57 protein-coding genes, 1 tRNA gene and 1 pseudogene (2 of these 59 running past the window's edge) are annotated in these 56,156 nt (G+C 58.9%); 26 read left to right on the forward strand and 33 right to left on the reverse strand.

What is annotated here, in order from left to right; all coding sequences use genetic code 11:
* Positions 1–548 carry the start of a serine hydrolase gene (locus C9990_RS12165; protein WP_065907510.1) on the reverse strand. 670 nt of this gene lie to the left of the window's left edge, so 548 of the gene's 1,218 nt are visible here — the first part of the coding sequence; it begins with the start codon at positions 546–548; the stop codon falls past the left edge of the window.
* Between the two features lie 162 nt (positions 549–710).
* Positions 711–2,936: an NADP-dependent isocitrate dehydrogenase gene (locus C9990_RS12170; RefSeq protein WP_106803429.1), complete on the reverse strand. Its 2,226-nt coding sequence runs from the start codon at positions 2,934–2,936 to the stop codon at positions 711–713.
* A gap of 493 nt (positions 2,937–3,429) precedes the next feature.
* On the opposite strand from C9990_RS12170, the gene icd reads away from it, so the two are divergent.
* Complete coding sequence (icd, locus tag C9990_RS12175; RefSeq protein WP_106805637.1) at positions 3,430–4,686, forward strand: NADP-dependent isocitrate dehydrogenase; 1,257 nt, start codon at positions 3,430–3,432, stop codon at positions 4,684–4,686.
* Positions 4,687–4,767: 81 nt separating this feature from the next.
* On the opposite strand, the gene cspD is transcribed toward icd, so the two are convergent.
* Positions 4,768–5,031 carry a cold shock domain-containing protein CspD gene (gene cspD, locus C9990_RS12180; RefSeq protein WP_106803430.1) on the reverse strand — a complete coding sequence of 88 codons (264 nt, stop codon included), beginning with the start codon at positions 5,029–5,031 and terminating at the stop codon, positions 4,768–4,770.
* Between the two features lie 219 nt (positions 5,032–5,250).
* Here cspD and clpS point away from each other — a divergent pair, with 219 nt between their 5' ends.
* Both clpS and clpA read left to right on the forward strand, forming a co-directional pair.
* A complete protein-coding gene (gene clpS / locus C9990_RS12185; RefSeq protein ID WP_010567912.1) occupies positions 5,251–5,619 on the forward strand; it encodes an ATP-dependent Clp protease adapter ClpS in 369 nt (122 codons plus the stop codon).
* A 29-nt stretch (positions 5,620–5,648) separates the two neighbouring features.
* Positions 5,649–7,919, forward strand: a complete 2,271-nt coding sequence (clpA, locus tag C9990_RS12190) for an ATP-dependent Clp protease ATP-binding subunit ClpA (protein WP_106803431.1) — start codon at positions 5,649–5,651, stop codon at positions 7,917–7,919.
* A gap of 820 nt (positions 7,920–8,739) precedes the next feature.
* On the opposite strand, the gene infA is transcribed toward clpA, so the two are convergent.
* The 3 genes from infA to aat all read right to left on the reverse strand — a co-directional run bounded on the left by infA (position 8,740) and on the right by aat (position 10,502).
* Positions 8,740–8,958 (reverse strand): translation initiation factor IF-1, encoded by a 219-nt coding sequence (gene infA, locus C9990_RS12210; protein WP_002553999.1) that lies wholly within the window; start codon positions 8,956–8,958, stop codon positions 8,740–8,742.
* 100 nt (positions 8,959–9,058) lie between these two features.
* A complete protein-coding gene (locus C9990_RS12215; protein ID WP_065907503.1) occupies positions 9,059–9,766 on the reverse strand; it encodes an arginyltransferase in 708 nt (235 codons plus the stop codon).
* 55 nt (positions 9,767–9,821) lie between these two features.
* Positions 9,822–10,502 (reverse strand): leucyl/phenylalanyl-tRNA--protein transferase, encoded by a 681-nt coding sequence (aat, locus tag C9990_RS12220; RefSeq protein ID WP_065907502.1) that lies wholly within the window; start codon positions 10,500–10,502, stop codon positions 9,822–9,824.
* 496 nt (positions 10,503–10,998) lie between these two features.
* Between aat and C9990_RS12225 the strand changes: the two genes are divergently transcribed.
* The 6 genes from C9990_RS12225 to cysG are packed head-to-tail and all read left to right on the forward strand — an operon-like array spanning position 10,999 to position 18,501.
* Positions 10,999–13,407: a DNA translocase FtsK gene (locus C9990_RS12225; RefSeq protein WP_065907501.1), complete on the forward strand. Its 2,409-nt coding sequence runs from the start codon at positions 10,999–11,001 to the stop codon at positions 13,405–13,407.
* 54 nt (positions 13,408–13,461) lie between these two features.
* Positions 13,462–14,085 (forward strand): outer membrane lipoprotein chaperone LolA, encoded by a 624-nt coding sequence (gene lolA, locus C9990_RS12230; protein ID WP_065907498.1) that lies wholly within the window; start codon positions 13,462–13,464, stop codon positions 14,083–14,085.
* 27 nt (positions 14,086–14,112) lie between these two features.
* Positions 14,113–15,435, forward strand: coding sequence for a replication-associated recombination protein A (locus C9990_RS12235; protein WP_065907495.1), 1,323 nt, complete (start codon positions 14,113–14,115; stop codon positions 15,433–15,435).
* The gene (crcB, locus tag C9990_RS12240; protein WP_065907493.1) at positions 15,435–15,809 is read left to right on the forward strand and encodes a fluoride efflux transporter CrcB; all 375 of its coding nucleotides are present in this window, start codon (positions 15,435–15,437) and stop codon (positions 15,807–15,809) included. The genes C9990_RS12235 and crcB overlap by 1 nt, the downstream gene beginning before the upstream one ends.
* 16 nt (positions 15,810–15,825) lie before the next feature.
* Complete coding sequence (serS, locus tag C9990_RS12245; protein ID WP_065907488.1) at positions 15,826–17,106, forward strand: serine--tRNA ligase; 1,281 nt, start codon at positions 15,826–15,828, stop codon at positions 17,104–17,106.
* Positions 17,107–18,501 carry a siroheme synthase CysG gene (gene cysG / locus C9990_RS12250; protein WP_106803435.1) on the forward strand — a complete coding sequence of 465 codons (1,395 nt, stop codon included), beginning with the start codon at positions 17,107–17,109 and terminating at the stop codon, positions 18,499–18,501. It begins immediately after the preceding gene.
* A gap of 812 nt (positions 18,502–19,313) precedes the next feature.
* On the opposite strand, the gene C9990_RS12255 is transcribed toward cysG, so the two are convergent.
* The 6 genes from C9990_RS12255 to tusD form a co-directional block, all read right to left on the reverse strand.
* A complete protein-coding gene (locus C9990_RS12255; protein ID WP_106803436.1) occupies positions 19,314–20,309 on the reverse strand; it encodes a glutathione S-transferase family protein in 996 nt (331 codons plus the stop codon).
* Positions 20,310–20,397: 88 nt separating this feature from the next.
* Complete coding sequence (locus C9990_RS12260) at positions 20,398–21,381, reverse strand: glycosyl transferase family protein (RefSeq protein ID WP_371920696.1); 984 nt, start codon at positions 21,379–21,381, stop codon at positions 20,398–20,400.
* Positions 21,382–21,395: 14 nt separating this feature from the next.
* On the reverse strand, positions 21,396–21,731 hold the full coding sequence (locus tag C9990_RS12265) for a TusE/DsrC/DsvC family sulfur relay protein (protein WP_106803438.1): 336 nt from the start codon (positions 21,729–21,731) through the stop codon (positions 21,396–21,398).
* Complete coding sequence (tusB, locus tag C9990_RS12270; protein WP_106803439.1) at positions 21,728–22,006, reverse strand: sulfurtransferase complex subunit TusB; 279 nt, start codon at positions 22,004–22,006, stop codon at positions 21,728–21,730. Before tusB ends, C9990_RS12265 begins: the two co-directional genes overlap by 4 nt.
* Positions 22,006–22,356 carry a sulfurtransferase complex subunit TusC gene (gene tusC / locus C9990_RS12275; RefSeq protein ID WP_065907473.1) on the reverse strand — a complete coding sequence of 117 codons (351 nt, stop codon included), beginning with the start codon at positions 22,354–22,356 and terminating at the stop codon, positions 22,006–22,008. Before tusC ends, tusB begins: the two co-directional genes overlap by 1 nt.
* Position 22,357: 1 nt before the next feature.
* On the reverse strand, positions 22,358–22,750 hold the full coding sequence (gene tusD / locus C9990_RS12280; protein WP_065907471.1) for a sulfurtransferase complex subunit TusD: 393 nt from the start codon (positions 22,748–22,750) through the stop codon (positions 22,358–22,360).
* Between the two features lie 157 nt (positions 22,751–22,907).
* Here tusD and C9990_RS12285 point away from each other — a divergent pair, with 157 nt between their 5' ends.
* Positions 22,908–24,089 carry a CaiB/BaiF CoA-transferase family protein gene (locus C9990_RS12285; protein ID WP_106803440.1) on the forward strand — a complete coding sequence of 394 codons (1,182 nt, stop codon included), beginning with the start codon at positions 22,908–22,910 and terminating at the stop codon, positions 24,087–24,089.
* 104 nt (positions 24,090–24,193) lie between these two features.
* On the opposite strand, the gene C9990_RS12290 is transcribed toward C9990_RS12285, so the two are convergent.
* Together C9990_RS12290 and C9990_RS12295 are read right to left on the reverse strand one after the other, a co-directional pair.
* Positions 24,194–24,688, reverse strand: a complete 495-nt coding sequence (locus tag C9990_RS12290; protein ID WP_065907486.1) for a SprT family zinc-dependent metalloprotease — start codon at positions 24,686–24,688, stop codon at positions 24,194–24,196.
* A gap of 128 nt (positions 24,689–24,816) precedes the next feature.
* Positions 24,817–25,419 carry a Yip1 family protein gene (locus C9990_RS12295; protein ID WP_065907465.1) on the reverse strand — a complete coding sequence of 201 codons (603 nt, stop codon included), beginning with the start codon at positions 25,417–25,419 and terminating at the stop codon, positions 24,817–24,819.
* 342 nt (positions 25,420–25,761) lie between these two features.
* Here C9990_RS12295 and ttcA point away from each other — a divergent pair, with 342 nt between their 5' ends.
* Positions 25,762–26,586 carry a tRNA 2-thiocytidine(32) synthetase TtcA gene (ttcA, locus tag C9990_RS12300; protein WP_065907464.1) on the forward strand — a complete coding sequence of 275 codons (825 nt, stop codon included), beginning with the start codon at positions 25,762–25,764 and terminating at the stop codon, positions 26,584–26,586.
* 67 nt (positions 26,587–26,653) lie between these two features.
* Positions 26,654–27,325, forward strand: coding sequence for a DNA-3-methyladenine glycosylase I (locus C9990_RS12305; RefSeq protein ID WP_010209632.1), 672 nt, complete (start codon positions 26,654–26,656; stop codon positions 27,323–27,325).
* Positions 27,326–27,474: 149 nt separating this feature from the next.
* Here C9990_RS12305 and C9990_RS12310 read toward each other — a convergent pair whose 3' ends face one another.
* From C9990_RS12310 to arsC, 3 genes are read right to left on the reverse strand one after another with little or no spacing between them, the layout of a single operon-like run.
* Positions 27,475–27,879 (reverse strand): DUF2069 domain-containing protein, encoded by a 405-nt coding sequence (locus C9990_RS12310; RefSeq protein ID WP_106803441.1) that lies wholly within the window; start codon positions 27,877–27,879, stop codon positions 27,475–27,477.
* A complete protein-coding gene (gene wrbA / locus C9990_RS12315) occupies positions 27,863–28,477 on the reverse strand; it encodes an NAD(P)H:quinone oxidoreductase (protein ID WP_065907460.1) in 615 nt (204 codons plus the stop codon). The genes C9990_RS12310 and wrbA overlap by 17 nt, the downstream gene beginning before the upstream one ends.
* Positions 28,474–28,827, reverse strand: a complete 354-nt coding sequence (gene arsC, locus C9990_RS12320) for an arsenate reductase (glutaredoxin) (RefSeq protein WP_106803442.1) — start codon at positions 28,825–28,827, stop codon at positions 28,474–28,476. Before arsC ends, wrbA begins: the two co-directional genes overlap by 4 nt.
* Positions 28,828–28,942: 115 nt before the next feature.
* On the opposite strand from arsC, the gene C9990_RS12325 reads away from it, so the two are divergent.
* Complete coding sequence (locus C9990_RS12325) at positions 28,943–29,404, forward strand: TlpA disulfide reductase family protein (protein ID WP_106803443.1); 462 nt, start codon at positions 28,943–28,945, stop codon at positions 29,402–29,404.
* Positions 29,405–29,544: 140 nt separating this feature from the next.
* On the opposite strand, the gene C9990_RS12330 is transcribed toward C9990_RS12325, so the two are convergent.
* The 4 genes from C9990_RS12330 to C9990_RS12345 all read right to left on the reverse strand — a co-directional run bounded on the left by C9990_RS12330 (position 29,545) and on the right by C9990_RS12345 (position 34,345).
* Entirely contained in the window at positions 29,545–29,949 is a 405-nt protein-coding gene (locus C9990_RS12330; protein WP_065907455.1) for an META domain-containing protein, read from the reverse strand.
* Positions 29,946–30,386 carry a hypothetical protein gene (locus tag C9990_RS12335; protein WP_032880639.1) on the reverse strand — a complete coding sequence of 147 codons (441 nt, stop codon included), beginning with the start codon at positions 30,384–30,386 and terminating at the stop codon, positions 29,946–29,948. The genes C9990_RS12330 and C9990_RS12335 overlap by 4 nt, the downstream gene beginning before the upstream one ends.
* Before the next feature lie 71 nt (positions 30,387–30,457).
* Positions 30,458–31,447: a 2-hydroxyacid dehydrogenase gene (locus C9990_RS12340; RefSeq protein ID WP_106803444.1), complete on the reverse strand. Its 990-nt coding sequence runs from the start codon at positions 31,445–31,447 to the stop codon at positions 30,458–30,460.
* Between the two features lie 144 nt (positions 31,448–31,591).
* On the reverse strand, positions 31,592–34,345 hold the full coding sequence (locus tag C9990_RS12345; RefSeq protein ID WP_106803445.1) for a response regulator: 2,754 nt from the start codon (positions 34,343–34,345) through the stop codon (positions 31,592–31,594).
* 205 nt (positions 34,346–34,550) lie between these two features.
* Between C9990_RS12345 and C9990_RS12350 the strand changes: the two genes are divergently transcribed.
* Entirely contained in the window at positions 34,551–35,279 is a 729-nt protein-coding gene (locus tag C9990_RS12350; RefSeq protein WP_065907447.1) for a response regulator transcription factor, read from the forward strand.
* A complete protein-coding gene (locus C9990_RS12355) occupies positions 35,266–36,636 on the forward strand; it encodes a sensor histidine kinase (RefSeq protein ID WP_106803446.1) in 1,371 nt (456 codons plus the stop codon). The genes C9990_RS12350 and C9990_RS12355 overlap by 14 nt, the downstream gene beginning before the upstream one ends.
* Positions 36,637–36,639: 3 nt before the next feature.
* Here the strand turns inward: C9990_RS12355 and C9990_RS12360 are convergent, their stop codons facing one another.
* Positions 36,640–37,155: a DUF2062 domain-containing protein gene (locus C9990_RS12360; RefSeq protein ID WP_065907443.1), complete on the reverse strand. Its 516-nt coding sequence runs from the start codon at positions 37,153–37,155 to the stop codon at positions 36,640–36,642.
* Positions 37,156–37,290: 135 nt separating this feature from the next.
* On the opposite strand from C9990_RS12360, the gene C9990_RS12365 reads away from it, so the two are divergent.
* From C9990_RS12365 to murB, 8 genes are all read left to right on the forward strand, one after another.
* A complete protein-coding gene (locus C9990_RS12365) occupies positions 37,291–39,516 on the forward strand; it encodes a DNA internalization-related competence protein ComEC/Rec2 (RefSeq protein WP_106803447.1) in 2,226 nt (741 codons plus the stop codon).
* Positions 39,517–39,603: 87 nt separating this feature from the next.
* Positions 39,604–40,239, forward strand: coding sequence for a MotA/TolQ/ExbB proton channel family protein (locus C9990_RS12370; RefSeq protein ID WP_065907440.1), 636 nt, complete (start codon positions 39,604–39,606; stop codon positions 40,237–40,239).
* Entirely contained in the window at positions 40,236–40,664 is a 429-nt protein-coding gene (locus tag C9990_RS12375) for a biopolymer transporter ExbD (RefSeq protein ID WP_065907438.1), read from the forward strand. The genes C9990_RS12370 and C9990_RS12375 overlap by 4 nt, the downstream gene beginning before the upstream one ends.
* On the forward strand, positions 40,664–41,674 hold the full coding sequence (gene lpxK / locus C9990_RS12380) for a tetraacyldisaccharide 4'-kinase (RefSeq protein WP_065907436.1): 1,011 nt from the start codon (positions 40,664–40,666) through the stop codon (positions 41,672–41,674). Before C9990_RS12375 ends, lpxK begins: the two co-directional genes overlap by 1 nt.
* Positions 41,675–41,697: 23 nt before the next feature.
* On the forward strand, positions 41,698–41,883 hold the full coding sequence (locus tag C9990_RS12385; RefSeq protein ID WP_003174668.1) for a Trm112 family protein: 186 nt from the start codon (positions 41,698–41,700) through the stop codon (positions 41,881–41,883).
* Positions 41,880–42,644, forward strand: coding sequence for a 3-deoxy-manno-octulosonate cytidylyltransferase (kdsB, locus tag C9990_RS12390; protein ID WP_106803448.1), 765 nt, complete (start codon positions 41,880–41,882; stop codon positions 42,642–42,644). The genes C9990_RS12385 and kdsB overlap by 4 nt, the downstream gene beginning before the upstream one ends.
* A complete protein-coding gene (locus tag C9990_RS12395; protein ID WP_106803449.1) occupies positions 42,644–43,108 on the forward strand; it encodes a low molecular weight protein-tyrosine-phosphatase in 465 nt (154 codons plus the stop codon). The genes kdsB and C9990_RS12395 overlap by 1 nt, the downstream gene beginning before the upstream one ends.
* The gene (gene murB, locus C9990_RS12400; protein WP_106803450.1) at positions 43,105–44,124 is read left to right on the forward strand and encodes a UDP-N-acetylmuramate dehydrogenase; all 1,020 of its coding nucleotides are present in this window, start codon (positions 43,105–43,107) and stop codon (positions 44,122–44,124) included. The genes C9990_RS12395 and murB overlap by 4 nt, the downstream gene beginning before the upstream one ends.
* Positions 44,125–44,187: 63 nt before the next feature.
* On the opposite strand, the gene C9990_RS12405 is transcribed toward murB, so the two are convergent.
* Positions 44,188–44,859, reverse strand: a complete 672-nt coding sequence (locus C9990_RS12405; RefSeq protein ID WP_065907428.1) for a Bax inhibitor-1/YccA family protein — start codon at positions 44,857–44,859, stop codon at positions 44,188–44,190.
* 152 nt (positions 44,860–45,011) lie between these two features.
* Between C9990_RS12405 and C9990_RS12410 the strand changes: the two genes are divergently transcribed.
* Positions 45,012–45,102 (forward strand) — tRNA-Ser (locus C9990_RS12410).
* A gap of 115 nt (positions 45,103–45,217) precedes the next feature.
* Here C9990_RS12410 and C9990_RS12415 read toward each other — a convergent pair.
* Positions 45,218–45,799: pseudogene (locus tag C9990_RS12415) on the reverse strand (tyrosine-type recombinase/integrase); the annotation flags it as partial.
* A 259-nt stretch (positions 45,800–46,058) separates the two neighbouring features.
* On the opposite strand from C9990_RS12415, the gene C9990_RS32730 reads away from it, so the two are divergent.
* A complete protein-coding gene (locus C9990_RS32730; protein ID WP_106803451.1) occupies positions 46,059–46,367 on the forward strand; it encodes a DUF6527 family protein in 309 nt (102 codons plus the stop codon).
* Between the two features lie 2 nt (positions 46,368–46,369).
* On the forward strand, positions 46,370–46,882 hold the full coding sequence (locus C9990_RS12430; RefSeq protein ID WP_106805638.1) for a lysis system i-spanin subunit Rz: 513 nt from the start codon (positions 46,370–46,372) through the stop codon (positions 46,880–46,882).
* Between the two features lie 40 nt (positions 46,883–46,922).
* Here the strand turns inward: C9990_RS12430 and C9990_RS12435 are convergent, their stop codons facing one another.
* The 9 genes from C9990_RS12435 to C9990_RS12475 all read right to left on the reverse strand — a co-directional run.
* Positions 46,923–48,176 (reverse strand): AAA family ATPase, encoded by a 1,254-nt coding sequence (locus tag C9990_RS12435; protein WP_106803452.1) that lies wholly within the window; start codon positions 48,174–48,176, stop codon positions 46,923–46,925.
* A 104-nt stretch (positions 48,177–48,280) separates the two neighbouring features.
* On the reverse strand, positions 48,281–49,234 hold the full coding sequence (locus C9990_RS12440; RefSeq protein ID WP_106803453.1) for a DUF4435 domain-containing protein: 954 nt from the start codon (positions 49,232–49,234) through the stop codon (positions 48,281–48,283).
* Positions 49,234–50,553, reverse strand: coding sequence for an AAA family ATPase (locus C9990_RS12445; protein WP_218277273.1), 1,320 nt, complete (start codon positions 50,551–50,553; stop codon positions 49,234–49,236). Before C9990_RS12445 ends, C9990_RS12440 begins: the two co-directional genes overlap by 1 nt.
* A 361-nt stretch (positions 50,554–50,914) precedes the next feature.
* Positions 50,915–51,127 (reverse strand): hypothetical protein, encoded by a 213-nt coding sequence (locus C9990_RS12450; protein WP_106803454.1) that lies wholly within the window; start codon positions 51,125–51,127, stop codon positions 50,915–50,917.
* 431 nt (positions 51,128–51,558) lie between these two features.
* Entirely contained in the window at positions 51,559–52,293 is a 735-nt protein-coding gene (locus C9990_RS12455; protein WP_157955067.1) for a hypothetical protein, read from the reverse strand.
* Positions 52,283–53,911 (reverse strand): RNA-directed DNA polymerase, encoded by a 1,629-nt coding sequence (locus C9990_RS12460; RefSeq protein ID WP_106803456.1) that lies wholly within the window; start codon positions 53,909–53,911, stop codon positions 52,283–52,285. Before C9990_RS12460 ends, C9990_RS12455 begins: the two co-directional genes overlap by 11 nt.
* Before the next feature lie 730 nt (positions 53,912–54,641).
* Positions 54,642–54,881, reverse strand: coding sequence for a Pathogenicity locus (locus C9990_RS32735; protein WP_106803457.1), 240 nt, complete (start codon positions 54,879–54,881; stop codon positions 54,642–54,644).
* A gap of 273 nt (positions 54,882–55,154) precedes the next feature.
* Positions 55,155–55,589, reverse strand: coding sequence for a hypothetical protein (locus C9990_RS12470; RefSeq protein WP_065907425.1), 435 nt, complete (start codon positions 55,587–55,589; stop codon positions 55,155–55,157).
* A gap of 137 nt (positions 55,590–55,726) precedes the next feature.
* Positions 55,727–56,156, reverse strand: partial view of a hypothetical protein gene (locus C9990_RS12475; protein WP_106803458.1) — the 3' portion only. The gene runs 128 nt beyond the window's last position; the window shows 430 of its 558 coding nt (coding positions 129–558); its start codon lies off the right edge, out of view; the stop codon is at positions 55,727–55,729.

Here is a 56,156-nt window from a genome sequence, read left to right on the forward strand (position 1 = left end):
AGCACCTGGCGCACGGTGGCCTGGTCGTAGCCGCTGCCGGCCAGTGCAGGCAAATACTCGGTCACTTTGTCATCCAGGCTCTTGATCGAACCGTCCTGCAAGGCCGCGCCGACGAGTGTCGATGTAATCGACTTGGCCACTGACATCGACATCCAGCGGGTTTCGGCGGTATTGCCTTTTTCGTAGCGTTCAGTAACGACTTGGCCGTCCTTGATCACCAGCAGGCCTGTTACCCGGTTGAGGGTGACGTAGTCATCGAGGCTATAGCGTTTGCCTTCGTAATCGAATGCAACCGGTCCCAACGCCCGGCTGCTGTGCGGCAGTGGGAAAGGGTGGCCGCCGGCCTTGATGGTGCGCACCGGAAACAAGCGGTCGATATTGCGAAAGGTGCTGACCGCAGCGTCGGGGCTGAGTTTGCCGTCGTACATGGTCTGCACGTCGCCAATCGGTTCCTGTGCATGCGGGTAGGGTGGCGAGTGGCTCGCGCAGGCGGTCAGCAGGGCGATTGCCGAGGCCCAGGCCAGCGCCTGGAAGTGAGCTCTTTGCATAAAAACTTCCTTATTTGTTGTTTTCTGGAATGGCTTGAGCAAAAACACAAAGCAAGTCCTGCGCCCACTTACGAAAAAAAGCGCAAAAAAAATCCGGAACCCTTTTGGATTCCGGATTTTCCTGTGGTGCGACGATCAATCAAGCATCGTCATATCAGCGCATCACACCAGTGCAGCAATCGCCGCATTGAGGGTGTTGCTTGGACGCATGGCCTTGCTGGTCAGCTCAGGGTTCGGCGCGTAGTAGCCGCCGATGTCCACTGGCTTGCCCTGCACGGCGTTGAGCTCGGCAACGATGGTTGCTTCGTTCGCGGCCAGGGTCTTGGCCAGTTCGCCGAACTGCGCTTGCAGTGCAGTGTCTTCGGTCTGGGCGGCCAGGGCTTGAGCCCAGTACAGCGCCAGGTAGAAGTGGCTGCCGCGGTTGTCGATGTTGCCGACTTTGCGCGATGGCGACTTGTTGTTGTCGAGGAACTGGCCAGTCGCCTGGTCCAGGGTTTTCGACAGCACCAGGGCTTTCGGGTTGTTGTACGTGACGCCCAGGTGTTCCAGGGAAGCGGCCAGGGCCAGGAACTCGCCCAGGGAGTCCCAGCGCAGGAAGTTTTCTTCCAGCAGCTGCTGCACGTGCTTGGGAGCCGAACCGCCGGCGCCGGTTTCGAACAGGCCGCCACCGTTCATCAGCGGCACGATCGAGAGCATCTTGGCGCTGGTGCCCAGTTCCATGATCGGGAACAGGTCGGTCAGGTAGTCACGCAGTACGTTACCGGTCACCGAGATGGTGTCCAGGCCCTTGCGGGTGCGCTCCAGGGTGAACTTCATCGCGTCGACCGGCGACATGATGCGGATGTCCAGGCCTTCGGTGTTGTGGTCTTTCAGGTAGGCCTGAACTTTCTCGACCACGACGCCGTCGTGCGCGCGCTTCGGGTCCAGCCAGAAAATGGCTGGGGTGTTGCTGGCGCGGGCACGGTTGACGGCCAGTTTGACCCAATCCTGGATCGGCGCGTCTTTGGTCTGGCACATGCGGAAGATGTCGCCGGCCTCGACGTTCTGTTCCATCAGCAGGTTGCCCTTGCTGTCGGTGACGCGGACGACGCCGTCAGCCTTGATCTGGAAGGTCTTGTCGTGGGAGCCGTACTCTTCGGCTTTCTTCGCCATCAGGCCAACGTTTGGCACGCTGCCCATGGTGGTTGGGTCGAAAGCGCCATTGGCCTTGCAGTCTTCGATGACCGCTTGGTAGATGGTGGCGTAGCAGCGATCCGGGATCACGGCCTTGGTGTCGTGCAGCTGGCCGTCGGTGCCCCACATCTTGCCGGAGTCACGGATCATGGCTGGCATCGAGGCGTCGACGATGACGTCGCTCGGCACGTGCAGGTTGGTGATGCCTTTGTCGGAGTTGACCATCGCCAGGGAAGGGCGAGCGGCGTAGACCGCCTGGATGTCAGCTTCGATCTGTGCTTGCTGGTCGGCCGGCAGGGCCTTGATGCGAGCGTACAGGTCGCCGATGCCGTTGTTCAGGTTGAAGCCGATCTGCTCCAGCACGGTGGCGTGCTTGGCCAGCGCGTCTTTGTAGAACTCGGCAACGATCTGGCCGAACATGATCGGGTCGGAGACCTTCATCATGGTGGCTTTCAGGTGAACCGAGAGCAGCACGCCTTGCTTCTTGGCGTCTTCGATTTCAGCGGCGATGAAGCTGCGCAGGGCGTTCTTGCTCAGTACGGCGCTGTCGATGATCTCGCCAGCCTGTACGGAAGTCTTTTCCTTGAGGGCGGTCGCGGTACCGTCCTTGGCGATCAGCTCGATTTTGACAGCATCGGCGGCTTCGATCTGAACGGCTTTTTCGCTGCCGTAGAAGTCGCCGCTGCTCATGTGAGCCACGTGGGACTTGGAGTCGGCAGCCCAGGCGCCCATCTTGTGCGGGTGCTTGCGCGCGTAGTTCTTGACCGACAGCGGGGCGCGGCGGTCGGAGTTGCCTTCGCGCAGGACCGGGTTCACGGCGCTGCCCTTGACCTTGTCGTAACGTGCACGGGTTTCTTTTTCCGCGTCGGTGGTTACGGTTTCAGGGTAGTCCGGCAGGGCGTAGCCCTGGGCCTGCAGTTCCTTGATCGCAGCCTGCAGCTGAGGCGTCGAGGCACTGATATTAGGCAGCTTGATGATGTTGGCTTCAGGCGTAACGGCCAGGTCGCCCAGTTCGGCGAGGTGGTCCGGGATGGCCTTGGTACCCAGTTGCTCAGGGAAGCTTGCGAGGATGCGCCCGGCGAGGGAGATGTCGCGGGTTTCCACGGCAATATCAGCGGAAGCGGTGAAGGCCTCTACGATAGGCAGCAGTGAATAGGTGGCGAGGGCTGGGGCTTCGTCGGTGAAGGTGTAGATGATCTTCGAGCGGGTGGGCATATTCGGATTAACTCTCTTCTTTGCTGAAAGCGTGCGCAGAAACTCGAGATGCGCCGGGTGGAGCGCGTTCGTTCAAAGTCATCCATGAGCGAAATGTCGAGGTTTCTTCGCGGTGATGTTGGGTTGCATCAGTCGAGCGTCAAGCGGGTGGACTATTGTATTAGTCCTGCTTTCTAGCGGAAGGCTGTGTTCTAGAGCGGTCCGCCGTCGTGACTCTTTGGTCAGCGGCGGCATTATACATAGGTCGCTATGCTTACGCCGAGCCTTCATACAAAAGGTGTGTCGTCCATTGGTCTAAAGGTCGCAGGGCCCAACGTGCTACCAAGGTCGCATGCAGTGCTCAAGATTGGCGATTTTGCCTTTGCTTTCAGGCTTGTAGGCGACAATTTATGCTGTTTTCGATGCAAATGAGCATGGCGTGAGGTTTCAGTCGCCATTTATCTGGAGTAGGCTCGAACGCAGCCAGATGTTCAATCCATAGATGGAGTTCAGCATGGGATACAAGAAGATTCAGGTTCCGGCAGTCGGCGACAAAATCACCGTCAATGCAGACCATTCTCTCAATGTTCCTGACCAACCGATCATCCCTTATATCGAAGGTGACGGTATTGGCGTCGACATCAGCCCGGTGATGATCAAGGTGGTCGACGCGGCTGTTGAAAAGGCCTACGGCGGCAAGCGCAAGATCTCCTGGATGGAGGTGTACGCCGGCGAGAAAGCCACTCAAGTCTACGACCAGGACACCTGGCTGCCCCAGGAAACCCTGGATGCGGTCAAGGATTACGTGGTGTCCATCAAAGGCCCGCTGACCACCCCGGTCGGTGGCGGCATCCGTTCGCTGAACGTGGCCCTGCGCCAACAACTCGACTTGTATGTGTGCCTGCGCCCGGTGCGCTGGTTCGAAGGCGTGCCGAGCCCGGTCAAGAAGCCAGGCGATGTGGACATGACCATCTTCCGTGAGAACTCCGAAGACATCTACGCCGGGATCGAGTGGAAAGCCGGCTCGCCCGAAGCGATCAAGGTGATCAAGTTCCTCAAGGAAGAAATGGGCGTGACCAAGATCCGTTTCGACCAGGATTGCGGCATCGGCGTCAAGCCGGTCTCGAAAGAGGGGACCCAGCGCCTGGCGCGTAAAGCCCTGCAATATGTGGTGGATAACGACCGCGACTCGCTGACCATCGTGCACAAAGGCAACATCATGAAGTTCACCGAGGGGGCCTTCAAGGAATGGGCCTACGAAGTGGCGGCGCAGGAATTCGGCGCGACCCTGCTCGATGGCGGTCCATGGATGCAGTTCAAGAACCCGAAAACCGGCAAGAATGTGGTGGTCAAGGATGCGATTGCCGACGCCATGCTCCAGCAGATCCTGCTGCGTCCGGCCGAATATGACGTGATTGCGACACTCAACCTGAACGGCGACTACCTGTCCGACGCGCTGGCGGCAGAGGTGGGCGGTATCGGCATTGCGCCGGGGGCCAACCTGTCCGACACCGTGGCCATGTTCGAGGCGACCCACGGCACCGCGCCCAAGTATGCGGGCAAGGACCAGGTCAATCCGGGTTCATTGATCCTGTCGGCGGAGATGATGTTGCGCCACATGGGCTGGATCGAGGCGGCTGACCTGATTATCAAGGGCACCAATGGCGCGATTTCGGCCAAGACCGTGACCTATGACTTCGAGCGCCTGATGGATGGCGCGAAGTTGGTGTCGTCGTCGGGCTTTGGTGATGCGCTGATTTCGCATATGTAAGGCGCAGGCATAAAAAAACCGGCCGTCCCAATCTTGATGGGGTGGCCGGTTTTTTATTGCGTTTGCGCGCTCGACGGCGGATCAGGCCGTTTGCTTCTTTTCGTTATGAGCGGTCGACCCCGCGGTGGGTTCAGGTGCCTTGGCGACGATTTCCACGGCATGCAACCCTTTCGGTCCTTGAATGATTTCGAAACTTACAGGTTGGCCCGCTTTCAGCGTCTTGTACCCATCCATCTTGATCGCTGAAAAATGCGCAAAGAGATCTTCGGACTTACCGTCCTCTACGACGAAACCGTAGCCTTTGGCATTGTTGAACCACTTGACCTTACCACTTGCCATGCCCATATCCCTCTGCACCAGACTCCATCACTGGAGTATCATCCAGTTTATCCGTCCTAACCCGAATAAATAAGGTTGACTGCGCGGACCTTTTTTACCCACTGTGGGTTCTATTGGTTGTAACACCGTTTTGCCGATAGTCAAGGCGACTGGCCGGTCAGTAGTTGAAATTCTGACAGGTCGCCCCCACCACTGTATTTGAACCACTGACGAACCTTTCTTTCCATGCATGCAATCAGCCAGATTCGACTAACATTCAATCAGGATCGACCGGATCACGAACACGATGACGACGGTTCTGCAGGCATTGCTGTTCAGGAGGCCAAGCCTGCTTTACAGGCGCCGCCGATGTACAAGGTGGTTTTGTTCAATGATGACTACACACCGATGGATTTCGTGGTCGAAGTACTCGAGGTGTTTTTTAACCTGAACCGCGAGTTGGCGACCAAGGTAATGCTGGCCGTTCACACAGAAGGACGGGCAGTATGTGGAGTGTTTACCCGCGACATCGCCGAGACAAAGGCCATGCAGGTCAACCAGTACGCCAGGGAAAGCCAGCATCCGCTACTCTGTGAAATCGAGAAGGACGGTTAACGCCGACCACTTGGGTATGAGGTGAAGCTATGTTAAACCGCGAGCTCGAAGTCACCCTCAATCTTGCCTTCAAGGAGGCCCGTTCGAAGCGTCATGAATTCATGACCGTCGAGCACCTGCTGCTGGCACTTTTGGATAACGAAGCTGCCGCCACCGTTCTACGTGCGTGCGGCGCCAACCTCGACAAACTCAAGCATGACCTGCAGGAGTTTATCGACTCCACCACGCCACTGATCCCCGTGCATGACGAGGACCGCGAGACCCAGCCAACCCTGGGCTTCCAGCGGGTATTGCAGCGTGCTGTTTTCCACGTACAGAGCTCCGGTAAGCGTGAAGTCACAGGCGCCAACGTGCTGGTGGCAATTTTCAGCGAGCAGGAAAGCCAGGCAGTGTTCCTGCTCAAGCAGCAGAGCGTTGCCCGTATTGATGTCGTCAACTACATCGCCCACGGTATCTCCAAGGTGCCTGGGCACGGCGATCATTCCGAGGGTGAGCAGGATATGCAGGACGACGAGGGCGGTGAGTCTTCTTCTTCGGGCAATCCACTGGATGCCTATGCCAGTAACCTCAATGAGCTGGCGCGCCAGGGGCGGATCGATCCGCTGGTGGGGCGTGAGCTTGAGGTCGAGCGTGTAGCGCAGATCCTCGCGCGTCGTCGCAAGAACAACCCGTTGCTGGTGGGTGAGGCCGGCGTGGGTAAAACCGCGATTGCCGAGGGCCTGGCCAAACGCATTGTCGACAATCAGGTGCCTGACCTGCTGGCCAACAGCGTCGTCTACTCCCTTGATCTGGGCGCCTTGCTCGCCGGGACCAAGTACCGTGGCGATTTCGAGAAGCGCTTCAAGGCGTTGCTCAGTGAGCTGAAAAAACGCCCGCAGGCGATCCTGTTCATTGATGAAATCCACACCATCATTGGTGCCGGTGCGGCATCCGGTGGGGTAATGGACGCCTCGAACCTGCTCAAGCCGCTGCTGTCGTCGGGTGATATCCGCTGCATCGGTTCGACCACGTTCCAGGAATTCCGCGGCATTTTCGAGAAAGACCGCGCCTTGGCGCGTCGCTTCCAGAAAGTCGACGTGTCCGAGCCTTCGGTTGAAGACACCATTGGCATCCTGCGCGGGCTCAAGGGGCGTTTCGAAGCGCACCATGGCATCGAGTACACCGATGAAGCCCTGCGTTCGGCCGCTGAACTGGCGTCGCGCTACATCAATGACCGGCACATGCCGGACAAGGCCATCGACGTGATCGACGAGGCGGGTGCCTATCAGCGCCTGCAGCCGGTCGAGAAGCGTGTGAAACGCATCGACGTACCTCAGGTCGAGGACATCGTGGCGAAGATCGCGCGGATTCCGCCAAAACACGTCACCAGTTCCGACAAGGAACTGCTGCGTAACCTGGAGCGTGACCTCAAGCTGACCGTGTTCGGCCAGGATGCGGCCATCGACTCGCTGTCCACCGCGATCAAGTTGTCGCGTGCGGGCCTCAAGTCGCCGGACAAGCCTGTGGGTTCGTTCCTGTTCGCTGGTCCTACCGGCGTCGGCAAGACCGAGGCGGCACGGCAGTTGGCCAAGGCCATGGGCATTGAGCTGGTGCGTTTCGACATGTCCGAATACATGGAGCGTCACACTGTGTCGCGCCTGATCGGTGCGCCTCCGGGCTATGTCGGGTTCGACCAGGGCGGCCTGTTGACCGAAGCGATCACCAAGCAGCCGCATTGCGTATTGCTGCTCGATGAAATCGAGAAGGCGCACCCGGAAGTCTTCAACCTGCTGTTGCAGGTGATGGACCACGGCACCCTGACCGACAACAACGGGCGCAAGGCGGATTTCCGCAACGTGATCGTGATCATGACCACCAACGCCGGTGCCGAAACGGCCGCGCGGGCTTCGATCGGCTTCAGCCATCAGGATCACTCTTCCGATGCCATGGAAGTGATCAAGAAGAGCTTTACGCCGGAGTTCCGCAACCGTTTGGACACCATTATCCAGTTTGGTCGCCTCAGCCATGAGGTTATCAAGAGCGTGGTGGACAAGTTCCTCACCGAGCTTCAGGCGCAGTTGGAAGACAAGCGCGTGCAGCTGGACGTGACGGACGCGGCGCGCAACTGGCTGGCCGAAGGTGGTTACGACGCGGCAATGGGCGCTCGCCCGATGGCGCGTCTGATCCAGGACAAGATCAAGCGGCCATTGGCCGAAGAGATCCTGTTCGGCGAGCTGTCCGACCATGGCGGCGTGGTGCATATCGACCTGAAGGATGGCGAGCTGACCTTCGACTTCGAAACCACTGCGGAAATGGCCTGATCGTTGACTGCACTACAGCAAAGGCGCCGAAAGGCGCCTTTTTGCTGTCTTGATGTTGGTGGAGATCAAATGCAGTGGCTGGCTTGCCTGCGAAAGCGGTGGGTCAGCCAGCGAATGCATCAACTGACGGATCGCCTTCGCGAGCAAGCCCGCTCCCACAGGGAATTGGGGTGGGGCCTGAGACCCCGGGTGTATGCAAATCAAATGTGGGAGCTGGCTTGCCTGCGAAAGCGGTGGGTCAGCCAGCGAATGCATCAACTGGCGGATCGCCTTCGCGGGCAAGCCCGCTCCCACAGGGAATTGGGGTTAGGCCTATGCCCCGGGTGCACGCAGATCAAATGTGGGAGCCGGCTTGCCTGCGAAAGCGGTGGATCAGCCAGCGGATGCATCAACTGATGGATCGCCTTCGCGAGCAAGCCCGCTCCCACAGGGGATTTGGGTTAGGTCTAGGCTCTGGGTGTACACAGATCAAATGTGGGAGCTGGCTTGCCTGCGAAAGCGGTGGGTCAGCCAGCGAATGCATCAACTGACGGATCGCCTTCGCGAGCAAGCCCGCTCCCACAGGGGATTTGGGTTAGGTCTAGGCTCTGGGTGTACACAGATCAAATGTGGGAGCTGGCTTGCCTGCGAAAGCGGTGTGTCAGCCACCGAATGCATCAACTGACGGATCGCCTTCGCGAGCAAGCCCGCTCCCACAGGGGGATTGGGGGTGAGGCCTATACCCCGGGTGTACGCAGCTCCCACATGAGCCCTGCAGCCCTGCATAAATAGCGCGCACACAAAAACGCCCGGCATAACCGGGCGTTTTGTATTGACTTGCTTAACGAGCGCGGTAAGTGATGCGCCCTTTGCTCAAGTCATAGGGCGTCAGCTCGACGCGCACTTTGTCACCGGTAAGAATACGAATGTAGTTCTTGCGCATCTTGCCGGAGATATGCGCGGTTACGACGTGCCCATTTTCCAACTCCACACGAAACATGGTGTTGGGCAGGGTGTCGACGACAGTGCCTTCCATTTCGAAGCTGTCTTCTTTCGACATGCAGTAAAGCCCTCGGTATCCAGTGAATGGCCCGGTGCAACTGCGCCAGGCAAAAGCGGCGTGCATTGTGCCCGAAAAAGGGTGTTTAAGCCAAGGGGTTCTAGTTAAGCGTGACCCATCTTTGATTAATCAGCAGTTCAATAGGCCGATATTGGGTCTTGTAGTTCATCTTTTTGCAGTTCTTGATCCAGTATCCGAGGTACACCGCCTCGAGTTCCAGGCGCATGGCTTCGCCAATTTGCCAGAGGATCGCGAAGCGCCCCAGGCTGCGGCGTTCTTCGGCTGGTTCGTAGAAGGTGTAGACCGCCGACAGGCCGTTAGGCAGCAAATCGGTCACGGCGACGGCCACCAGGCGACCGTCGAGGCGAAACTCGTAGAATCGCGAGAACGGCAGCTCACGCACCAGGAAGGTGGAAAACTGATCGCGGCTGGGCGGGAACATGTCGCCGTCAGCATGGCGTTGCTCGATGTAGCGCTGGTAAAGGTCGAAATATTCTTCGCTGAACCTCGGCTTGGCCGAGGTCACCGTCAGGTCGGCGTTGCGCTTGAGGATGCGTTTCTGGTTGCGGTCCGGTACAAACTGCGCCACAGGGATGCGCGCCGGGACGCAGGCATTGCAGTTCTGGCAATGGGGCCGGTACAGGTGGTCGCCGCTGCGCCGAAAGCCCATTTCCGAGAGATCGGCATACACATGCACGTCCATTGGCTGGCTGGGATCGAGGAACAGCGTGGTGGCCTGCTCGTCGGGCAGATAGCTGCAAGAGTGGGGTTGAGTGGCATAAAACTTCAAACGCGCCAACTCGGTCATGATCAACCCTCGGGTAAGCTTTGAAATAAGTGTAAGCCAGGTGCGCGCAAGTCGCCTAGGAAACCCACGGTCCAGTGTTGGGTTGATCCAGATGGTCGCGCAGCAGGCCCGCGAATTCGCTGCGAGGGATGGCGCGGGCGCCCAGGCTGTGCAGGTGATCGTTGGGCATCTGGCAGTCGATCAGCACAAATCCCCAGGCCTGCAGTTGCCGAGTCAGTGTGGCAAAGCCGAATTTCGAGGCGTTGTCGGCGCGACTGAACATGGATTCGCCGAAGAACAATTGGCCCATCGCCAGGCCATACAGGCCGCCTACCAGTTCACCGTCGTCCCATACCTCCACCGAGTGCGCGTAGCCGCGCGTGTGCAACTCGAGGTAGGCGCTCTGGATGCCCTCGGTGATCCAGGTGCCATCGGCGTAGGCGCGCGGCGCGGCGCAGGCCTGGATGACGGCGGCGAAATCCTGGTCGAATGTCACGCTGTAGCGCTGCTGGCGCAACAATTTGCCCAGGCTGCGCGAGACGTGCAGTTCGTCGGGGAAGATCACCGTGCGCGGGTCGGGCGACCACCAGAGGATCGGCTGGCCCTCGGAGAACCACGGGAAGCAACCGTGGCGATAGGCCTGTACCAGGCGTTCGGCCGACAGGTCACCGCCGGCGGCGAGCAGGCCGTTGGGTTCGCGCATGGCTTTGGCCAGTGGCGGGAATGTCAGGGTGTCGCGTTGTAACCAGGTCAGCATGGCATCCAGGCTTACGGAAGGGGAGGGGAGTGGCAGGAATGTCGCCTGCACCGAGAGCGTGATTATTGTCGACACAGCGCTGTGGGGCCAGCCCGAATCGGCCATCGGCGCGCATTAGCGTGAGCGCGTGTTTCTGCAACTCTGTGCCTGAGGCGTGGTCGTAATCGGGTCTGGCCGATGCAGGCCATTTGCCAAGCTTGCCTGGATTGGTAAAAACAGCTCATAAGCCTTTGTCAGCAAAGACAATGCATGCTCAAATTGAACATCTTGTGACACACAATTGGCTATGCTGCTTGAAGAGCGCCAAGTGGTGTGGCATCAGGGGCACAAACCCGTACAATGCGGCGATTGTGGCGTTATCGCCATTTCATCCAGCAATCGCCCAGTGTTAAAAGTAGATTCAACGACGTTCGTTTATTTTTCAGCTGCTCGGATTGGGCAGTATTTACAGTTATTCAACAGATGGACGCGCTAAAGGCGCAGGAAAAGACCCGTTTTGAAGAAATCCGCCGCAACACCCAAAGCAGCAGTCGTGCCGGCCTGGCGCCAGCACCTGCACTACCGACTCAAGGAAGGTGCGCTGATCGCTATCGGCGCGCTGTGCCTGTTCCTGATGATGGCCTTGCTCACCTATGGCAAGGACGATCCGGGCTGGAGCCACAACAGCAAGATCGAAGACGTGCAGAACTTCGGTGGACCTGCCGGCTCCTACAGCGCCGATATCCTGTTCATGGTGCTCGGTTACTTCGCGTATATCTTCCCCTTGCTGCTGGCGATCAAGACCTGGCAGATCTTCCGCCAGCGGCATGAGCCGTGGCAGTGGAGCGGCTGGCTGTTTTCCTGGCGCCTGATCGGCCTGGTGTTCCTGGTGTTGTCCGGCGCGGCGCTGGCGCATATCCACTTTCATGCGCCTACCGGCCTGCCGGCGGGCGCGGGCGGGGCGCTGGGCGAAAGCCTTGGCGACCTGGCGCGCAGGACCCTGAATATCCAGGGCAGCACCTTGATGTTCATCGCGCTGTTCCTGTTCGGCCTCACCGTGTTCACCGACCTGTCGTGGTTCAAGGTGATGGACGTGACCGGCAAGATCACCCTCGACCTGCTGGAGCTCTTCCAGGGCGCTGCCAACCGTTGGTGGGCGGCCCGGGTCGAGCGCAAGCGCATGGTCGCCCAGTTGCGTGAGGTCGATACTCGCGTCAACGAGGTGGTCGCCCCGAGCACGCCGGACCGCCGCGAGCAGGCCAAGGTCAAGGAGCGCCTGATCGAGCGCGAGCAGGCCCTGAGCAAGCACATGTCGGACCGCGAGAAGCAGGTGCCGCCGGTGATTGCTCCGGCACCGCCCAAGCCCGCCGAGCCAAGCCATCGCGTGCAGAAAGAGAAACAGGCGCCGTTGTTTGTCGACAGCGCCGTCGAAGGCACCTTGCCGCCGATCTCGATCCTCGACCCGGCCGAAAAGAAGCAACTCAACTACTCCCCTGAATCCCTGGCGGCTGTCGGCCACCTGTTGGAAATCAAGCTCAAGGAGTTCGGCGTCGAAGTGTCGGTGGACTCGATCCACCCCGGCCCGGTGATTACCCGTTACGAAATCCAGCCGGCGGCAGGCGTCAAGGTCAGCCGTATCGCCAACCTGGCCAAGGACCTGGCGCGCTCCCTGGCCGTGACCAGCGTGCGCGTGGTCGAAGTGATTCCCGGCAAGACCACCGTAGGTATCGAGATTCCCAACGAGGACCGCCAGATCGTGCGCTTCTCCGAAGTACTCTCGACGCCGGAATACGACAACTTCAAATCGCCGGTCACCCTGGCCCTGGGTCATGACATCGGCGGCAAGCCGGTGATTACCGACCTGGCGAAAATGCCTCACTTGCTGGTTGCCGGTACGACCGGTTCGGGTAAGTCGGTGGGTGTGAACGCAATGATCCTGTCGATCCTGTTCAAGTCCGGCCCGGAAGACGCCAAGCTGATCATGATCGACCCGAAGATGCTCGAGCTGTCGATCTACGAAGGCATTCCGCACCTGCTGTGCCCGGTCGTCACCGACATGAAGGACGCCGCCAACGCCCTGCGCTGGAGCGTGGCCGAGATGGAGCGTCGCTACAAGCTGATGGCGAAGATGGGCGTGCGCAACCTGTCGGGCTTCAATGCCAAGGTCAAGGAAGCCCAGGACGCTGGCACGCCGCTGACCGACCCGCTGTACAAGCGCGAGAGCATCCACGACGAAGCGCCGCTGCTGAGCAAGCTGCCGACCATCGTGGTGGTGGTCGACGAATTCGCCGACATGATGATGATCGTCGGCAAGAAGGTCGAAGAACTGATCGCCCGTATCGCCCAGAAGGCGCGGGCGGCGGGTATTCACTTGATCCTCGCGACCCAGCGTCCGTCGGTGGATGTGATCACCGGCTTGATCAAGGCCAACATTCCGACGCGGATGGCGTTCCAGGTGTCGAGCAAGATCGACTCGCGGACCATCATCGACCAGGGTGGCGCCGAGCAGCTGCTCGGCCACGGTGACATGCTCTACATGCCGCCGGGCACCAGCCTGCCGATTCGGGTGCACGGCGCTTTCGTTTCCGATGACGAAGTGCACCGCGTGGTGGAAGCCTGGAAACTGCGTGGCGCTCCGGAATACAACGACGACATCCTCGCGGGCGTCGAGGAAGCCGGCAGCGGCTTCGACGGCGGCAGCAGCGGTGGCGACGACGATGCCGAGACCGACGCGCTGTACGACGAGGCCGTCGCGTTTGTGCTGGAAAGTCGCCGCGCCTCGATTTCCGCGGTGCAGCGCAAGCTGAAAATCGGCTACAACCGCGCCGCGCGCATGATCGAAGCCATGGAAATGGCTGGCGTCGTGACCGCAATGAATACCAACGGCTCGCGCGAAGTCATCGCCCCCGGGCAGATGCGCGACTGATCACGTGCCGCGTGGCAGCACGCGGCGCGCCCTAACGACTCAATGAGGACTCCCATGCGTCTTATCCGCATGCTGTTGTTGCCGGCACTGGCCCTGACTGCTGTTTCGGCGCACGCCGACCCGGCTTCCGTGGCCAGCCTGACCAACCTGCTGGACAAATCCAAGACCCTGACCGCGCGCTTCTCCCAGCTGACCCTGGACGCGGGCGGCACCCAGTTGCAGGAAACCGCCGGCGAAATGGCCGTGCAGCGCCCTGGGCTGTTCTACTGGCACACCGAAGGCAAGGCGGAGCAGACCATCGTCTCCGACGGCCAGAAAGTCACGCTGTGGGACCCGGACCTAGAGCAGGCGACCATCAAGAAGCTGGACCCGCGCCTGAACCAGACGCCAGCGCTGCTGCTGTCGGGTGATGTGTCGAAAATCAACGAGAGTTTCGACATCACCTCCAAGCAAACCAGCAACGTGATCGAGTTCACCCTCAAGCCCAAATCCAAGGACACGCTGTTTGACACGCTGTCCCTGTCGTTTGGCAATGGCGTGATCAACAACATGCGCCTGGTCGACAGCGTCGGCCAGCGCACCGATATCCTGTTCTCCGGGGTCAAGGCCAATGAGCCGGTGCCGGCGTCCAAGTTCAAGTTCGACATCCCCAAGGGTGCCGACGTGATCCAGGAATAATCTGCCAAGAGGTTTCAAACGCTGCCCATGGACCTGTTTCGAAGTGACCCGATTGCTCAGCCACTGGCCGCGCGCTTGCGCTCGACCAACCTGGATGAGTATGTCGGGCAGGAACACCTGCTCGCTCGCGGCAAGCCTTTGCGCGAAGCCCTGGAGCAGGGTGCGCTGCACTCGATGATTTTCTGGGGGCCGCCGGGCGTGGGTAAGACCACCCTGGCGCGGCTGCTGGCAAAAGTCTCGGATGCGCACTTCGAAACGGTCTCGGCGGTACTGGCCGGGGTCAAGGAGATCCGCCAGGCGGTCGAGGTCGCCAAGCAGCAGGCCGGGCAATACGGCAAGCGCACCATCCTGTTTGTCGATGAAGTGCACCGCTTCAACAAGTCGCAGCAAGATGCGTTCTTGCCCTATGTCGAAGACGGCACGCTGATCTTTATCGGCGCCACCACCGAAAACCCTTCGTTCGAACTCAACAACGCCTTACTGTCGCGGGCGCGAGTCTATGTGCTCAAGAGCCTGGACGAAGCGGCGATGCAAAAGCTGCTGCACCGCGCGTTGAACGAAGACAAGGGCCTGGGCAAGCGCCAACTGAGCGTCAGCGACGAAGGCTTCAAGATTTTGCTGACTGCCGCCGATGGCGATGGACGGCGCTTTCTCAACTTGCTGGAAAACGCCTCCGACCTGGCCGAAGACGGCAGCGAAATCGGCGTCGACCTCCTGCAAAGCCTGCTCGGCGATACGCGCCGGCGCTTCGACAAGGGCGGCGAAGCCTTCTACGACCAGATCTCGGCGCTGCATAAATCCGTGCGCGGCTCCAACCCGGACGGCGCGTTGTACTGGTTTGCGCGGATGATCGACGGCGGCTGCGACCCGCTGTACCTGGCCCGCCGCGTGGTGCGCATGGCCAGCGAAGACATCGGCAACGCCGACCCGCGCGCCTTGAGCCTGTGCCTGGCCGCGTGGGACGTGCAGGAGCGCCTCGGCAGCCCTGAAGGCGAATTGGCCGTGGCCCAGGCCATTACCTACCTGGCCTGTGCGCCCAAGAGCAACGCGGTGTACATGGGCTTCAAGTCCGCGCTGCGCGCCGCTGCCGAATACGGCTCCCTCGAAGTGCCGTTGCACCTGCGTAACGCGCCCACCAAGTTGATGAAACAACTGGGTTACGGCGACGAATACCGCTATGCCCACGATGAGCCGGATGCCTACGCGGCCGGTGAAGACTATTTCCCCGATGAGCTTGAGCCGCTGCCGCTCTATCAGCCGGTGCCGCGTGGCCTGGAGCTGAAGATCGGCGAAAAGCTCAATCACCTGGCCCAACTCGATCGCCTCAGCCCTAAACAGCGGAGAAAGTAGTGCTCAAGACGATTCTTGCCGTGTCCGCAGCCGGCATCGCTGGTACATTATTGCGTTTCGCCACCGGTAACTGGGTCAGCGCTAACTGGCCCAAGCATTTTTATGCGGCGACCCTGGCGGTCAACCTGGTGGGCTGTTTGATCATCGGGTTGTTGTACGGCTGGTTCCTGTTGCGCCCGGAAGTGCCGATTGAAATTCGCGCCGGCTTGATTGTCGGCTTTGTAGGCGGTCTGACGACCTTTTCATCCTTTTCACTGGACACGCTGCGACTGCTGGAAAGCGGGCAGGCCCTGGTCGCCTTCGGGTACCTGGGCATCAGCGTGTTCGGCGGGCTGCTCGCCACCTGGGCCGGCCTGTCCTTGACCAAACTTTGATAAACGAGAGACCGACATGCTCGATTCCAAACTGTTACGTAGCAACCTTCAGGACGTAGCGGACCGCCTGGCATCCCGTGGCTTTGCCTTGGATGTTGCGCGCATCGAAGCGCTGGAAGAACAGCGCAAGACCGTCCAGACCCGCACCGAAGCACTGCAGGCTGAGCGTAATGCGCGTTCCAAATCCATCGGTCAGGCCAAGCAGCGCGGCGAAGACATCGCGCCGCTGATGGCGGATGTCGAGCGCATGGGCACCGAGCTGTCCGACGGCAAAGTCGAGCTGGAAAAGATTCAGTCCGAGCTGGATTCGATCCTGCTGGGCATTCCCAACATTCCCCATGAGTCCGTACCGGTCGGCGAAGACGAAGACGGTAACGTCGAAGTGCGCCGCTGGGGCACGCCGACGACTTTTGATTTCGAGATCAAGGACCACGTCGCCCTGGGCGAACTGACCGGCGGCCTGGATTTCGAAACCGCCGCGAAGATGTCCGGCGCGCGCTTTGCCTTGCTGCGCGGCCCGATCGCACGCATGCATCGCGCCCTGGCGCAGTTCATGATCAACCTGCACACCGGCGAGCACGGCTACGAAGAGGCCTACACCCCGTACCTGGTGCAGGCACCGGCGCTGATGGGCACCAGCCAGCTGCCGAAGTTCGAGGAAGACCTGTTCAAGATCAGCCGCGATGGCGAAGCCGATCTGTACCTGATCCCGACCGCCGAAGTGTCGCTGACCAACATCGTCGCCGGCGAGATCCTCGACGCCAAGCAACTGCCGATCAAGTTTGTCGCCCACAGCCCGTGCTTCCGCAGTGAGGCGGGTGCATCGGGCCGTGACACCCGCGGCATGATCCGCCAACACCAGTTCGACAAGGTCGAGATGGTGCAGGTGGTCGAGCCGTCGACTTCCATGGAAGCCCTGGAAGGCCTGACCGCCAACGCCGAACGCGTCCTGCAACTGCTGGAGCTGCCGTACCGCGTGCTGGCGCTGTGCACCGGCGACATGGGTTTCAGTGCCGTGAAGACCTACGACCTCGAAGTGTGGGTGCCGAGCCAGGACAAATACCGCGAGATTTCGTCGTGCTCCAACTGTGGCGATTTCCAGGCCCGTCGCATGCAGGCGCGCTTCCGCAACCCGGAAACCGGCAAGCCGGAACTGGTCCACACCCTCAACGGTTCGGGCCTGGCGGTAGGCCGTACGTTGGTGGCCGTGCTGGAAAACTACCAGCAGGCTGACGGCTCGATCCGTGTGCCGGAAGTGCTCAAGCCGTACATGGCGGGCGTCGAGGTCATCCGCTAAATGGAGTTTCTGCCGCTGTTTCATAACCTGCGCGGCAGCCGTGTGTTGGTCGTCGGTGGCGGGGAGATTGCCTTGCGCAAATCCCGACTGCTGGCCGACGCCGGTGCAGTGCTGCGGGTGGTTGCTCCCCAGATCGAAGACCAGCTGCGTGTGTTGGTGCTGGGCAGTGGCGGGGAATTGATTTTGCGCGGTTATCAGGAGGCCGATCTCGACGGCTGCACCCTGATTATCGCCGCCACCGATGACGAGCCGCTGAACGCGCAAGTGTCCAGCGATGCCAAGCGTCGTTGCGTGCCGGTCAATGTGGTGGATGCGCCGGCCTTGTGCAGCGTGATCTTCCCGGCGATTGTCGACCGTTCACCTTTAGTGATCGCGGTGTCCAGCGGCGGCGATGCGCCGGTGCTGGCACGCTTGATCCGGGCCAAGCTGGAAACCTGGATTCCGTCCACCTACGGGCAACTGGCCGGGCTCGCGGCGCGTTTTCGCGCCCAGGTCAAAGGCCTGTACCCGGATGTGCAACAACGCCGTGCGTTCTGGGAAGAAGTGTTCCAGGGCCCGATTGCCGACCGTCAATTGGCCGGGCAGGGTGACGAGGCCGAGCGCCTGCTGATCGAAAAGGTCAACGGCGCGCCGCCGTATGCACCGGGCGAGGTGTACCTGGTGGGGGCAGGGCCGGGTGATCCGGACCTGCTGACCTTCCGCGCCTTGCGCCTGATGCAGCAGGCCGACGTGGTGCTGTACGACCGCCTGGTGGCCCCGGCGATTCTCGAGCTGTGCCGCCGCGATGCCGAGCGTATTTATGTCGGCAAGCGTCGCGCCGATCACGCCGTCCCGCAGGACCAGATCAACCAGCAACTGGTGGACCTGGCCAAGCAGGGCAAGCGTGTATTGCGGCTCAAGGGTGGCGACCCGTTCATCTTTGGCCGGGGTGGCGAAGAGATCGAGGAACTGGCAGCCCATGGCATTCCGTTCCAGGTGGTGCCTGGCATCACGGCGGCGAGCGGATGCGCGGCGTATGCCGGGATTCCGCTGACTCACCGTGACTATGCGCAGTCGGTGCGGTTTATCACCGGGCACCTGAAGGACGGCACCTCGGACCTGCCCTGGCATGACCTGGTGGGACCGTCGCAGACCCTGGTGTTCTACATGGGCTTGATTGGCTTGCCGATCATCTGCGAACAACTGATCAAGCATGGTCGCGCGGCGGACACCCCCGCTGCGTTGATCCAGCAGGGCACCACCTCCAACCAGCGCGTATTCACCGGCACCCTGGCGGACTTGCCGCGCATGGTGGCGGAGCATGAAGTGCATGCACCGACACTGGTGATCGTCGGTGAAGTGGTGGTGTTGCGCGAGAAGCTGAAGTGGTTTGAGGGCGCGCAGTCGCAGGTTTAGGCCAGTGTGATTGCCGGGCTTGTTGAGGCTGCGCAGTTGTTGTGGCCGGTGGGCTTTCTGAGGCCAGTGAGATTTCTGAGGTCGGGGAGATTTTTGTGGGCAGTGGAGATTTCTGAGGCCTGTGGGATTCCTGTGGGCAGTGGAGATTCCTGTGGCCAGTGAGATTCCTGTGGTCAGTGGAAATTCCTGAGCCAGTGAGATTCCTGTGGTCAGTGGAGATTCCAGAGGCCAGTGAGATTCCTGTGATCAGTGGAGATTCCTGAGGCCAGTGATATTCCTGAGGTCAGTGGAGATTCCTGTGGCCAGTGAGATTCCTGAGGTCAGTGGAGATTCCAGAGGCCAGTGATATTCCTGAGGTCAGTGGAGATTCCTGAGGTCAGTGGAGATTCCTGTGGCCAATGAGATTCCTGAGGTCAGTGGAGATTCCTGTGGCCAGTGAGATTTCTGAGGTCAGTGGAGATTCCAGAGGTCAGTGGAGATTCCTGAGGCCAGTGGAGATTTCTGAGGCCAGTGGAGATTCCTGTGGCGAGCGGGCTTGCCCCGCGTTGGGGCGCGAAGCGGCCCCAGTACAATCGCCGCGCAGTTTCAGGAAGACCGTGTAGGCAGGTTTTGGGGCCGCTTCGCGCCCCAACGCGGGGCAAGCCCGCTCGCCACAAGAATCCCACTAACCTCAAGAAGCCCACTGATCTCAAGAAGCCCACTGACCTCCAGAAGCCCACTGACCTCAAGAATCCCACTAGCCTCAAGATGCCTGCTGGCTCCGAGAAGCTTGCTAGCCATAGCAAGCCCCGCCCCAGAGACACCGGGTCGCCTCAGCTAAAGACGCCTTTCCCCGCAAGGCGAGCCCGATCATGGGCGGCATCAAACCTCTGCAACGGCCCCTTCGGCACGATTGCCGTCGGATTGATGGTCCGGTGGCTCGCATAGTAATGCCCCTTGATATGCGCAAAATCCACCGTCTCGGCCACGCCCGGCCACTGGTACATCTCCCGCAACCAATTCGACAGGTTCGGATAATCGGCAATCCGCCGCAGGTTGCATTTGAAGTGGCTGTAATACACCGCATCAAAACGGATCAGCGTGGTGAACAGGCGCACATCCGCCTCGGTCAGGTACTCACCGGCCAGGTAGCGATGTACTTGCAGGTGCTGCTCCAGGTGATCCAGTTCGGCAAACACATCATCAAATGCGCTTTCGTAGGCCTTTTGCGCGGTGGCAAAGCCGGCGCGGTACACGCCATTGTTCACGGCCGGGTAGATCCGCTCGTTCAGCGCGTCGATGCTCGGGCGCAGTGCCTGCGGGTAGAAGTCCAGGGTATTGCCGGTCAGCTCGTTGAAGGCGCTGTTGAACATGCGGATGATTTCCGCCGACTCATTACTCACGATGCGCTGCAGTTTCTTGTCCCACAACACCGGCACGGTGACGCGCCCGGTGTAGTCGGCGGTGTCGGCGGTGTAACGCTGGTGCATGAAGTCGAAGCCATCCAGCGTGTCGCCGGTGGAGCCGTGGGTCTTGTCGAAGGTCCAGCCGTTTTCCAGCATCAACCAGCTGACTACTGACACGTCGATCAGGCTTTCCAGGCCCTTGAGCTTGCGCAGGATCAGCGTGCGATGCGCCCAAGGGCAGGCAAGGGAGACGTAGAGGTGATAGCGACCGGCTTCGGCCCTGAAGCCGCCTTCGCCGCTGGGGCCGGGCGCGCCATCGGCGGTCACCCAGTTTCGGCGTTGCGCCTGTTCACGCTGGAAAGCGCCGTCGGCGCTACTTTCGTACCACTGGTCCTTCCAGTGCCCTTCGATCAGCAAACCCATGACTGGCTCCTTGGCTAATAAGCGTTGGAGCCCAGTCTAAAGGGATGAGTTCGAACTAAAAGCGCAAAGACCGGGCGTGAATCATCGATTAAATCGATTTATCTCGCGCATCCCAGTACTGCTGCGCCAATGTGAACGCCTGTTCCCGTGGGTGGCCCAGGCCACGCAGCGCCAGGGCCATGGTCGCGATCAGCGCCAGTTGCGGGTAGCTGTCTTCGGCGTCGCCGCGCCACACGGCTTTTAAATGTTCCGGCTCAAGGCTCGCGGGTTTGACGTGGCGCTGGGCGGAGAGGGCGGGCCATTCTTCGTCCCAGCTTTCGCCACCGGTGGTGCCGTACAGGTGGCTGATGGTGTCGGGATTGATCTCGACTTCGCCGCCATCCCCCTTGACCACAATCACATTGTCGCCGAGCAGGCCGCTGGCATCGCGGTGCACGCCCTGATAACCGGGGTGGAAGATGCTTTGCAGGCCGCAGCGTGCATTCAGCGGGTTGAGCAGGCGTGCCAGGGAGTGGATCGGCGAGCGCAGGCCCAGGGTGTTGCGCAGGTCGATCATGCGCTGCAGTTGCGGCGCCCAGTCGCCCAGGGGAATAAATGCCAGGTTGCCTCGTTCGAACGCAGCGCCGACCTGCTGCCAGTTGCGGCACAGCGGGATCTGCAAGCCCTCCAGCAATTGCTCGGTGTACAGGCGGCCGGCGGTGTGTGCGCCGCCGCCGTGCATGAGGATGCGCACACCGTTCTGCGCCAGGCACTTGGCCGCCAGCAGGTACCACGGCAGGTGGCGCTTCTTGCCGGCATAGGTCGGCCAGTCGACATCCACGTTCAAGGCCGGGGCGTGCAGGCGTTCGCGCACCGCTTCGGTGAAGCCGGCGAGTTCTTCCGGGCTTTCTTCCTTGTGGCGCAGCAGCATCAGGAAGGCGCCGAGCTGGGTGTCTTCGACTTTTTCGTCGAGCAGCATGCCCATGGCTTCGCGGGCTTCTTCACGGGTGAGGTTGCGCGCGCCGCGCTTGCCTTTGCCCAGGATGCGCACGAATTGCGCAAATGGGTGCTCGGCAGGGGTTTCAAGGGTCAGCGGGGCAAAGTCGGTCATAAGCAATTCGTCGGCCTGGGCAGGCCCGCCAGCTTGGCGGCGAGTTTGGCGGGAGTGCCGTTGAACAGTTTGTTGAGGTGCAGGCTGTTGCCCTTTTCCGGGCCCAGCTTCAAGGCGGTGTACTTGATCAGCGGGCGCGTGGCGGGGGACAGCTGGAATTCGGCATAGAACTGGCGCAGCAGCGTGAGGATTTCCCAATGGTCCGGAGTCAACTCCAGCGTTTCGGCGGCGGCCAGGGCGTGGGCCACCTCCGTCGACCACTCGTTCAGGTCGACGAGGTAGCCGTCCTTGTCCAGTTCCAGGGTGCGTGCGCCGACGGTCAGGGTGTTCATAGCCAGGTGTTGACCTTGTCGTAGTCGATCGACAGTTGCACGAAACCCGGGTAGTCGACGCTGTCGGCCCAATCCGGCAGCGGCAGATTGCGCGCCAGCAGGTCTTCGGCCAGCACCAGGACCTTCACACCCTTGGCCTGCAGGGCCGGGTTGTGCAGCCCATAGGCGCCGTCGCCGCAGAGCAGGATTGCATCGTCGGCGCCACAGATGCGCAGGCAACTGGCGAGGCGGCTGTCGGTGAACGGCGAGTGGGAAACCACATGTAAAGTCGACATCAGAGGGTCATCACCTGGTCGTAACGGTCAATCAGCGTGGAAATGGCGGCGCTGTCCAATGGCTGGGCGCTGGCCGGGGAGATAAGCCCGCGCTCGGCCAGGCTGTGGCTGCAGACGAACACATCATCGATGCCGAACAGGCCCAGTGCCTGCAGGTTGGCGCTGAGGTCCTTCTGCTGTACGGCCTTGGCGTCCTGGTGCGGCGCCAGCTGAAACACGCCATCATCGAGGAACAGCAGGCCGATCGGCAGATCAAACGCGCCGCCGGCCAGCACGATATCCAGTGCTTCGCGCGCGCCGGGCCCGGACCACGGTGCCTGGCGGCTGATCACCAATAAGGATTTGGACATCTCACGGCCCTCCAAAACAGATCAGGCGGTCGGCGGCCTGGGCGGCGTCGTGCAATTGCCCCAGGCCCGACAGCGCCCACGGCGCATCCAGGTTCACTGCGCTGCGTTGATAGCGCGTGGCTTCCTCGGTGTTGAGCACGCCACGGCGCAACGCGGCGGCGATGCAGACCACACCGTCGAGTTGGTGCTGACTGACCCACTCGCGCCACTGGCGGGCGATGTCCTGCTCGTCCTGGGGCGCGACGATATTATTGGCAGCGCTGTAGACGCCGTCCTGATAGAAAAACAGCCGCACAATCTCATGCCCGCCGGCCAGCACGGCCTGGGCAAAGCGCAGGGCGCGGCGCGAGGAGGGCGCGTGGGCGGCGGAAAACACTGCAATCGCAAACTTCATGGAACACTCTGCAAGCAAACGTGGGCCAATGATAAAGCCGCCTGCACGAAAAAGCCCGCCGTGATCAAAACGGTCACCCTCGCTGATCGTTCTGACGATTGCCGGTCGGCGCCAGGCTGCCTAGTCTGTGGGAACCCGAAACACAACTGGAGTGTTCATGTCAGGTCCCTTGGCGTCCCTCAAAGTGCTGGATTTTTCCACCTTGCTGCCCGGCCCGTTTGCGTCATTGATGCTCGCCGACATGGGCGCCGAGGTGCTGCGTATCGAATCGCCCACGCGCATGGACCTGCTGCGGGTATTGCCGCCGCACGATCACGGCACATCGGCGAGCCACGCCTACCTCAATCGCAACAAACGCAGCCTGGCGCTGGACCTCAAGCAAGCCGAAGCGCTTGAGATCGTATACGCGCTGGTCAAGGAGTACGACATCGTGCTCGAGCAGTTCCGCCCCGGGGTGATGGAGCGACTGGGCCTGGGATATGAGGCGTTGAAGGCGATCAACCCACGGCTGATCTACGTCTCCATCACGGGTTACGGGCAGACCGGCCCCTACAAGGATCGTGCCGGGCATGACATCAATTACCTCGCCCTGGCCGGCGTCGCCAGCTATACCGGTCGCCAGGACAGCGGGCCACTGCCCTTGGGCGTGCAATTGGCGGATGTGGGCGGCGGTTCGCTGCATGCGGTGGTGGGGCTGCTGGCGGCAGTGATTGCCCGGCAAACCAGTGGCCTCGGCCAGTACCTGGATGTGAGCATGACCGACTGTTCGTTCAGCCTGAATGCCATGGCTGGCGCCGGTTACCTGGCGTGTGGCGTCGAGCCGGCGTGGGAGGGGCATGTGCTCAATGGCGGCAGTTTCTACGACTATTACCGCTCGCGGGATGGGCGCTGGATGTCAGTGGGCAGCCTCGAGCCCGGGTTTATGCAACAACTGTGTACTGCATTGGGCCGCCCGGAGCTGGCGGCGCAAGGCTTGTCACCCCAGCCGCAGGCGCAACAAACCTTGAAGCTGGCGCTGCAGGTCGAGTTCGAGAAGCGCAGTTTTGATGAGCTGTGCGCGTTGTTTGCCGGGGTGGACGCGTGTGTGGAGCCTGTCCTCGGTTTGAGTGAGGCGGTGGAGCATCCGCAGTTGAAGGCACGGGCGTTGGTCACCCAGGTGCCACGGGGCGATGGCTCGACCCAGGCGCAGATTGCCTGCCCGTTGAAGTTCTCCGAGGCATTGCCGCAGCCTAGGCATATCGGCGCCGCCGTAGGGGCGCACAGTGATGAAGTGCTGGCGGAGCTGGGCTTGAGTGCGCAGCGGATAGCCGATTTGCGGCAGGCCAAAGTTGTGGGGTGACTGGGCGGGGGCTTTCGCGGCCAAGCCCGTTGCCACATTTTGACCGCGCACTATCCTCGTAATGCATTCAAACGGGGGGCGTGGGCGTGCCTGCGAAGAGGCCCTCACTCCACCCGGGTTTCGCCGGTAAACACCAAGGTCTGCCGGCACCGCCTGCACAAATACCGCCGCCCCTGGGCCACCATCCCGTGGCGCTGTGACGAGAACGGAAAATCACTGTCCGCACACGGGCAACGGTAGATATAGCGCATCACCTGGCGGCGCTTGACTGCATAGGTGTGGCAACGGTCCGGCGGCAGTTCGTAGACCCCGCGCATGATCAGTTGCCATTCCTCGCCATGCGGCTGGATGCGCTCGCCAAACAATTGGTGGGCGATCAGGTGCGCCACTTCATGAGCCACGGTCTGCTTCAGGAAGTGCTGGCTGTTTTCGCGGTAGAGCTGTGGGTTGAAGCGCAGCAGGTTCTCGTGCAAATGCGCGACACCGGCCTTCTGGCCCCGCAGCTTGAGGCTGACCTGGGGGCGTTTGAAGCTTCGTTTGAAAAAGGATTCGGCTTGCAGGAAACAATCTTCGACGCGGGTATTGAGTTGCTCGGGCATGCTGACCATATCTCCAGAGACGTCCAGTATGCCGCAAAACCGGGTGTTTCCGAATCTGTCAGGCGCCGAATGGTCATGCATAACGCACAAAGCCACCTTGCGGCGGCTTTGCCTACCCCTTTGACCGGTCAGTTGGTATAGATCGGGCCGACGCCCAGCCCCCAGACAATCACGGTAAACGCCATGATTGCCACCAGGACCACCAGGCCCACGGCCAGTACCGAGCTGGAAAACAGGAAGCCCTCGTCGGGATCAATGCTCATGAAGGTGGGCAGCCCCACATACAGCAGGTACACCGTGTAGCAAATCGCCGCCGTCCCGACCACCATGCCCAGCCACATATGTGGGTAGAGCGCCGCCAGCCCGCCGATAAACAGCGGTGTCGCGGTGTAGGTGGCAAAGGCTACGCACCGCGCCATGCTGGGGTTGGCGTCGTAGGTGCGGGCCATCCAGTGAATGAACGCGCCCATCACTGCCACGCCGCCGAGCATGGCCGCGTACGACATGATGGTCATCCACAACGCGCTTTCCTGGGTCAGCATGACCGGCGCGCGGCTGCCGATCACCCAACCGACCCGGGTGGTACCGATAAAGGCGGACACGGCGGGGATCGCCGCGAGAATCAAGGTGTGAGTGAGGTACATGTGGCTGATGCTTTCTTCTTTATCGCCACGAATTTCCCGCCATTCCTGGTCGGGATGGGTAAACAGCCCCACGACGTGATGGATCATGCCAGTCACTCCTGTCGTTATTACCATCGCCCCCCATCGGAGCGCCCACCGGCCAATTGGCCTGAAAGGTCTGGATAGTGATGTGCGACCTCAAGTCGCAGTATAGGAAGGGATGACCGGAAAAACTGTAGGGCTTTAGAGCAAATCGCGCTGTAAACATTGGCCCTAATCGCGGTGAGGTCTGTGTACGCGTCGGCTTGCCGGCGATTGCGCTATAACGGGCTGCCACGGTACGGCAACCACCGCTATCGCCGGCCAGCCAGCGCCTACAATGGAACTCGGTGGTGCTTATCGGTAAAATACCGCGCTTTTCGTCACACACCTCTAGCGGATCCAAGCGCCATGGGCACTCTTACGGTCAATCAGAACAAACTGCAAAAACGCCTGCGTCGCCTGGCCGGTGAAGCGGTCGCCGATTTCAACATGATCGAGGATGGCGACAAGGTCATGGTCTGCCTCTCCGGCGGCAAAGACAGCTACACCATGCTTGACGTGCTGCTGCACCTGCAAAAGGTCGCGCCGATCCAGTTCGAGATCGTCGCCGTCAACATGGACCAGAAACAACCGGGGTTCCCTGAGCACGTGCTGCCGGCCTACCTCAAGGAACTGGGCGTCGAGTACCACATCGTCGAGAAAGACACCTACTCGGTGGTCAAGGAGCTGATCCCGGAAGGCAAGACCACTTGCTCGCTGTGCTCGCGCCTGCGCCGTGGCACGCTCTACACGTTCGCCGATGAGATCGGCGCGACCAAGATGGCCCTGGGGCACCATCGTGACGACATCGTCGAGACCTTCTTCCTGAATATGTTCTTCAACGGCTCGCTCAAGGCCATGCCGCCCAAGCTGCGTGCCGATGACGGGCGCAACGTGGTGATTCGCCCGCTGGCGTATTGCAATGAGAAGGACATCCAGGCCTATTCCGACTTCAAGCAATTCCCGATCATCCCGTGCAACCTGTGCGGCTCCCAGGAAAACCTGCAGCGCCAAGTGGTCAAGGAAATGCTGGTGGACTGGGAGCGCAAGACCCCAGGCCGTACCGAGAGCATCTTCCGCAGCCTGCAGAACGTGATCCCGTCACAGCTGGCCGACCGCAACCTGTTTGACTTCACCAGCCTGAAGATTGATGAAACCGCCGCGTCGCGCTTCGTCAATGTTGTGAACCTCTGAGCCGATTCAACGCTCTGACACACGGCGCTTGCGGGCGCCGTTTTCAATTCCATTGCCAGGAGAGGGCATGCGCGATTACAAGTGGCTGCACGAATATTGTCTGAACCGCTTCGGTTCAGCGGCCGAGTTGGAAGCCCACCTGCCTGTACCCAAGACCCCGGCGCAATTGCGCAAGATCAGTGATGACCGCTACCTGTCGACCCTGGCGCTGCGGGTCTTTCGCGCTGGCTTGAAACACAGCGTGGTCGACGCCAAGTGGCCGGCGTTCGAGCAAGTGTTCTTCGGCTTCGATCCGGAAAAAGTCGTGTTGATGGGCGCCGAGCACCTGGAGCGGCTGATGCAGGACACGCGCATCATCCGCCACCTGGGCAAGCTCAAGAGCGTGCCGCGCAACGCGCAGATGATCCTCGATATCGAGCAGGAAAAGGGCAGCTTTGGTGCGTTCGTCGCCGACTGGCCGGTGACTGATATCGTTGGGTTGTGGAAGTACCTGAGCAAGCACGGCCACCAATTGGGCGGGCTGTCGGCGCCGCGCTTTTTGCGCATGGTCGGCAAGGATACGTTTGTGCCGAGTTATGACGTGGTGGCCGCGCTGAATGCGCAGAAGATCGTCGACAAGGCGCCGACCAGCCTGCGCGACCTGGCGACGGTGCAGGGCGCGTTCAACCAATGGCATGCCGAGAGCGGCCGGCCGATGTGCCAGTTGTCGATGATGCTGGCTTACACAGTGAATCACTGACCGAGTTCTATCGTGGCGAGCGGGCTTGCCCCGCGTTGGGCTGCGTAGCGGCCCCAAAACCAAGCCCTGCTTTCTATCAGAAAGAATGCGGTGACTATTTCGGGGGCTGCTGCGCAGCCCAACGCGGGGCAAGCCCGCTCGCCACAACGTTATTCTGCCAGTCTTCGATTCAACTGATGCCGCCAGCGCACATACAGCAACGCCGTACAGAACACCGCCAGGCTCGCGAGCATCTCCAGCACACCGAACCACTGGCGGTTCGGGTCGTACGCCGCCAGCGCGCCCTTGATGAAATACAGGTTCACCACAAAGCACATCCACGAATGTCCGCGCGCGCTGCCCAGCAACATGCCCGGCGCGAGGATCAGCAGCGGCACCAGTTCGATCAGCAGGATCACCCACGGGCGGGCGCCGTGCAGGTCGGCGATGAACAGGTAGTACACGCAGAGCAACCCCACCAGGGCGAAAAACGCCAGCAGGCTCAGCGTGCGCGCGAGCTTGACCCGTGGCTCCAGCCACGCCTGGGGCGGCAGGACCTTAGGCTTTCTGGCCACGGCCGTTCTCCAGCAACGTGGCGGTGGTGGCCAGGCGCAGGCCGAGGGCGCGGCACAGGCTGATTTCGTGTTGATCGAGCAGGCGCTTGCCATCCGGCCCGGCATGGTGGCTGGCGCCATACGGGGTGCCGCCACCCTGGGTGTCGAGCAGCGCCTGTTCGCTGTACGGCAGGCCGGTGATCAGCATGCCGTGGTGCAGCAGCGGCAGCAGCATCGACATCAGCGTGGTTTCCTGGCCGCCGTGCAGGCTGGCGGTGGAGGTGAACACCCCGGCCGGCTTGCCGACGAGCGCGCCGGTGAGCCACAGGTTGCTGGTGCCGTCGAGGAAGTACTTGAGCGGCGCGGCCATATTGCCGAAGCGCGTGGGGCTGCCGAGGGCCAGGCCGGAACAGTGTTTCAAGTCATCGAGGCTGGCATACAGCGCGCCTTCCTCCGGGATGCTCGGCGCCACGGCTTCGCACTCGGTGGAGATTGCTGGCACCGTGCGCAAGCGCGCCTCCATCCCGCCTTGCTCGATGCCCCGGGCAATCTGCCGGGCCATTTCGCTCACCGAGCCATTGCGGCTGTAATACAACACCAGCACATACGGCGACGTCACGGCAGGATCTCCAGCACGTTTTCCGGCGGGCGGCCAATGATGGCTGTGTCGGCGGTTTCCAGGATCGGGCGTTCCATCAACTTCGGGTGCGCGGCGATGGCGGCAATCAATTGCGCTTCGCTGAGGCTGGCGTCGGCCAGGCCCAGGGCCTTGTATTCGTCTTCACCGGTGCGCAGCAGTTGCCGGGCGCTGATGCCGAGCTTGGCCAGCAAGGCCCGCAATTGCGCGGCGTCGAGCGGGGTTTCCAGGTAGCGCACCACGGTCGGGGCGAGGCCACGGGCTTCCAGCAGTTCGAGCGCACCGCGCGATTTCGAGCAGCGCGGGTTGTGATAAAGCGTCAGATCGGTCATGTGCGGGTCGCATCTTGCGTAAGGTGGCAGGTATTCTACCTGCGCTGCGCCCGGTCCTTAAACCGTTAGAGGCGATAGGTCGCAGCCTACGTTCATTTTTGCGAAGGATTACCCCATGACTAGGCGACTGATCGGTGCATTGGCGATCATCACAACCCTGCTGCTCAGCGGCTGCGGTAATGACTACGGCGTTGACCAGAACGGCCAGAAGGTGGCGGCCGAGCGCCTGGACAAGCAATGGCTGGTGGTCAACTACTGGGCGGAATGGTGTGGCCCGTGCCGCACGGAAATCCCTGAACTCAACGCCCTGGCGGAGCAGTTGAAGGGGCAGGGCGTGGGTGTGTTCGGGGTCAACTTCGACAATGTGCAAGGCGCAGAGCTGAAGGAAGCCAGCGACAAGCTGGGCATCAAGTTCACGGTGCTGGCGCAGAACCCGGACGGGATCTTCGATATTCCGCGCAGCGAAGCATTGCCGGTGACCTACATCATCGATGACAAGGGCAAGGTGCGCGAGCAGTTGATGGGTGAGCAGACTGCGGAAGGCGTATTGGCCAAGCTCAAGGCCCTGCGCGGCTAAAGGCGGGCCCCGATCAAATGTGCGAGGGGGCTTGCTCCCGAATGCGGTGCATCAGCCAATACACGTGCTGACTGACACACTGCCTTCGGGGGCAAGCCCCCTCCCACATTTAGACCTCAGCCATCTCTGGATGGAGTGGGTCAGCCTTCTTCCAGCCAGAGGCGGATGGGCTGGCCCTCGGCTGGCCAGAAGCGCGTCTGTTCGATCGGCGAGATGTCCCAGCGCTGCACCCCTTGCAGGGCCTGGAAGAAGCGGTGTTCCTGCTCCATCAGGGCCTCGGCGCAGAGTTTGCGGGTACTGCCGATCTTGCCGAAGCTGAGCTTGTCGCCGTCGACGGTGTACGGCGCAAACCAGTGGTTGCAACCGCCATTGCCGTAGGCGCGCCCGTCGGCACCGAGGGTGACGGTCAGGTGCGCGTAATCCATCAGCGGCCGCTCCCCAATCCACTCCACTACGTAGCTGTGATCCTGCTTGAGCCGGACCGCGTCACCGGCGCAACCCGTCAGGGCCGCACCGAGGGCGGCGAGCAGAAGCAGGCCTTTCATTGCGCGGCCTGCTGGCATTTCGGGCAGCGGTGTTTGTCGCCCTCGCTGGCCCAACCCAGTTCCTTGATGCGCGCATTGGCGGCCGGTTGCAGCGGTTCTTTGGTCAGCTTGGTTTCCACCGCGAATTCAAACTCCAGCACGGCGTCGCAGCTGTCGCAGTTGACCTTCCAGGTGTGAATTTCCAGTTCGCCGAATTTCGGCCCCTGGGCCATGGCGACCCACTGGCCTGCCGGGCGGATGGAGTAGCGCGCGTCACCTTCGACGGTCAGGCGCATCGACAGGGTTTTGCTGCCTCGCAGGGTGACGATCAGCACGTCGCCGTGCTTGATCGAGCCACCGTTGCCGGTGACCTGGTAACGGCCCGGCACCAGGGCGCGGCATTCGATCAGGGTGTGTTGCGGGCTCAGCAAGCTGAAGCGGAAATCGTGTTCGGCCATGGATCCTCCAAATAGGCGCGGCATCCTATCACGGGTGCCTGCCGATCATGCGCCTGGTATATGACCGCTGATCATCCTTCGACGCGGTTCTGGGCGCGGCCATCGGCCCACGCTGCAATGTTCGCCAGGGTCGTGCCAGCAATCGCCGCCAGGGCCTCGCGGGTGAGGAAAGCCTGGTGCGCGGTGATGATCACGTTGGGGAAGGTCAGCAGGCGCGCGAGTACATCGTCCTGCAGCGGCAGGTCGGAGCGGTCCTCGAAAAACAACTGGGCTTCTTCCTCATACACATCCAGGCCGAGGTAGCCGAGCTGGCCGTCCTTGAGTGCCTCGATCAGTGCCGGCGTGTCGACCAGGCCACCGCGACCGGTGTTGATCAGCATCGCGCCGGGTTGCATCTGTGCCAGCGAACGCGCGTTGATCAGGTGTTTGCTGTCGGCAGTCAACGGGCAGTGCAGGCTGACGATCTGCGCTTCGGCGAGCAGTTCGGGCAGGCTCACGTAGCGGGCGCCGAGGGCCTCGACCTGCGGGTTGGGGAAGGGGTCGTAGGCGAGCAACTGGCACCCGAAGCCGGCCATGATCTTGGCGAACGTGGCGCCGATCTGCCCGGTGCCGACCACACCGACGGTCTTGCCCACCAGGTCGAAACCCGTAAGGCCATGCAAGCTGAAATCGCCATCGCGGGTGCGGTTATAGGCGCGGTGCAGGCGGCGATTGAGGGCGAGGATCAGCGCCACTGCATGTTCGGCCACCGCATGGGGCGAGTAGGCGGGCACACGCACGATGGTCAGGCCCAGGCGCTGGGCGGCCGGCAGGTCCACATGGTTATAGCCGGCCGACCGCAGGGCGATCAGCCGTGTGCCGCCCTTGGCCAATTGCTCCAGCACCGGCGCGCTGAGGTCGTCATTGATAAACGCGCAGACCACGTCGTGATGTTCGGCCAGGGCCACGGTGTCGAGGTTGAGCCGGGCCGGTTGGAACTGCAGCTCCAGGCCATCGGGCAAGGGCTCGCCGAGAAAGCTGTCGCGGTCGTAGGTTTGGCTGCTGAAAAGAATCACGCGCATTGAATAGCTCCCTGCGATCGTAGAATGGTTGCGTTGCTCGTAGGCGCGACTTGCTGCAGCAAGTGTGTTGCAGAGGGGGTGTCGTGGCGAGCAAGCGCTCTCGCCACCTCCCTTGTCACAGCAATCGCGCTCCTGCAGCGGTGTTCAGGCGCTGACCCGCGCTTCACTGGCGAGCCGGGCGATCGCCATGTCCAGTTCGTCCAGCGCGTGCATGGCCTTGGCGTCGTCCTGCTTGAGCAGGGTTTCGGCACGTTGGCAGGCCGCGCGCAACTGTGGCACGCCACAATAGCGAGTGGCGCCATGCAGGCGGTGGACGCGTTCGATCAGGGCGTTGTTGTCATTGGCATCACGGGCGACGTTGATAGCCAGGCGGTCGGCTTCCAGCGACGCCAGCAGCATGGCGAGCATGTCGGCGGCGAGGTCGGTCTTGCCGGCGGCCAGGCGCAGGCCTTCTTCGTGGTCCAGCACCGGCAGTTGCTCGCGAGGGCCGAGGCCATCGGCGCTGCGTTCCGGGCCCTGGTTGCGCAGGGCCAGGCCGGTCCATTTCAACACCACCTGCGCCAGTTGCCGCTCGCTGATGGGTTTGGTCAGGTAATCGTCCATGCCACTTTGCAGCAGCGCGCGTTTTTCGTTGGCCATGGCGTGGGCGGTGAGGGCGACCACCGGCAACGGCGTGCCGTGCCGCTCGCTTTCCCACTGGCGAATCGCCTCGGTACTCTGGCGACCGTCCATGCCGGGCATTTGCACGTCCATCAGCACCAGGTCGAAGGTGTCCTGCTTCACCGCGTCGACGGCCGCATAGCCGCTTTCCACGGCACGCACCCGTGCGCCCATGTCTTCGAGCAGGGTTTGCACCAGCAAAAGGTTGGCCGGGTTGTCATCCACACACAGCACGCGCGGTGCACGGCTGGACAACGGCTCGCCAGGTTCGCTGCGCGAAGGGCGTGGGCTGATCAGGTCGGACAGCGCCCTGCGCAGCTTGCGCGTGCAAGCTGGCTTGGCCTGCAACTGGCTGTTGGGGTTGGGCACCGACTGGTTGAACAGCATCTGCTCGGTAGTCGGGCACAGCACCAGCACTTTGCAGCCCAGGTGTTCGAGGTCCCACAGGTGTTGGTTGAGGCGTTCTGGCGGAATGTCATTGGCGGTCACGCCGAGCACCGCAAGATCGATGGCCTGTTCGGTCTGATGCGCGCTGGTGATGCCGTTGGTCAGGCTTTCGAGGCTGTTGAACGGCGTGACCTGCAGGCCACAGTCTTCGAGTTGGTGCTGCAAGGCCTGACGCGCCAGTTCGTGGTTTTCCAAGACGGCCACGCGATGGCCCAGCAGCGGCGCACACGGCAGGTCTTCGACATCGTCGCGGGTCTTGGGCAGGTTGAGGCTGATCCAGAATTCCGAGCCTTCGCCGGGCGTACTGTCGACGCCGATTTCACCGCCCATCTGCTCGATCAGGCGCTTGGAAATCACCAGGCCCAACCCAGTACCACCGGGTTGGCGCGACAACGAGTTATCGGCCTGGCTGAAGGCCTGGAACAACGCGCGCACGTCCTGGCTGGACAGGCCGATGCCGGTGTCCTGCACGCTGATGCGCAGTTGCACGCTGTCTTCCTGCTCGTCCTCGATCATCGCCCGGGCGACGATGGTGCCTTCACGGGTGAACTTGATCGCATTGCTGATCAGGTTGGTCAGGATCTGCTTGAGGCGCAGCGGGTCGCCGACCAGTGCCAGCGGGGTGTCGCGGTACACCAGGCTGACCAGTTCGAGCTGCTTGGCGTGCGCGGCGGGGGCGAGGATGGTCAGGGTGTCCTGCAGCAGGTCGCGCAGGTTGAACGGGATACTGTCGAGCACCAGCTTGCCGGCTTCGATTTTCGAGAAGTCGAGGATCTCGTTGATGATGCCCAGCAGGTTGTCGGCGGATTTTTCGATGGTGCCCAGGTAGTCCAGCTGGCGCGGGGTCAATTCACTTTTTTGCAGCAGGTGGGTAAAACCGAGGATGCCGTTGAGCGGCGTGCGAATTTCATGGCTCATATTGGCCAGGAACTCGGACTTGATGCGGCTGGCTTCCAGCGCCTCTTTGCGCGCCAGGTCCAGCTCGATGTTCTGGATTTCAATGGTTTCCAGGTTCTGGCGCACGTCCTCAGTGGCCTGGTCGATGCTGTGTTGCAACTCTTCCCGGGCGTTCTGCAGGGTCTCGGCCATGCGGTTGATGCCCGAGGCGAGCTGGTCCAGTTCCTGGCTGCCGAGGGCGGGCAGGCGGGTTTCCAGGTTGCCGTCCTTGAGCTGGGCCACGGCTTGCTTGATCAAGCCGATCGGGGAGTTGATGGTGCGGCTGATCCGCAGCGCCAGGGCCGCGGTGCAGATCAGCCCGATGGCGATCAGCAGCAGGCTGGCGAACAGGCTGCGGTAGCCACGCAGCAACATGCCATTGTGGGACAGCTCCACCTCGACCCAGCCGAGCAGGCGGTCGGCCTCATCGGGAATCAGGTCGCCGGCGAGGTTGCGATGGCGGCCAAACACTGGCAGCAGGTACCGCGTGGCGTCATTGCCGGTGCGCTGCAGCAAGTGCGAGCTGTTGCCGACCGGCGGCTGGTTGAGCATGGTCGGGCCGGCGTGGGCGAGGGACGCGCGGTCCGGGGCGAGGAAGGACACGGCGCGTACGTCCGGCTGTTCCAGGGATTGAGTGGCGATGCGCTCCAGCAGGTCCGTGTTGCGCGCGCTCAAGGCGGGTGCCACCAGCGGTGCCAGCTGCTCGGCGATCATTTCGCCGCGCTGCAGCAATTGCGACTGCAGTTCCGAGAGCTGCATCCAGGTGAAATAGCCCCCCAGCAAAGAGGCCATCAGGCTGGTCGGTAATAAGGTCAGCAACAGTACGCGGCCCTTTATCCCCATTCTTCTAAGCACGCCACTCTCCTGCTACCACAGTGTTATCGAATTTCTGCACGGGCATCCGGCCCGCACCACCTGCGCAGTGTAGCCATTTGCACGGCGAGGAATCTTGCAAATTAATGACATACGGCAATCTTCGCGCCATTTGGCGCCGGGTGGCGATTGCCTGGCGCGGGGTAATCTTGAATAATTAGTCATTGAGAATGACTTGCAGACGCTAATGAATCCCGCAGCAGTTGGCCTACCCAGTATCCTGACCATCGAAGACGATCCCGTGCTCGGCGCCTACGTCCATGAGCACCTGGGCCGCTGTGGTTTCCAGGTCACCTGGTGCCAGAACGGCCAGCAAGGCCTGCAGATGGCCCGCGACCAGGCGTTCGACGTGGTGTTGATGGATATCCTGCTGCCGGGACTGGATGGCCTGTCGATCCTGACCCATCTGCGCCAGAGCCATTCGATCCCGGTGATCCTGATGTCGGCCCTGGGCGCCGAAGCCGACCGCGTCAGTGGTTTTCGCCTGGGCGCCGACGATTACTTGCCCAAGCCGTTCAGCATGATCGAACTGCGCGTGCGCATCGAAGCCATCCTGCGCCGAGTGGCCCTGGATCGGCGTCCGTTGCCAAGCCTGACCCTGGCGCGCGATGACGCACGCACGCTGCGTTTTGACGATGAACTGTGCGACGTCTTCTACCAGCAGCACTGGGCCGGGCTGACCCGCAGCGAATACCGCCTGCTCGAAACCCTGCACCGCAATGGCGAGGAAGTGCTCAGCAAGGCCTTCCTCTACCAGCATGTGCTGCAACGTGGCTATGCGCCTCACGACCGCAGTCTCGATATGCATATCAGCCAGATCCGCCGCAAGCTCAAGGCCATCGGCTATGCCGAGCGCGAAGTGCGCACGGTGTGGGGCAAGGGTTATGTGCTGAGTGCTCTTGATGACGGACTTTGAACGTCCGTTGAAGCGGTTGCCGGGCAAGCACTCGTTATTCTGGAAACTGGCTTGCCTGCTGATCGCCTTCTGTCTGCTGATGATCTGGCTCAGTTGGTCCTGGGGCCGCTACATGGAAGAGCAGAACGCCTATCTGGCCGAGGAACCCCGCGAGATCCTTAAGGGCTACGCGGCAGGCGCCGAGCTGGCCTGGAGTACCCAGGGACGTGCCGGAGTGGACGCGTGGTTGCAGGTCATGGCCAAGCGCGAGTCGACCTGGGTCGGTGTGATCGGCAACGACTTGCAATCGCTGAGCAGTACGCCGCTGGCGGTCAAGGAAAGCCAGCGCCTGACTTTCCTGCGTGGCCTGGAATGGCCGGTCAGCCGGCATGTCAAAGGCCTGCCCTGGTTGAAAATCCCATTCCCCGTGGATCCCAACGCTGGCTCGCTGGTGATCGAGTTGCCGCAGCGCTTCATGCCGGGGCGTTATCAACTGTTCTGGCGGGTGGTGACCAACGGTGTGATCCCCGGCCTGTTTACCTTGTTGCTGTGTGTGGGCTTGTACCGGCTGCTGATCATGCCGCTCAACCAACTGCGCGAGCAGGCCAATGCCTGGCGTGCCGATCAGTTGAATACGCGGCTGTCCCACGCGGCAACCAGCCGTCAGGATGAACTGGGCGAGCTGGGCCGGGCTTTCGACCAGATGTCCGAGCGCCTGCAAGGGACCGTGCTACTGCAGCAGCAATTGCTGCGAGACATGTCCCATGAATTGCGCACCCCGTTAAGCCGCCTGCGCGTGGCCTGTGACAGTGAGCAGGACCTGGCGCAACTGCGCGAGCGACTCGGCCGCGAGATTGACGCGATGCAGCGCCTGGTGGAAGACAGCCTGCAACTGGCCTGGCTGGACACCGAGCGGGCGCCGTTGCCGCAGGAAGATATCCAGCTCCAAGCGCTGTGGGACATGTTGCGCGAAAACGCGTGCTTTGAAAGTGACTGGTCGCCGTCGCGCCTGCCGTGCCTGCTGGGCGCCGATTGCTGGGTGCGTGGCAACCTGAACACCCTGGCCCAGGCCCTGGAAAATATCCTGCGCAATGCCATCCGGCATTCGCCAGTGGACGGTATCGTCAGCTTGGACGGGCAGCGTGATGGCGAGTACTGGCACCTTTGGCTGGAAGATCAGGGCGGGGGGATCGACGAGCAGGACCTGGAGCGAATCTTCGCGCCCTTTACCCGCCTGGACGGTTCACGCCCCGGCGACGGTGGCTTCGGCCTGGGCTTGAGCATCGCGCGCAACGCCGTGCAGCGCCAGGAAGGCAGCCTGTGGGCGGAAAACACCGGCAGCGGCCTGCGCGTGCACCTGCGTCTGCGCGCTCGCTGACCCTCACGCGCGACGCTGTTTGCGTTTCTTCCATTGGTGCGCCACCCACCAGCGCCAATAGAGCATGGTCAGGCAATAGGCCAGCGCCCCCAACACCAGCCCCAATACCACCGAACCCAGCAGAAAGGGCTGCCACAAGGTACTCAGTTGGCTGCTGATCCATTCCCAGGTGAGGTCATCGGGCAGGCTGCGTGGCGGTACATTCATCAACCACGCGCCGGTCAGGTAGGTGCAAATAAACACCACCGGCATGGTGATCGGGTTGGTCAGCCACACCAGGCTGACGGCGATGGGCATATTGCCGCGCACCGTAATCGCCAGGATGGCCGCGAGCAGCATCTGTAACGGGATCGGGATAAAGGCCGCGAACAAGCCTACCGCCATGGCCCGGGCCACCGAGTGCCGGTTCAGGTGCCAGAGGTTCGGGTCATGCAGCAGCGTGCCGAGAAACTGTAATGACTTGTGTTCCCTGATACTGGTCGGGTCGGGCATGTACCGTTTGAATAAGCGCCGGGGCATAAGGGGTCCAGGTCAGTTCGAGGGGCAAGTATGCCCGCATTCTATAAACAGAAAATTCAGACTTTGTGACAAAACATCATAGGCGCTGCCCGGCAACCCGCTAAGACTGAGTGGATCACTTGCAAAGGATGATTCATGAAGACAGGGATGTTTGCGCTGGTGCTGGGGTTACTGGCCTTGCGTTGGTTACCGGCGTTGCCGTCGACGGGATGGCTGGTGATGCTGCTGGTGGTGGCGCTGATGCTGTTGCCGTTTCGCACCTACCCGCTGGCGTTCTTCCTGTTCGGTTTGAGCTGGGCTTGCCTCAGCGCGCAATCGGCCCTGGATAATCGTCTCGACCCGGCGCTGGACGGCCAGACCCGCTGGGTCGAAGGGCGGATCACCGGGTTACCGCAACGAACCGGCGAGGGCGTACGTTTTGAACTGACCGACAGCCGCTCGCGAAAGGCGCGGCTGCCCAAGCGTATTCGCGTGTCCTGGCGGGGCGGGCCCGAGGTGCGCAGTGGCGAGCGCTGGCGCCTGGCAGTCAGCCTCAAGCGGCCCTCGGGCCTGCTGAATTTTCACGGGTTCGATCAAGAGGCCTGGCTGTTGGCCCAGCGCATCGGTGCCACCGCGTCGGTGAAGGACGGCGAGCGCCTGGCGCCGGCGCGCAATGCCTGGCGCGACAGCGTGCGCCAACGCCTGATGGCGGTGGATGCCCAAGGTCGCGAGGCGGGCCTGGCTGCGTTGGTGTTGGGCGACGGTTCGGGGTTGGCGGCCGAAGATTGGCAGGTCTTGCAGGCTACCGGCACCGTGCACCTGCTGGTGATTTCCGGCCAGCATATCGGCCTGCTGGCGGGGCTGGTCTACGGACTGATCGCCGGGTTAGCGCGCTACGGGTGCTGGCCGCGCACCTGGCCGTGGCTGCCATGGGCGTGCGGCCTGGCATTCGGCGCAGCCCTGGGGTACGGCCTGCTGGCAGGGTTCGGCGTGCCGGTCCAGCGTGCCTGTGTGATGGTCGGGTTGGTGCTGGTGTGGCGTTTGCGCTTTCGTCACCTGGGGGTGTGGTGCCCATTGTTGCTGGCGCTTAATGGCGTGCTGATCCTGGAGCCATTGGCCAGTTTGCAGCCAGGCTTCTGGTTGTCCTTTGCCGCAGTGGCGGTGCTGATCCTGGCCTTCGCCGGGCGGCTGGGGCCCTGGAGTATGTGGCAGGCATGGACCCGACCGCAGTGGCTGATCGCCATCGGCCTGTTTCCGGTATTGCTGGTGCTCGGGTTGCCGATCAGCCTGAGTGCGCCGTTGGCCAATCTGGTGGCGGTGCCCTGGATCAGCCTGGTGGTATTGCCGCTGGCCTTGCTGGGGACGGCCTTGCTGCCGTTGCCGTGGTTGGGGGAGAGCCTGTTGTGGCTGGCCGGCGGTGCATTGGCCGGGCTGTTCGAGGGCCTGGCCTGGCTCGCCGGACTGCAGCCGGCGTGGGTCCCGGCCGGGGTGCCGCGGGGTTACTGGTGGTTGAGCCTGCTGGGCACGGTGCTGCTGTTGTTGCCCAACGGTGTGCCGTTGCGCCTGCTGGGGTTGCCGATGCTGCTGCTTGCCGTCTTTCCGCCGCAGGAGCGGGTGCCCCATGGGCAGGTGGACGTGGTTCAGCTGGATGTCGGGCAGGGGCAATCCCTGATCCTGCGAACCCGCCATCACACCTTGCTCTACGATGCCGGCCCGCGTACCGGAACATTTGACCTCGGCGCGCGGGTGGTGCTGCCGTCGCTGCGAAAGTTCGGGGTCGACAGGCTAGACATGATGTTGCTCAGCCATGCCGATGCGGATCACGCGGGCGGCGCGGCGGCGATTGCCGGGGGCATGCCGATCCAGCGTGTGGTGGGCGGTGAAGTCGAAGGCCTGCCGGCGTTCCTCGGCACCCAGCCTTGCGTCAGCGGTGAGCAATGGCAGTGGGACGGTGTTTCATTCGAACTGTGGCAATGGCCAGGCGCCGACAACGGTAACGCGAAGTCCTGCGTGTTGCAGGTGCAGGCGAATGGCGAGCGCCTGTTGCTCACCGGCGACATTGATCGCGCCGCCGAACAGGCTTTCCTGGCTTCGCCGCTGGCCGTGCCGACCGATTGGCTGCAAGCGCCCCACCATGGCAGCCGCAGTTCGTCTTCGAAGGCCTTCCTGCAACGATTGGCACCCGGTTCGGTGCTGATATCGCGTGGGCGTGGCAACGCGTTCGGCCATCCCCATCCGCAGGTGCTGCAGCGCTATCAGGCGCTGGGCAGCCAGGTCTACGACAGTGCCGAGCAGGGGGCCGTGCGCCTGCAGCTAGGGGCCTTTGCAGCACCGGTCGTTGCGCGCAGTCAACGCCGGTTCTGGCGCGAGGGGTTACCCTGATCGTACCGTCGACCGCTGCATGGCCGGCGGACCCCGCCGGCGAACCTATATGGTAAAGTGGCGCACTTTTTCGAGGGGACATTCACTGTGTGGGAATTGGTCAAATCCGGCGGCTGGATGATGTTGCCGATCATCATGAGTTCCATCGCCGCACTCGGCATCGTCGCCGAACGCCTGTGGACCCTGCGCGCCAGCCGCGTCACCCCCGAGCATCTGCTGGGGCAGGTCTGGGGCTGGATCAAGAACAAACAGTTGGACAAGGACAAGCTCAAGGAACTGCGGGCCAACTCGCCGCTGGGTGAGATCCTCGCCGCGGGCCTGGCCAACTCCAAGCATGGTCGCGAGATCATGAAGGAGTGCATCGAGGAAGCCGCGGCCCGCGTCATCCATGAACTGGAACGCTATATCAACGCCCTCGGCACCATCGCCGCCATGGCGCCGTTGCTGGGGCTGCTGGGCACGGTATTAGGCATGATCGATATTTTCAGCTCGTTCATGGGCTCGGGCATGACCACCAACGCCGCGGTGCTGGCCGGTGGTATTTCCAAGGCCTTGATCACCACGGCCGCAGGCCTGATGGTCGGTATTCCTTCGGTGTTCTTCCATCGCTTCCTGCAACGCCGCATCGATGAACTGGTGGTTGGCATGGAGCAGGAAGCCATCAAGTTGGTGGAAGTGGTGCAGGGCGACCGTGATGTGGACTTGGTCGAGGGCAGAGCGTGAAATTTCGCCGCAAGCAACGGGAAAATGTCGATATCAACCTCGCGTCGCTGATCGACGTGGTGTTCATCCTGCTGCTGTTTTTTGTCGTCACCACCACGTTCACCCGGCAAACCCAGCTGCGTGTCGACCTGCCGGAAGCCGTGAGCGGTTCGCCGGCCGAAGACCAGCAAGTCAAGCAACTCGACATCGCCATCAGCGCCGACGGGGTGTTCTCGGTGAATAACCAGTTGCTCGAGAAAAACGACCTCAACAGCCTGATGGACGCGCTGCAGAAGGAATCCGGCGGTGATACCAAGATGCCGCTGTCGATCAGTGCAGACGGCAAGACCCAGCACCAGGCCGTGATCACCGCCATGGACGCGGCCGGCAAGCTCGGCTTCAGCCATCTGCGCATGACCACCGTCGAGGCGGCGAGCCAACCCTGATGGCCATGTCCGATCGTTTGCTCAAGGCCTGGTACACCGGTCATCCGGCGCTCGCCCTGTTGCGGCCGCTGGAATCCCTGTATCGCCGCGTGGTGCAGCGTAAGCGTGCGCGATTCCTGGCGGGCGAGGGCGAGATCTACCAGTCGCCTGTGCCGGTGGTGGTGGTCGGCAATATCACCGTGGGTGGCACCGGCAAGACGCCGTTGATCCTGTGGCTGATCGAACACTGCCGGCGCAGCGGTTTGCGCGTTGGCGTGGTCAGTCGTGGGTATGGTGCCAAGCCGCCGCAGCTGCCGTGGCGGGTCGAGGCCAGCCACAGCGCCGACGTGGCCGGTGATGAGCCGCTATTGATCGTGCAGCGCTGCGGTGTCCCATTGATGATCGACCCCGACCGCAGTCGCGCGGTCCGGGCCCTGCTGGCGAGTGAAACCCTGGACCTGATCCTCTCCGACGACGGCCTGCAGCATTACCGCCTGGCCCGTGACCTGGAACTGGTACTGATCGACGCCGCCCGTGGCCTGGGCAATCGCCGCTGCCTGCCGGCCGGACCGTTGCGCGAGCCGGTGGAGCGCCTGCAGAGTGTCGATGCGTTGCTGTACAACGGCGCCGTCTCGGACCGTGAGGACGGCTTCGCCTTTCGCCTGCAACCCAGCGCATTGGTCAACCTGCAGAGCGGCGAGCGCCAGCCGGTCGATTACTTCCCGGCGGGCCAGCAGGTACACGCGGTCGCCGGCATCGGCAACCCGCAACGTTTCTTCAATACCCTTGAAACGCTACACTGGCAGCCAATACCCCATGCTTTTGCCGACCACGCGCCCTACAGCGCCGAGGTCCTGAACTTTACGCCGTCATTGCCGCTGGTCATGACCGAGAAGGACGCGGTGAAGTGCCGCGCCTTTGCCCGGCCAGACTGGTGGTACCTTGCAGTGGATGCCGTGCCGTCGCCAGCGTTCGTCGCCTGGTTCGACACGCAGTTGATGCGTCTGCTGCCCGCTCGTCTCTTGCCTTAAACGCTGCTATCCAGGAAACACTCATGGACACCAAATTGCTCGACATCCTCGCTTGCCCGATCTGCAAAGGCCCGCTCAAGCTCAGCGCCGACAAAACCGAGCTGATCAGCAAAGGCGCCGGCCTGGCTTACCCGATCCGTGATGGCATCCCGGTGATGCTGGAAAGCGAAGCCCGCACCCTGACTACCGACGAGCGCCTGGATAAATGACCACAGCCTTTACCGTTGTCATTCCGTCGCGCTACGCCTCGACCCGGCTTCCGGGCAAACCGCTGCAACTGATCGGCCACAAGCCGATGATCCAGCTGGTGTGGGAACAGGCCTGCAAGAGCAGCGCCGAGCGCGTGGTGGTGGCTACCGATGATCCACGCATCATCGACGCCTGCAAAGGTTTCGGCGCCGAAGCGGTGCTGACCCGCGAAGACCACAACTCCGGCACCGACCGCCTGGCTGAAGTGGCCACCCAGCTGGGCCTGGCCCCGGATGCGATCGTGGTCAACGTGCAGGGTGACGAGCCGCTGATCCCGCCGAGCGTGATCGATCAGGTGGCCGCCAACCTGGCCGCCCATGGCGAAGCGCGCATGGCCACGCTGGCCGAGCCGATCGAAGACATCGACACACTGTTCAACCCCAATGTGGTCAAGGTGGTCAGTGACATCAATGGCCTGGCGCTGACGTTCAGCCGTTCGACCTTGCCGTGGGCCCGCGATGCCTTTGCCAAGCAGCCTGACGTGTTGCCGCAAGGCGTGCCGTATCGCCGCCATATCGGCATCTACGCCTATCGCGCCGGCTTCCTGCATGACTTCGTCAGCTGGGGCCCCTGCTGGCTGGAAAACACCGAATCGCTGGAACAACTGCGTGCCCTGTGGCACGGCGTGCGTATCCACGTGGGCGATGCCCTGGAAGCGCCTCCTGCCGGCGTCGATACCCCGGAAGACCTTGAGCGCGTCCGGCGCCTGCTGGGGGCTTGATGGAAGTTCTGTTTGTCTGCCTGGGCAATATCTGCCGCTCGCCGACTGCCGAAGGTGTGCTGCGCCATAAATTGCGCGAAGCCGGGCTGGCGGGGCAGGTGGAAGTGGCCTCGGCCGGTACCGGTGAATGGCATATCGGCAACCCGCCCGACCAGCGCAGCCAGCGTGCAGCGTTGGTTCGCGGCTACGACTTGTCGGCGCAACGTGCCCAGCAGGTATCACGTGCCGACTTTGCGCGCTATGACCTGATCCTCGCGATGGACAACAGCAACCTGCGCAATCTCAAGGCCCTGCAGCCAGCGCAGGGCAAGGCCGAGCTGGACCTGTTCCTGCGCCGCTTCGAGGCTGAAGTCGACGAAGTGCCGGACCCTTACTACGAAGGCGAACAAGGCTTCGAGCGGGTGCTGGACCTGATCGAGCGCGCCTGTGACTTATTGGTGATTGAATTGAAGGGGCGGTTATGACCTTGCAGGTGCTTTCGCAGGTATCGCTCAAGCCATTCAACAGCTTTGGCATCGATGTGCGTGCCCAACTGTTCGCCGAAGCGCACAGCGACGACGACGTGCGCGAGGCCCTGGCCTACGGCGCCGCAAAGGCATTGCCGGTGCTGGTCATCGGTGGCGGCAGCAACCTGCTGCTGACCCAGGATATTCCTGCACTGGTCCTGCGTATGGCCACCCAAGGCATCCGCGTGCTCAGCGATGACGGCGTGCAAGTGGTGGTTGAAGCCGAAGCGGGCGAAGCCTGGCACCCGTTCGTGCTGTGGACCCTGGCGCAGGGCTTCTGCGGCCTGGAAAACCTCAGCCTGATCCCTGGTACGGTGGGCGCTGCCCCCATGCAGAACATCGGTGCCTACGGTGTAGAGATCAAGGACGTATTCGCCGGCCTGACTGCCCTGGACCGGCACACGGGCGAGCTGCGCGATTTCAGCCTGCCAGAGTGCAACTTTGCCTACCGCGACAGCCTGTTCAAGCACGAGACCGGGCGCTGGCTGATCCTGCGGGTGCGCTTTGCCCTGAGTCGCGCCAGCCACCTCAAGCTCGACTACGGCCCGGTGCAGCAGCGCCTGGCCGGGCAGGGCATCACCGAGGCGACGCCAAGTGATGTCAGCCGGGCAATCTGCAGCATTCGTCGCGAGAAACTGCCGGACCCGGCGGAGCTTGGCAATGCCGGCAGCTTCTTCAAGAACCCGTTGGTGTCCCAGGCGCTGGCTGCAGAGCTGCAGGAGCTGTATCCGGACCTGGTGGCGTATCCCCAGGCCGATGGGCAGATGAAACTCGCCGCCGGCTGGCTGATCGACAAGGCAGGCTGGAAGGGCTTTCGCGAAGGCGATGCGGGCGTGCACAAGTTGCAGGCGCTGGTGCTGGTCAACTATGGCGCTGCGTCAGGGCACGACATTGCCAACCTGGCCAGGCGTATCCAGCAGGATATCGCCGAGCGCTTCAAGGTCGACCTGGAAATGGAACCCAACCAGTATTGAACCGCTGAAAACAAAAATGCCCCGTATCTTTCGATACGGGGCATTTTTTATTGCGAGGATGAATCAGTCATCGCGGCTCATGATGCCGAAGATCTGCAACAGGCTGATGAACAGGTTGTAGATCGATACATACAAGCTGATGGTCGCCATGATGTAGTTGCGCTCACCGCCGTGGATGATGGCGCTGGTCTGGAACAGGATGCACACCGAGGAGAACAGCACAAAACCTGCGCTGATCGCCAGTTGCAGGCCGCTGATCTGGAAGAACATGCTGGCGAGCACGGCGGCCAGCAGTACGAAGAAGCCCGCGGTGATGAAGCCACCCAGGAAGCTCATGTCCTTGCGGGTAATCAGTACGTAGGCCGACAGACCACCAAACACCAGGGCCGTCATGGCAAACGCCGAGCTGACCACTTCCGCGCCGCCGGCCATGCCGAGGTAACGGTTGAGGATCGGGCCGAGGATAAAGCCCATGAAACCGGTCAAGGCAAACGCCGACACCAGGCCCCAGGCCGAGTCACGCAGCTTGTTGGTCAGGAAGAACAGACCGTAGAAGCCGATCAGCACGACAAAGATGTTCGGGTAGCCGACGCGCATCTGTTGAGCCACGAACGCCATCACGCCGCTGAAGGCGAGGGTGAGGGCAAGCAAGCCATAGGTGTTGCGCAACACGCGGCTGACTTCAAGCTGCTCAGCCTGCGCGTTACCATTCACTGCGTAATTCTGTTCGCGCATGGCGACACTCCTTCGGTTTTGAAACGTTCAGTCGCAAAGATCATAACAGACGCTCTGTAACAAGCGATGGCGAGAGTTTGACAGTGTGTTTCATTCGGGTATTATGGCGCCCGCTGAGACGGGATAGGCTACTATAATCCTGTGATGCACAAGGGAAATTGGCAGAGTGGTTGAATGCACCGGTCTTGAAAACCGGCGGACGTTAATAGCGTCTCCAGGGTTCGAATCCCTGGTTTCCCGCCAAGATTCAAACGAAAGCCCCGCAATGCGGGGCTTTTGTGTTTCTGGGGTTTGGGTGGAACACGACGGTTTTTGAGAGGCGTTCCGAAACTTTCGGGTAGGAGTTCCGAAACTTTGCCTATTTGGAGGGTTTGGCGGTCGCACCAATCCGCCTGTAGACCCGCTTAGTTATCTCTTGTTTAGTGTGCCCCAGGAGCAGGCTTGCGTCGCCAATATCGACGATTTCCGATGCCGCCTTGGGCCGAATATCACGAAATTGAAACCCGCCGATCTTCGCCGCGAGCATAGGGTCACCCTGATCCAGAGCATTTTTTTGCGCTTTCTCCCGTGCTTTGTCCCAGCGCAAGCGCAACATGCCCTTGGTCATCCGTTTTCCGTACTTGTTGATCAGTAAGTATTTGGAAGGGTGGCGTACGTTCCTTTCTGTTATCTCCCTAACCAATTTCCCGAGGCTGTTTTCTCCGGCTTCTGTTCGCATCAGAATTCTGAGTTTCTGCCCGGTTTTGCCCTGAGTCACCAGGAAGTAATCGCCTTCGGTATCGTCGCTACGCATGATGATCACATCGGCGGGGCGCTGGCCGGTCAAATAGGCCAGATCCATTGCTTCCTTAAGCTCTGGCCCAGCCATCCCATAAACCGCATCCCAAACCACGGCATTGGCATAGTAGTCGCGTGGCACCTCCTTGTTCTTCCTTACTCCAGCAGATGCTTAAGGACTGGCCGTATTACCGAACACTGCTGGCCCTGCCTGACTTCAGCCCGATTAGCCAGGACCTGCTGGCTCTGCAGCACATCCGCGAGTGCCGCGCACTGCCGGATGTTCATGCGGGCCGGATCGAGTCCGCAATCGCAAAGTGCCGGAATATTTGGGCAAGCCTGCCCGGGGCGGGGTATGCCCAGCGTGAACACCGGCTTGACGATCTGATTCAGCAGTACCGCTTGGCGGGTGGAGCTCTGTCATGACGGCATTACGGAAAGTGTCTCGGTGCCTGGCCCAGTCTGAAGAGGATCGTCTGTTTTTCGAGTGTCCAGGTTGCGGCATCGCTCATGGTGTATCGCATGGAAATGGACCAGGGCCCCGGTGGGGGTGGAATGGGCACTTGGACGCGCCGACGTTCACGCCGAGCATCCTGGTCCGATACACCTGGTCTGACGGTCCCCGGGTTTGCCATTCGTTCGTGACCGGTGGGCGCATCCAGTTTCTTGAGGACTGCACCCACCATCTGGCGGGAGGGACCGTCGACCTGCCCGATTGGGAGGATGAGTAATGCTGACCACATCACAGAAGCTGGCAGTCTCGCTGATCGCGATGATCATTGCGTTCGGCGCGGCCTGGCAGGTGCAAGCCTGGCGTTACGCAGGGCAGCTCGCGAGCCAGGCCGCGCTGCGGGCTGACGATCTGAACAATCTGACTCAGGCAGCGCTACGCCAGCAGCAGACCGAGCACGACAAGCGCCTGGTCACAGAGCAACAACTTGCTATCTTCGATCAACAGCACACCCGAGAAATGTCCGATGCCAAACGCAACCAAGCTCTATTGCGCGACCGCCTTGCTACTGATGATGTGCGGCTGTCAGTCCTTCTCGACGCCACGGATCCAGCCAGTGGCTGCAACGTGTCTGCCACCCCCAGCACCGTCGGCGTGGTTCATGCAGCCCGTCGAGCCCAACTTGACCCAGCGCATGCTCAACGAATTATCGGCATCACCGACGCCGGCGACCAAGGATTGATCGCCTTACAGGCCTGTCAGTCTTATGTAAAGGAAATATCTACACCGAGGTAACGATGGACTTAGGGTGTTTGAGTATACTATTTTTATTGTGCTATCTAACTCCGAAATTCTTCTTAATGACTTTCGAGTTTTCTGCATTTTTTCGGAGCATGAGTCTTATGCACATTAAATATCTCGGGTCACGTATCGTATAAGCACCGGTATCTTCATTTTTTGCTAGCAATGGCGATGGTCCGCGTGTTAGTTCTGCCAGGATCGCGCCAATTCCCATATTTTTAGATAGAGTCTCAGGGAACTCTTGGGTTACAGATTTGTCTATGTCGTTAGCGTCAAATTGATGTCCGCTCAATTGAGCTACACAATAAATGACCTGATTTCTTCTCGCTACTGTGGTGTCGCGACTGTTCATGTGTCGTTCAACGACCGTATAGCTCTCTCTTAATCCTTGTAGTAACCATTTCTCGTCTGCAGCAACCAGCAAATTTGATTGATACTTCCAATCGTTTTTCTTAATCATTTTTGCGAGTGCTTCACAGTACTCGTGAACCCTCTGCGCGACACCGAGAGAAATTGACCATATATGGTTAGAGATTTCACGAATGTCATTTGCTGATACAGTTATATTCAACTGGTTGAAGCCTTTTCGTATAATCTGTTCCACCTGTCCCGAGTCCAGTCCTCCAACCTTTTTTATTTCGTAAATTCTATTGGATACCGAATCGGAGTTTTTTGTTTTTCGAAAATACTGTAGTACTCCGTTGGGCACGCCAACGATTAAAAAGTTTATATTAAAAATAGAAAACTTATCATCGTCTAAAAGTATTATGAGGTTTGCTAGTTCGTTCATTAACTCTGGAGTATTAAAAATAGATTCCAGGTTGTCGATGACAATTATTTTTTTAATGTTTCTTTTCGGGTCACTACTGCCTGCAAATAGCTTAAAGGCTCTTAGTAACGGGTCTTCCTGAGTTATGTTGAAATTCCCTACATGTTCCAGGCCGCCCTTGGCAAAAAAAGCTGTGACCTCTGCTAGTTTTTTTTCGCTGTAGCCTTGTTTTATCGCAGTGCCTGGTTCAACGATGGCCGCGCATATTACTGATGTTAGGGAGTTAGAGAGCGAAGCGCTAGCGCAATTTGCTATCACAAAGGGGATGTTATTTTTTTTTAATGCTACTTTATAAAGCCATGTCTTCCCATTGCCACTTTCGCCAAATAATAAAGTGTGAGAGTGGCGTTCAAAGGCTTCTTCTAGTTCTTCCTCAAAAGTTGGTCGAGGAACATACATGTCTAGATTTAACTCTCGACTGCGCGGAGTAAAAACTGCGGTAATATTTTTTCTGCTCATATCGGTCCTTGAGTTTTTGAATGAAAATTACTTGTGCCCTAAGCTTGGTGCACTTGAAAGGCTTTCCAAGTAACGGAAAGCCGTTAGTTGTCAACTAATACTAGTTATGCTGCAATGACATTTATTTTTTTATGTAAGAAAGTGCGTAAGCAATCCGGCGTCTGGGCGTACTGTGATAGTGTGGATAATATATCGAGCTTTTCATTTTCAATCTCTATTTTCAGTTTATTTTTCTTATTGAAAATAATATTCCCCGCAGCGCTGTAATCAGCCTTGAGCGCTTTCAAAAAACTCTTGAATATCTGAAGTTGTTGCTTGCCCCGATACTTTTTAATTGGGTCGCTATTGGATAGGAATTGTAATGCTTCAGACAGAGAGTTCTGATCCAGCATAGAGTTATCTAGTTTTTTGAATAAGGAGTTGACGTTGTTGGGGTCGTATTTCAATGTGCAGGTTTTGAGGGACAGGTCAACTAGATCACAGGACTGCACATCGTTGAGGAAAATGCGTATTGGAGGCTTATTGTCTCTAACCATGATTGATCTGCTCATTGCCCATGCGTTAAATGCTAGGGCATGATTGGCCGCCTCACTCATTCTTTCGTTAAATAATTTGATGCATAGAGAGTGCTCCGACGCTAGATCATTGCAATCGGTAACATTAAATTCTGCCGAAAGAATTCTATTTAGGCATGTTTCATTTGCATACAAGTTCTCTACCGAGTAACACGGAGTCACATAAATTCGATCAGGATCTGGATTGATAAACCAATCCTCGTAATCCCTGTCGATAAAGCAGAGAAACTTACATTTTTTGTAAACGGAATGATTGAGAATTTTATCTCTTAGATCGAGAACATGGTCTCTGCCGCCGGTATTGATGCCCTTCCAATGCTCATCTCCAAAACTGGTGCTCAAACGACAACCGTAGTATTTTTCATCCTCACCTTCGAAAATACATATTATTGTATCGGGCGATTTTGAATGAATTCGTGTCATTTCTAAAAACTTTACAGAGTTGGTGCTGCCGGCTGCTTTAAGTTTCTGTACTCTAGTCATTACAGTTCCTTAATGTATTCGGCAAGATCAACCGTAAAATTTTCAAATTCATTTTCGAATATGAAAGGTGAGTGAGTTGTTGAGAATAAGAATTTACACATTCCTGAGTTCATGATGTCTGGTAATAGAGTTCGTTGCCATTCGAGCGATAATGAAAGTTCAGGCTCATCAAAAAATATTGCGTATTCGTTATGTTTCTGTAAGTAAAGTTTGGCAAATATTGAAATTATTTGCTTTTCTCCTGAGGAAAGCGATTCAAGCTCCACCGGGGTCTCATTTTTTCTACGTACGACTTGAACTGATACAATGCCTTCATTGTATTTGATCATCTTATCGCCAAGATACCGATTGCATACCTCGGTGAAGTTTTGAATTGCGCGATCGTTATCTCTCTGCTGCTCATAAACTTTGACAAGGTTTGATATGAAATATATCAAAGGGTCGTGATTGTTGAATATTTGATCAGAAGCGATAAGGAATAGAATTTTTTGCTTTGTGCTTTTGTCAATGTTGTTGCCGATGCGATCAAGAACGATTTTGACTGCATCTGGTTTTTTTATGCTTTCTTTTAGCTCGTCGTCTAAACTGAACCCCTCTGCAAGCTGACTCAACATTTGACCATTAACTTTTGAAAACCATTCTACCGAAGACTTCAAGATTTCTTGTGTTCTGGCTTTTATGAGGTTCTCCACGTCTTTCATCCCAAAATTAATTTGGTCATGGGTCTCCTCATTGGAATCAGTGTTAAGTCCTAAATCAATTTCAACGCGTCGATATGTTGGCAGGTAAAGAATGTCAGTTGGCATTTTTTCTTTTATGTCTGCGAATACCTTTCTTACTTTGTGTGTGAAGATTGTTGAGGAGTCTTTGGTAAAAAAGCGCTCAAGATAATTTAGCAGTTGTTTTTCGTCAAAATTTGATTTGATTGCTGAGCTTTTGAATATCTTGCTTGCTTTAAATTTAGAGGCGGACTCGTCAAGAAATGTGGTTATTAAATTATCGAGTTCGTCTTTGGGTAGTAGCGTCTTTAGGTGCTCGTAAAACGGATTTTTCTTTGCGTTGTCAACGATATCTAAATCGGCTTTATTGATATTGAATTTTGATCCGTCGGTGAAGCTTATAGATATAGAGGAAAAATCTACCTTTTTGAGTTTTACTATACTGCCGGTTACAACGTAGTATAACGTATTAAGGATCGTGGTTTTTCCATATCCATTTTCCGCAACGAGGATTCTGATATTGGAATCAAACCTTATGCTTACATCTCTTTCTTTAAATAAATTTTTTATCGTGAAGGTTTTTATCAGCGTGTTTTGCACATTAAACTCCTTGTATGTGTCGGTACAGATGACTGGCTGAGGTGGGATGATGGCGTATTAGCATCTTCTACGTCTAGCATGCGGAGGTATTTTTGCTTGCTGCGAGGCGTTTCTTCGATCCTTTTTCGCCAATGATAAGCCCATGGCAATGCTTTATGAGGCCTGTAAGTGGCTAAGCCCGAGAGGTCAAAGACTTTTTATTCAGCCTCCAGACTAGGCACTGCCATCGACTGCACCCAAGCGCAACGCCCTGCATTCTATGGGGATAGGGGGCCGGACGATCGTCTAAGGGCCAGAATAATCTTGTGGGGCGCTAAGGCATGCCTCATGTAATTAGCCTCAAACAATTGGACGCAGGCAGTCAGGGACCATTGGTTCTTAGTCTCGCCAGACCCTGCTTGATAAACCCCGCATTTTCGCCAATGACGAATAGTGCCCCACGGACATTGACCCCAACCTCACTCAATCCAAGTGCTTCGTTTTGAAGAGTCAGCTCCATCAGAGCAGCTTCTAATGCGAGCTGATTTTCGTACATTCTCTCTAGCAGATCAGCGAGCGAGTATTCCCTGATCATACGCACCTCTCCTTTAAAAATTAGAGCATAGCAGCAGTACTGCCGCTCGATCGTTTCCTACTAATTACCCAAATCGACAAACGACGCGGAGTTGGCGTTGACTTAACTTTCTGATAAATAAAGGGATGTTCGTGCATTACAAATCCGTCTACCCGGTTCGATTCCGACCTCTGCCTCCACTCTTGAAAACCCCTTAGATTAGCGTCTACTGGCTTTTTCTTCTGTGATTTGGTCATCGCTCACGCAACTTTTTGGACTGCTTCCTCAATCCAAACGTATCGTTGGTAAATTTCAGACGCCGTTATCGGTATGTCTCTCCTCGATTGGGCGTGGGATTATGCTCAAGACTGAGCCTGAGCACCCACTAACGGCCAACTACGGTCATCCGACATCTACAAAACCAAGTGCGATTCAAAGTGAGGCCTGTACAACTAAAAACTCTGGATATTCGTGAGGGTTGCAGCAAAAATTTGAAGAATCTCAGCCTTGCCTCGACCACCCCCGGTAAGCTGAATGAACTCATCAAAGTTGATACTCACGAGCTTGCCTGATCTAGGATTCATTAAGACGCACGACTTCCATTCCTCATTGCCAGTTTCTATCGCGGCCGAATAGCTCAAGAGCCAGTACATTGCCACTTGTCTATAATCGGCAGCGGAGAAATTAGTGGCAATGCATTTCACCTCAATTAACGTTGACCCGGCAAAAAAATCGCCATTCCCCGACGCGATCCAGCGAAATCCGGGTATTACCGGTGCGACGCCATAAGCCGATTTATGATCAATAGCTACTTTTTTGACCATCGTTACTAAATTGCCTGCTACACGCCGAGCGATACGTTGATCATTCGCCGAAATTTCCGATGGACTAATTGCGTCGAAGAATCTACTTTGCCTATCTGTTGCGATGGTTACGCATTCTCCCCACGTCGGATTCTTGCCAAGAACGAGTTGCTCACCTAGCGCGAAGGCGAGCTCAAATAAGAGGGATTTTTGCAGTTTACTTGCCTGAACCGCATCTGCTGGCACGGCGATCACAGCGCAATCGATAGCCATTTTGTTATAAAAGGATACAATGCTAGGTGTTAGTCCTGGGAAAATAGCGTTTAGGATACCAGGGATATTTCGAGCGATCGTTCTGGGATCACGGCCAGCTCTAATTGTCATCACACCAGCTCCGATATATACCGGCGAAGGTCGGACGATCTTTTCGCTCTATTCCTAGCATCCATGATTGCTCCAAGCTTGGTCCAATTTGACGCCGTAGGCCGTCTCCTTGGTCGCCAAATGACTTGGCAGCGAGCCATGTCAACCGCTGACATTCACCGTTGATTTCGCTCCAACGACTCGAAACAGAGCTAAAACCAGACCGATCTTTCCAAAGGCGCCAACAGTCTATGCACGCCCTTTTAACCGTGTGTGACGAGCTATTTTTATAAATACTTTGTACAAACCTAGCTCTGGCTGGCGTCTGCGCAAACTTCAGCACCCGCAGGTAGTGCAGCAAGCTGGCTTCAGCCTGTAATAAATGAGTAGAGTGTACAGACACTTTATCTATCACTGCATCCAGATCAGGGAAGATTTCCTCATATTCCACGTTCGCTCTGAGACTCGCTATACCTCGCATGATGGTCGACCAGGAGGCGCGAAAAGCATGTAAGTTATTCGATTCCAGTAGCGTCGACGCGAGTTGTAGCGCTACGATTGGACTATGGAACTTCAGGGTTCTACCTATTTGAGTTATCAGAAAATTATCCGGGAGCGACTTTTGCAATTCGTTGCCGAGCAATTTCTGAACATCTAGATTTTCGACTGTCATTTTTAGCGACTCATAATCGCCTTCTGGGTTATCAGAGTAAGGATCATAATGTAGGTCGATATGTCTCAAGATTCCAGCGTTGGTATCGTCGCCTCCAAGTTGCGCAGTAACATATTCCTCATAATGCTTGGCTGTCATCATTATAGTTTTCGACTTATTTAGCGTTATCCCATAGTCCGCGAGAGCGTGCGATAGGAACGCGAGTCCTGCGTAAGCGGCAGAATTTGAATGCGCAATAAGCACATAGTCATCGACATAACGATACCAACTTAAGCCGTCACGTGTCATTTGATGGTCGATAGAGTTCAAAAACAGTTCCGCCAAAATCCGCGAGCACTGTCCGCCAACAGGCAGTCCAAAAGACCGTCCAGCGGAAAACCTTGATAAAAGTGCAGTGATTTGGTTGCCTATCCTGCCATCCGGAAACAAGTCATCGATGAGATTTTCTAGGTAATGATGTGAGATGTGTTCGTAAAAGCTCGAGATGTCAGTTTGGACGACTATTGCACCATTGCGTGCGAGTGCAGCCTCTTTCGACGTAGCCTCTCTGAACGCTCTCCAGGATGAGCTCCGGTCGAATAGCTCAGAACCTGCCTCCGCCTGGAGCCTGTAGGAAAAGGTTCGCTGATCACGTCTCGGCTCTAACTGATCGGCGATAGCTACGCCTAGTCCGTTGAAGTAAATACTCCAAAACGGATGAAGCTTTGTAGTCACCCTAAATCCTGATGCACCTGTAGCGACCAACAGTCGTTCGCTAAATACATTTAATGATGCAATTTTTTTCTTGCTGTTGGGTGCACCATCTCTACGCAACTCCTCGGAAAAACCAAAAGCGACCTCTGCTAGCTCAGTTTGCTTAGCTGAAACGAAATTCGTGTCGACATCGAAAGGCAGCGTGTCGTTGTCGCCGTGCGCTCCGATATCAGCTGCTGCACGCAGAAAATGCTCCAGTTTTACCTCAGACATATCCTTATCCCCGGCAGACGAGCAGTATTAGTCAGGCATAGTGCGCCGACAATTCTTCATTCGCTGATCATCTCAGCACATCCGGTGCATGTCGATAGGTGGCCGTTAGCGGTAGATTCGGAGCGTCCGCTTATGGCCTAGACTGTGTAAAAACGTTTTCGAACGCGACAGGTACTCAAAACCGGATTAAACATCGCGCATCTGAGAGAAATCCACATCTGCTGACGTGCCGATAAATTTCAGATTTAACGTAAAGGCTCGTACTTTAATTTTGATGAAGCGTTGTTACACAACTGGGCCGAAAGCTATCACGACGTATTTCGTAAATCTTTGGCATTTCTGTGGTCTGCGGTCATTCGGCAGGACGCCGGGGAGGGCGAAAACAGTTCCCAAACTCAAAACGAACCCCCTGCAGAACGCGGCCTGTAGCCTGATCGGTAGGCATAAGTAATGGAACGCGGACGGTCTTCAGGACGTCGGCCCGCGTGAGTTTGCATAGCGGTCTTGAAAACCGGCGGACGTTAATAGCGTCTCCAGGGTTCGAATCCCTGGTTTCCCGCCAAGATTCAAACGAAAGCCCCGCAATGCGGGGCTTTTGCGTTTCTGGCGGTTGGCGGCTCTTTTAGTTAAAGCCCCGATCGTTTGCGCATCGTCTCAGGCAGTTTCCGCAACTCGATATCAGCGGGTCGGTTTCAGGGTCTCCCCCAGCATGTCTGCACCGGGCCGGGATTTAATCTGTAGAGCTCTTCTCAAGCTCCACTGCGGCGGTGATGGCTGCTCTGGCTTGAGGGCTGTTCTTCCAGCAAGTCGAGCCTAATGCCGCGGATGCTCGAGCCAGGATGTTACCCACATCTGATTTTCGAAGTTCGGCGAGCGATTCGATACCCATTTGCTCAAGTCGAGTCATTACCGTTGGCCCTATACCTTTGAGTGCGAGCAGAGCGGTTCTTTCATCCAATGAAAACGGCACTGTAAATTCCTTTTTTACCGACGAGTCCGCTTAAGTGTGCCCGACGCTAGAGAGTGCCTCAATAGGCCGGTATCCTCGTTTTAAGGAGGATGGGGTGGAATTTTGGCTTGGATACTCAGGACCTGTGGGTGGCGAAACCCCAAACGCAGTTGCAGTTATCTTCTCCACGGAAGCTTGTAAGGCTTCATTCAGATCGACAGACTCACACTTTATAAAATGGGTGAGGCGTTCAGAAGCTCGCGGTGAGCCATCTATCATTGGATGGCTCAGTTTTTAAAAGCCTGGGGGGATATACCCAGGTACATAAGGGACGTTCGTGCACTTGCCATGGAGGATGCGCCCATCCTCGATTCTAAAAAGTACGATTTTTTTGGCTTTGTTGACCGTCGCCTCAAGTTTGCAAGAAGAGCTGTGTCCGACCGTTTGATAATGTTCCGTGTACACCATGCCATTGCCCGTGTGGTTCATCGAGGTTCCTGCTGCTTCAGTATTGGTCCAACTTGAGGACTTATACCAAGTCAGGACCGCGAGCGCCTCGCCGTTCGGGCCTGTTTGCTTTTTCATTGAATCGGGCTTGCCAAATAAATCCAGTGCTTCTTGGAGGTCTCGCCCTTCCCAGCGGGACTGGGCAATGGTGCTACAACCATTCAAAAGCAGTACTGATGAAATGACCATCCCCAGCAACACTGCTTTAGCCAACTTTTCCATCCCGACGCCCTCTGTCTCGCTAAAAGTAAAAAACTAGATCTGATGCATGTCTTGGGGGCGAGCGAATACTTATCCATCGCGATGCCCGTTCAAGTTGACGCGCTCGCAACATAGCCCTCAGCGTGTGGATCGATTTGCTATTTATTGCCAAGTATGGAGTCCAGGTCCTCCATCATCTGACTTTTCTCGCGGATGGGCGCCAGCTTAAAGAACATCTGCTGGGTAATATTAATCATCTGCATATATTCCATCTTGCCCATCGCAATCATATCTTTGCTCTTCGGCGAGCAGACGAACTCAGCACTGCGCTGGACCCAGGGGTCTTTCACGTCCTGCCATTTTTCCGATACTTTCAAGTGCCTTAGGCTACCCATGCGCGAGACAGATTGACCATTGATAAATCGAAACTTATGCGTTGGGCACTGGACCTCCATGTTGTAGACATCAATCATGGGCTTGCCCAGTTCTTCATAAACTAAAGTAACGGCGACTAACTGGGCTCCCTTGGTTTTTTTAGAGGGCGTCACCGAAGTTCGATCTGCGACATAGGTCACATTCTTGCCGGGC

This window comes from Pseudomonas sp. S5D5 (assembly GCF_003013355.1).
Taxonomy (GTDB): domain Bacteria; phylum Pseudomonadota; class Gammaproteobacteria; order Pseudomonadales; family Pseudomonadaceae; genus Aquipseudomonas; species Aquipseudomonas aylmerensis.

Coding starts and splice junctions, on each gene's coding strand:
- C9990_RS12170 (WP_106803429.1), bottom strand. CDS start 2,936: ATGCCCACCCGCTCGAAGATCATCTACACCTTCACCGACGAAGCCCCA.
- icd (WP_106805637.1), top strand. CDS start 3,430: ATGGGATACAAGAAGATTCAGGTTCCGGCAGTCGGCGACAAAATCACC.
- cspD (WP_106803430.1), bottom strand. CDS start 5,031: ATGGGCATGGCAAGTGGTAAGGTCAAGTGGTTCAACAATGCCAAAGGC.
- clpS (WP_010567912.1), top strand. CDS start 5,251: ATGCATGCAATCAGCCAGATTCGACTAACATTCAATCAGGATCGACCG.
- clpA (WP_106803431.1), top strand. CDS start 5,649: ATGTTAAACCGCGAGCTCGAAGTCACCCTCAATCTTGCCTTCAAGGAG.
- infA (WP_002553999.1), bottom strand. CDS start 8,958: ATGTCGAAAGAAGACAGCTTCGAAATGGAAGGCACTGTCGTCGACACC.
- C9990_RS12215 (WP_065907503.1), bottom strand. CDS start 9,766: ATGACCGAGTTGGCGCGTTTGAAGTTTTATGCCACTCAACCCCACTCT.
- aat (WP_065907502.1), bottom strand. CDS start 10,502: ATGCTGACCTGGTTACAACGCGACACCCTGACATTCCCGCCACTGGCC.
- lolA (WP_065907498.1), top strand. CDS start 13,462: ATGCGTCTTATCCGCATGCTGTTGTTGCCGGCACTGGCCCTGACTGCT.
- C9990_RS12235 (WP_065907495.1), top strand. CDS start 14,113: ATGGACCTGTTTCGAAGTGACCCGATTGCTCAGCCACTGGCCGCGCGC.
- serS (WP_065907488.1), top strand. CDS start 15,826: ATGCTCGATTCCAAACTGTTACGTAGCAACCTTCAGGACGTAGCGGAC.
- cysG (WP_106803435.1), top strand. CDS start 17,107: ATGGAGTTTCTGCCGCTGTTTCATAACCTGCGCGGCAGCCGTGTGTTG.
- C9990_RS12255 (WP_106803436.1), bottom strand. CDS start 20,309: ATGGGTTTGCTGATCGAAGGGCACTGGAAGGACCAGTGGTACGAAAGT.
- C9990_RS12265 (WP_106803438.1), bottom strand. CDS start 21,731: ATGAACACCCTGACCGTCGGCGCACGCACCCTGGAACTGGACAAGGAC.
- tusB (WP_106803439.1), bottom strand. CDS start 22,006: ATGTCGACTTTACATGTGGTTTCCCACTCGCCGTTCACCGACAGCCGC.
- tusC (WP_065907473.1), bottom strand. CDS start 22,356: ATGTCCAAATCCTTATTGGTGATCAGCCGCCAGGCACCGTGGTCCGGG.
- tusD (WP_065907471.1), bottom strand. CDS start 22,750: ATGAAGTTTGCGATTGCAGTGTTTTCCGCCGCCCACGCGCCCTCCTCG.
- C9990_RS12285 (WP_106803440.1), top strand. CDS start 22,908: ATGTCAGGTCCCTTGGCGTCCCTCAAAGTGCTGGATTTTTCCACCTTG.
- C9990_RS12290 (WP_065907486.1), bottom strand. CDS start 24,688: ATGCCCGAGCAACTCAATACCCGCGTCGAAGATTGTTTCCTGCAAGCC.
- C9990_RS12295 (WP_065907465.1), bottom strand. CDS start 25,419: ATGATCCATCACGTCGTGGGGCTGTTTACCCATCCCGACCAGGAATGG.
- ttcA (WP_065907464.1), top strand. CDS start 25,762: ATGGGCACTCTTACGGTCAATCAGAACAAACTGCAAAAACGCCTGCGT.
- C9990_RS12305 (WP_010209632.1), top strand. CDS start 26,654: ATGCGCGATTACAAGTGGCTGCACGAATATTGTCTGAACCGCTTCGGT.
- arsC (WP_106803442.1), bottom strand. CDS start 28,827: ATGACCGATCTGACGCTTTATCACAACCCGCGCTGCTCGAAATCGCGC.
- C9990_RS12325 (WP_106803443.1), top strand. CDS start 28,943: ATGACTAGGCGACTGATCGGTGCATTGGCGATCATCACAACCCTGCTG.
- C9990_RS12330 (WP_065907455.1), bottom strand. CDS start 29,949: ATGAAAGGCCTGCTTCTGCTCGCCGCCCTCGGTGCGGCCCTGACGGGT.
- C9990_RS12335 (WP_032880639.1), bottom strand. CDS start 30,386: ATGGCCGAACACGATTTCCGCTTCAGCTTGCTGAGCCCGCAACACACC.
- C9990_RS12340 (WP_106803444.1), bottom strand. CDS start 31,447: ATGCGCGTGATTCTTTTCAGCAGCCAAACCTACGACCGCGACAGCTTT.
- C9990_RS12350 (WP_065907447.1), top strand. CDS start 34,551: ATGAATCCCGCAGCAGTTGGCCTACCCAGTATCCTGACCATCGAAGAC.
- C9990_RS12355 (WP_106803446.1), top strand. CDS start 35,266: ATGACGGACTTTGAACGTCCGTTGAAGCGGTTGCCGGGCAAGCACTCG.
- C9990_RS12360 (WP_065907443.1), bottom strand. CDS start 37,155: ATGCCCCGGCGCTTATTCAAACGGTACATGCCCGACCCGACCAGTATC.
- C9990_RS12365 (WP_106803447.1), top strand. CDS start 37,291: ATGAAGACAGGGATGTTTGCGCTGGTGCTGGGGTTACTGGCCTTGCGT.
- lpxK (WP_065907436.1), top strand. CDS start 40,664: ATGGCCATGTCCGATCGTTTGCTCAAGGCCTGGTACACCGGTCATCCG.
- C9990_RS12385 (WP_003174668.1), top strand. CDS start 41,698: ATGGACACCAAATTGCTCGACATCCTCGCTTGCCCGATCTGCAAAGGC.
- kdsB (WP_106803448.1), top strand. CDS start 41,880: ATGACCACAGCCTTTACCGTTGTCATTCCGTCGCGCTACGCCTCGACC.
- C9990_RS12395 (WP_106803449.1), top strand. CDS start 42,644: ATGGAAGTTCTGTTTGTCTGCCTGGGCAATATCTGCCGCTCGCCGACT.
- murB (WP_106803450.1), top strand. CDS start 43,105: ATGACCTTGCAGGTGCTTTCGCAGGTATCGCTCAAGCCATTCAACAGC.
- C9990_RS12405 (WP_065907428.1), bottom strand. CDS start 44,859: ATGCGCGAACAGAATTACGCAGTGAATGGTAACGCGCAGGCTGAGCAG.
- C9990_RS32730 (WP_106803451.1), top strand. CDS start 46,059: ATGACGGCATTACGGAAAGTGTCTCGGTGCCTGGCCCAGTCTGAAGAG.
- C9990_RS12435 (WP_106803452.1), bottom strand. CDS start 48,176: ATGAGCAGAAAAAATATTACCGCAGTTTTTACTCCGCGCAGTCGAGAG.
- C9990_RS12440 (WP_106803453.1), bottom strand. CDS start 49,234: ATGACTAGAGTACAGAAACTTAAAGCAGCCGGCAGCACCAACTCTGTA.
- C9990_RS12450 (WP_106803454.1), bottom strand. CDS start 51,127: ATGATCAGGGAATACTCGCTCGCTGATCTGCTAGAGAGAATGTACGAA.
- C9990_RS12455 (WP_157955067.1), bottom strand. CDS start 52,293: ATGACAATTAGAGCTGGCCGTGATCCCAGAACGATCGCTCGAAATATC.
- C9990_RS12460 (WP_106803456.1), bottom strand. CDS start 53,911: ATGTCTGAGGTAAAACTGGAGCATTTTCTGCGTGCAGCAGCTGATATC.
- C9990_RS12470 (WP_065907425.1), bottom strand. CDS start 55,589: ATGGAAAAGTTGGCTAAAGCAGTGTTGCTGGGGATGGTCATTTCATCA.